This is a genomic window from Streptomyces sp. NPDC001770, assembly GCF_053596135.1.
The window spans coordinates 1-57,671 of the sequence record NZ_JBSFFN010000004.1; the positions used below are offsets into that span (position 1 = coordinate 1).

A 57,671-nucleotide genomic window follows, 5' to 3' on the forward strand; every position below is an offset into this window, starting at 1 on the left:
CCTCGCCCACCTCGTCCGTGTACACCGCGCGGGCATTCATCGACTCGCTGAAACCGCGCCAGAGCATCACGACGAACGGGGCCCGGCCGGGCCGCCGCCCCCTTTCACGCATCCACAGGTCGGAGGGGTCGTGGCGGTCGCCTTCCTGGTGTGCGGGCGGGCCGACTCGGCCCGGTGCGGGCGGATGTGACGGACCGGACCGTGCACTGCCCCGGGTACGGCCTGACATAGGGGCCCTGATGGCGATTAGGGTGGGGTGTGGGCGTGTCGCGGTACCTTCGGGCGTGCGGTGCGCGTCCCCGGAGGGAGAGCCGGGCGTATCGGACAACGGGAGACGGTCGCCCCTGCCCACCACGGCACAAGGGTGCTCGACCACACCAGGAGGCATAGTGAACAGCGATCGGGACGAGATGCGCGAGGGATGGAACACGCCCGGCGACGAGTCGTCCGACGCGGATCCCGCCGAGCTGACGGGTGAGTTCACCATCGACTACACCCCGCCCGCCTGGTACACGCAGAACGCGGCGGGCGACACCTCGGGCGGCTCCGGCACCACCGGCTCCGGCACCCCTCCCACTCCGCCGCCCCCGCACGGGTCTCCGCTCTCCGTACCGGGGCTGCCCTCCCAGGGCGGGTTCGAGCGCGCCTGGGCGCCCGCCCCTCCCACGCCCCCCGTGCAGCCCGCACCGCCGGTGCCGTCGGCGCACCCCGTGCAGCCCGCGCCGCCGGCTCCGGTCGCGTCCGCGCCGGGCGTCGGTGGCGCACCGCAGTCGTTCGGGGGCGGTGACGTGGAGAGCGGCACCACCATGCGCTTCTCGGCGGCAGCGCTGAAGCGGGAGTTCGCCGCACGCGACGCCGAGGCCGCCGCCGAGGCGGCCGCAGCAGCCGGTACGGGTACGGGTACCGACGGGCCCGCCGCCGACGCCGGAGCCGGTGGTTCCACGAGCGGTACGGACGAGGCGCCCGCGTTCACCACCTCCACGCCTCCCGCGCTCCCGCCCGCCCCTCAGGCGTCCGAGAACCCCGGAGTCCCCGACGAGGCGGCTGCGCGGGACGAGGCGTCCGGCCCGGACGGTACCCCGGCGGACACCACCGGGACGGCCACCGCCGATTCCGCCGACACCTCCGGCTCCTCCAACTCCTCCGAAGCGGACGGAGACCTCACCGGCAGCCCCACCGACGAGAGCCCGGCGGACGCGGCCCCCTCGGTCCCGGCCCCCTCGGTCCCGGCCCCCTCGGTCCCGGCCCCCGCCGATTCCGCCCCCGCCGACTCCGCACCCGCGGACGCGCGCGTTCCGGACGCCTCGGCCACGTCGGCCACTTCGGCCTCGGCCGACGAGTCGGCCACGCCCTGGTCCCCGGCGCTTCCGGCCGCCCAGCCGCCGAACGCGCTTCCCCCGCTGCCGCCCGCCTTCCACCCGGCCGGACCTCAGCCCAACGCCCCGGAGCCGGCGCCCCAGTGGCCGCCCTCCGCCGACCGCCCGGCCGCCGGTTACGGCTTCCCGCAGGCTCCGCAGCCGCCGCAGGTCCCTCAGCCCCCGCAGACGCCCCAGCTGCCGGCTCCTCTGCCGCCGCAGCCCAACACTCCGTACGGGCAGGGTGGTTACGGCTTCCCGCAGGCACCGGGGCCGTACCAGCCGTACGCACCCCGGAACGGCCAGCTGCCCCCGCAGGTGCCCCAACAGGTGCCCCAGCAGGGCGGCTACGGGTTCCCCCAGCCGCCGCAGGTACCTCAGCCGCCGCAGGCGCCCCAGCCACCGGTTCCTCTCCCGCCGCAGGCGCCCGACGCGCAGGCCGGCTACGGCTACCCGCCGGGCCCCCCGCAGCCCCAGCACCCGTACGCCCCCCAGGGCCTCGTACCCCACCAGGGCCAGGCGCCTCAGCAGCCCCAGGTGCCCCAGCAGTCCCAGCCCCCGCAGCAGGGGTCCCCGCAGCAGCCCGTCGATCCCCGGGCCGGTGGCGCCTGGCCCACCCCGGTCACGCACGATCAGCGTGAGCGCTCGGTGCCCGGTGCTCCGCTCGGGTACACGGCCGCCGTGGAGCTCTCCTCGGACCGGCTGGTGCGGGGCAAGCAGAAGGCGAAGAGCAGCCGGAACCCCTCCTCCGCCAACCGGTTCAAGCTGGGCGGCAAGAAGGAGGAGGCCGAGCGGCTGCGGAAGCTCGAACTGATCCGGACGCCGGTGCTCTCCTGCTACCGCATCGCCGTGATCAGCCTCAAGGGCGGCGTGGGCAAGACCACGACGACCACGGCGCTGGGCTCCACACTGGCCACCGAGCGGCAGGACAAGATCCTCGCCATCGACGCCAACCCGGACGCCGGGACGCTCGGGCGGAGGGTGCGCCGGGAGACCGGGGCGACCATCCGCGACCTGGTCCAGGCGATCCCGTACCTCAACTCGTACATGGACATCCGCCGCTTCACCTCGCAGGCGCCCTCCGGGCTGGAGATCATCGCCAACGACGTGGACCCGGCTGTCTCCACGACCTTCAACGACGAGGACTACCGCCGGGCGATCGAGGTGCTGGGCAAGCAGTACCCGATCATCCTCACCGACTCGGGCACCGGTCTGCTCTACAGCGCGATGCGCGGGGTGCTCGACCTCGCGGACCAGCTGATCATCATCTCGACCCCCTCGGTGGACGGTGCGTCCAGCGCGTCCACCACGCTGGACTGGCTCTCCGCGCACGGTTACGCCGACCTGGTGCAGCGCTCCCTGACCGTCATCTCCGGGGTCCGCGAGACCGGCAAGATGATCAAGGTGGACGACATCGTCCAGCACTTCCAGACGCGCTGCCGGGGTGTTGTGGTCGTCCCGTTCGACGAGCACCTGGCGGCGGGCGCGGAGGTCGATCTGGACATGATGCGGCCGAAGACCCGCGAGGCGTACTTCCACCTCTCCGCGCTGGTCGCGGAGGACTTCGCCCGGGCCCAGCAGCAGCAGGGCCTGTGGACCGCCGACGGCCAGAACCCGCCGCCGCAGTACGCGCCGCCGATGCCCGGCTACCAGCAGTACCCGCCGCAGCCCCACCCCCAACAGCCGTATCCGCAGCAGCCGTACGGGGGACAGCAGCCGCCGCAGTCGCCGTACGGAGCCCAGCAGCCGTACGGGGGACAGCAGCCGCCCCAGCAGCCGTACCCGCCGCAGCCCTACCCGCCGCAGCCGGACAACGGCTGGCAGCAGGGACCGCCCCAGCCCCCTCAGCCGTACGGCGGACCGCCCCCGCAGGAGGGGCAGGCTGGCCAGGCAGGACAGCCCGAGCGGCCGGGTCCGCCCGGCCCGGACGGCCCGTGGCCCGCCCCGGGGTGGCAGCAGCCGCCGCCCGCGCCGCCCCGCCAGTAGGCCGAAGTGGTTTAGACCAATGAGGGCCCGCACCGTTGTGACGGTGCGGGCCCTTTGTGCATTCCCGCAGCCCACACGCCGTTTCGCCGACCGTTGACTCCAGTTGGCCGCCGCTGATAAACCTTCGCTTCACCAGTTGGCGAACCACTGCTCTACCCGCCGCCCCACAAGCGAGTCATGACGCGAGGTCGACGTCCCATGGTCACAAGAAGTCCCGTCCGTTCCGCCCGGCCAGGCCATCGTCTGCGCCTCCTCACGGCCTCGGGTGCCGCCGCGCTGGCGCTCGCCACCGGATCGCTCGTACCGGGCGCCCCCGCTCCGCTCGCCGCCTCACCCGCCCACGCCGACTCCGGGAAGACGACCCTCACCGTCGCGGTCGCCCAGAGCGTGGACTCACTGAGCCCGTTCCTGGCGCAGCGGCTGCTGAGCACCAGCGTCCTGCGGCTCATGTACGACTACCTGACGAACTATGACCCCAAGGACAGTCACGCCGTCCCGGGTCTCGCCACCACGTGGGAGCCGTCCGCGGACAAGCTGACGTGGACGTACACCATACGGTCCGACGCGAAGTGGTCGGACGGGGAGAAGGTCACCGCCGAGGACGCGGCGTGGACCTTCAACACGATGATGAAGGACGAGGGGGCGGCCACTGCGAACGGCTCCTTCGTCACCAACTTCGACAAGGTGACCGCGCCCAGCCCGGACAAGCTCGTCGTCACCCTGAAGAAGCCGCAGGCGACGATGGCCGCGCTCGACGTGCCGATCGTCCCCGAGCACGTCTGGAAGGACGTCACCGACTTCTCGAAGTTCAACAACGACACGAAGTTCCCCATCGTCGGTGACGGACCGTTCATCCTGACCGACTACAAGGTCGACAGCTACGTCAAGCTCAAGGCCAACAAGGACTTCTGGCGCGGCTCGCCCAAGTTCGACGAGATCGTCTTCCGGTACTACAAGGACCAGGACGCCGCCGTCGCCGCGCTGCGCAAGGGCGAGGTCTCCTTCGTGGCCGGAAGCCCCAGCCTGACGCCCGCCCAGGCGGCCTCGCTCAAGAGCGCGCCGGACATCAAGGTGAACGAGGGGCCAGGCCGCCGCTTCTACGCGCTGGCCACCAACCCGGGCGCGCGCACCAAGGACGGCCAGAAGTTCGGCGACGGCAACCCGGCGCTGCTCGACCAGAAGGTCCGCCAGGCGCTCTTCCTCGCCGTCGACCGGAAGACCATCATCGACAAGGTCTTCCAGGGGCACGCGGTGGAGGGCGAGGGGTACATCCCGCCGCGCTTCTCCGCGTACCAGTGGCAGCCCGCGGCCGGGCAGCAGCTGAGTTACGACCCCGCCCGCGCCGCCTCCCTGCTCGACCAGGCCGGGTACAAGAAGAACAGCGCCGGCAAGCGGGTGGGCAAGGACGGCAAGCCGCTGGACCTGCGCATCCTCTGCCACGCCACCGACCCGAACGACAAGGCCGTCGGCAAGTACCTCCAGGAGTGGTGGGGCGACCTGGGCGTGGGCCTGAAGGTCGACTGCCTCGACAACGTCTCGGACCCCTGGTACGCCGGTGAGTACGACCTCGCCTTCGACGGCTGGTCGGTCAACCCGGACCCGGACTTCGTCCTCTCCATCCACACCTGCGGCGCCCTGCCCGCCAAGGCCAAGGAATCGGCCGCCACGGACAACTTCATCTGCGACCCGAAGTTCGACGACCTCTACGCGAAGCAGCTGGCCGAGTACGACCCCGCCGCCCGCGCGACGATCGTCAAGGACATGCAGTCGCGGCTGTACGACACCGGGTACATGAACGTCATGGCGTACCCGAACGCCGTGGAGGCCTACCGCACCGACCAGATCGCCTCCATCACCACCATGCCGTCGGACGCCGGCAACATCTACGGCCAGGACGGCTACTGGAGCTGGTGGTCGGCGGTCCCGGCCGCCTCGGCGAGCGGTTCCTCGGACTCGGGCAGCTCCACCGGAGTGCTCGTCGGCGTCGGCATCGCCGTCGTCGTTCTGGCCGGTGGCGGACTGCTGTTCGCCCTGCGCCGCCGTTCCACCGCGGAGGACCGTGAATAACCGATGAGCACTGACAGCACTCCCTTGCCGGGCTTCGGCCCGGCGGGCGTGGAGGGTGCGGGAACCGCCGGTCCGGCTCAGGCCGGGCCGGCGGTCCGCGGTCCGCGCGCCCGCTCCACCACCGCCTACCTCCGCTACGCGGCGGGCAAGCTGGCCGGCGCGGCCGTCTCGCTCTTCGCCGTCCTCGTCACCAGCTTCTTCCTCTTCCGGCTGATCCCCGGCGACCCGGTCAAGCAGATGACCGGCGGACGCCAGGTGACCACCGAGCAGATCGCCGCTATGCGGCGGGAGTTCGGGCTCGACCTGCCACTCTGGCAGCAGTTCACGCAGTACTGCGGAAACGCCCTGACCGGCGACTTCGGCACCTCGTACCAGTTCCGCACCCCGGTCATCGACAAGATCGCCGAAGCGCTCCCCGCCACACTGCTGCTCACCGGGACCGCGTTCGTCATCTACACCGCGATCGGCATCTGGCTGGGCTCCCGTTCCGCCTGGCGCAACGGCTCCTTCGGGGACCGCTTCAACACCGCGTTCGCGCTGACCCTCTACTCCGTGCCGTCGTTCTGGCTCGGACTGCTGCTGATCATCACGCTCTCGGTCGGCATCGGCCCGATCCCCGGCCTCTTCCCCACCGGCGGCATGGAGTCCGGCGACTCGTCCGGCTTCGGGTACGTCCTCGACGTCGCCCACCACCTGGTGCTGCCCGTCCTCACGCTGGTCGCGGTGGAGTACGCCCGCACCCTGCTGGTGATGCGGTCCTCGCTGCTCGACGAGATGGGCAGCGACTACCTCACGACGGCCCGCGCGAAGGGGCTGCGGGACGACCAGGTGCGCCGCCGGCACGCGGTGCCGAACGCGATGCTGCCGACGGTGACCCTGCTCTTCGTCAATCTCGGCAACACGGTCGCCGGCGCCATCCTGGTGGAGACCGTGTTCTCCTGGCCCGGCCTCGGCGGTCTCTTCTACCAGGCACTGAGCGTGCCCGATCTGCCGCTGGTGCAGGCGCTGTTCTTCGTCTTCGCCGCCGCGGTGATCCTGATGAACACGCTCGCCGACGTGCTCTATCCGCTCTTCGATCCCCGGGTGGCCCGATGACGACCTCGACGGACGCGCTGGGCCCGGGCAGCGGCCCGCGCTCCCTGGCGTGGACCCGCAGGCGGCGGGCCGCGGCCCGCTTCTGGGCCCAGTACCGGACGCACCGGGCCGGGGTGGTGGGGCTCGCCGTGCTGGTGGTCATCGCCGTGCTGGCACTGGCGGCTCCGCTGCTGGTGGGGGCCGACTCGAAGAGCGTCACCGAGGCGCAGGGCGGCCCGATGGAGTCGCCGAGCGCCGAGTTCCCCCTCGGCACCGACCAGTTCGGCCGGAGCCTGCTGGCCCTGCTCCTCTGGGGCGCCCGGGTCTCGCTCACCGTGGGTCTGCTCGCCGCCTTCCTCTCGGTGGCCATCGGCACCCTGGTGGGCGTCACCGCCGGTCACTTCAAGGGCTGGTACGGCACGGTGGCCATGCGGGTCACCGACTGGTTCCTGGTGATGCCGACGCTGGTGCTCGCCATCGCCCTGGCCACCGTGCTGTCGCGGTCGCTGTGGACGACGGTGCTGGCGATCGGCGTGACGACCTGGCCGACGACCGCCCGGCTGGTGCGCGCCCAGACGCTCTCGGTGGAGTCCCGCCCGTACATCGAGCGCTCCCGGGCGCTCGGCGGCGGGCACGGCCACATCATGAGCCGTCATGTGCTGCCCAACGTCATGCCGATGGTGCTCGCCCAGACCACGCTGGCGATCTCGACCGCGATCCTCACCGAGGCGACCCTCGCCTTCCTCGGGCTCGGCGACCCCACGGTCGTCTCCTGGGGCGGGCTGCTCCAGGACGCCCGGGAGGCGGGGGCCGTGAGCTCGGGCAACTGGTGGTACCTCGCCCCGCCCGGACTCGCCATCGCGGTCGTCGCGCTCGCCTTCACCCTCTGCGGCCGGACCATCGAGTCCGTGCTCAACCCCAAGCTGGGGGTGGCCCGTTGAGCACTCCCGAAGAACGGACCAGCATGACAGCGACCTCACCCGGGCAGCCCCTGCTGGAGGTGCGCGACCTCCGTGTCACCTACGGTTCCGGGCCGTCGGCCGTCCCCGCCGTGCGCGGTGTGGACCTGCGCGTCGACGCCGGGCAGAAGCTCGGCATCGCCGGGGAGTCCGGCTGCGGCAAGTCGACGCTGGCACTCGCGCTGCTGCGGCTGCTGCCCGCGTCGGCCAAGCTGAGCGGCGAGATCCTGCTGGACGGCGAGGACGTCCTGACGATGAAGTGGGGCCGGCTGCGGGCGGTCCGCTGGGCGGGCGCGTCCATCGTCTTCCAGGGGGCCATGCACTCCCTCAACGCGGTGCACCGGGTCGGCGACCAGATCGCCGAACCGATCCTGCTGCACCACCGGGCCACCCCGGCCGCCGCCCGCACCCGCGCCGGTGAGCTGCTGGAACAGGTGGGGCTGCCGGCGGCACGGGCCGCCGCCTACCCGCACGAGCTCTCCGGCGGCCAGCGGCAGCGGGTCATGATCGCCATGGCGCTCGCCTGCGATCCACGGCTGATCGTCGCGGACGAGCCGACCACCGCCCTCGACGTGATGATCCAGGCCCAGATCCTCCGGCTGATCGAACAGCTCGTCGCCGACCAGGACCTCGGCCTCGTCATGATCAGCCACGACCTGGCGGTCCTCTCCGACACCTGCGACCGGCTCGCCGTGATGTACGCGGGCCGGGTCGTGGAGGAGGGCCCGGCCCAGGAGGTCTACCGGCGCGCCCACCACCCGTACGGAGCGGCGCTCTCCGCCGCCTTCCCGCGCATCGGCGACCCCGCCTCGCGGCACGCCCCGCGCGGACTGCCCGGCGACCCGCCGGACCCGGCGGCGCTGCCCTCCGGCTGCGCCTTCCACCCCCGGTGCTCGGCCGCGCTGGACTCCTGCGCCGAGGAGGACCAGTGGCTGCGGGACGCCGGGCCCGGACGGCGCGCGGCCTGCGTCCTGGTGGGCCCGGCGACGACGCCCGCCGCGGAACCCGCGCCCGCCGAAGAGCCGGCCGCACCCGCGGCAGCGGAAGAGCCCGAGGACACCGGTACGGCCCCGGGCACGAGCGAGCCCGGAGCAGAGGAAGCGAGGAGCACCCCATGACGACCACCCCCCTGACGACCACTCCCCTGCTGAGTGCCGAGGCGCTGGAGGTCACCTTCCCCGGCCGTCGGGGTGCCGCCCCCGCGCGGGCCGTGGACGGGGTGGCGCTCGACATCCGGCCCGGCGAGATCGTGGCCCTGGTCGGCGAGTCGGGGTGCGGCAAGACCACGCTCGCCCGTTCCCTGCTGGGCCTGGTGGCACCGACCTCGGGCCGGATTACCTTCGAGGGCCGGCCGCTGGACCCCTCGGCGCGGGCGATGAAGGCCTACCGCAAGCGCGCCCAGCTGGTGCTCCAGGACCCCAGCGGCTCCCTCAACCCCCGCCACACGGTGTACGACGCGGTGGCGGAGGGGCTGCGCATCCACGGGCACCGGGGCGACGAGACCGCGGCGGTGGCCGGGGCGCTCTCCCGGGCCGGGCTGCGGCCCCCGGAGCGGTTCTTCCTGCGCTACCCGCACGAGCTGTCGGGCGGTCAGCGCCAGCGCGTCGTCATCGCCGGGGCGCTGGTGCTGGAGCCCGAACTCCTCGTCGCCGACGAGCCGGTGGCCTCACTGGACGCCTCGGTGCGCGGGGAGATCCTGGCGCTGCTGCTGCGGCTGAGGGACGAACTCGGTCTCTCCGCACTGATCGTGACCCACGATCTCGGGCTCGCCTGGAACATCGCGGACCGGGTGGCGGTGATGTATCTGGGGCGGATCGTGGAGACCGGGGCCGTCGAGCAGATCCTGACGGCTCCCCGGCATCCGTACACCAAGGCACTGCTGTCGGTGCTGCCGGAGGCGCCGGGCGAGCCGGTGGTGCTCTCCGGCGAGGCTCCGGACCCCTCGAACGTACCGGGCGGATGCCGGTTCCACGTCCGCTGCCAGGTGTTCGCCTCGGGCGAGGCCGAGCGGGCGGGGGTGGCGGACGCCTGCCGTACGCGGGACCTGCCGGTGCTCGACGGCGGCGGCGCCGGGCAGGTCGCCTGCCACTGGGCGCGCGCGACCGCCGGGGAGCAGCCGGCTCCGGCATAGCCGCGGGAGAGGCCGGGCGTGGTCAGGCGCCGCGCTCGGCCTCGTACGCGTCGATCAGCCCGGTGCACCGCTCGACGTCGGCGGCCATCGCCACCAGCAGGTCGTCGATGGAGTCGAACTTCAGCATCCCGCGCACGTACGCGAGGAAGTCGACCGCCGCGTGCATGCCGTACAGGTCCAGGCCGATCCGGCCGATGGCGTACGCCTCGACGGTCCGCTCGACGCCGTCGAACTGCGGGTTGGTGCCGACCGAGATCGCGGCGGGCATGCACTCGCCGGCCACGTTCAGCCAGCCCGCGTAGACGCCGTCGGCGGGGATCGCGCTGTGCGGGACCGTCTCGACGTTGGCGGTGGGGAAGCCGAGGTCCCGGCCGCGCTGCGCTCCCCGCACCACGATGCCTTCGACCCGGTGCGGACGGCCCAGGATCTCGGCGGCGCCGGAGACGTCGCCCTCGGCGATCAGCCGGCGGGCGAGCGTGGACGAGAACGGCAGTCCCTCGCCCGCCTCCTGGCTGACGAACAGGTCGACGACCTCGACGGTGTAGTCGTAGGTGGAGCCCAGTTCGGCGAGGAGTTCCACGTCGCCCGCGGCCTTGTGGCCGAACCGGAAGTTCGGTCCCTCGATGACGGTGCGCGCGTGCAGCCGGTCGACCAGCACCTTCACGATGAAGTCGGCCGGCGCCAGCTTCGAGAATTCCAGGGTGAACGGCAGGATGAGCAGCGCGTCGACGCCCAGCTCCGCCATCAGCTCCGCGCGGCGCAGGTGCGGGGCGAGCAGCGGCGGGTGGCTGCCGGGGCGGACGACCTCGCTGGGGTGCGGGTCGAAGGTCACCACGACGGACGGGACACCCAGCTCGCGGGCGCGTTCCACGGCCCGGCCGATGATCAGCTGGTGCCCTCGGTGCACCCCGTCGTAGGACCCGATGGTGACGACGCTGCGTCCCCAGTCCTCTGGGATGTCCTCCAAGCCGCGCCAGCACTGCACCGTGACCGCTCCTCGCCCGAGTCTGCATCTACATGCGGTATGTAGATTACGCAGGCCTAAGACTGCCATGCTCGTGCCCGGTCGCCTGCATCGGCACCGTCATCGTGCGCCGGGAGGCCGTCAGGCGTTCCAGGGCGGCCCGGGCGTCGGGTCCCACCACGGCCGCCCACTCCTCGGGGGCGGCGTCCAGCCACCGGCAGACCATCGGAGCGAATCCCGGCACCGCGGACGCGAGGGCGACCAGTTCGCGGTCGAACCGCTCGGCGCCCTCGGCCGACCGGACGAGGAGTGTCCCGGTACGGTGCACCAGCGCGCGGGTCCGGGGCTCGGGACGGCGCGCCGAACCGGCCGCGGCCGCCCTGAGCAGGGCGTGCAGCACGTCCGGGTCACGCCCGGTGGTCTGCTCGTACTCCATCAGCGTCTCCAGCAGCTCGGCGCGCGCGGGCCGGGACACGGGGCTGCCCCCGGAGGCGAGGGTCCGGGCCAGCGCCGCGCGGACCGGCGGGGGCGCGGGCGGGTCCCGGAGCAGCGAGGCGACCAGGGGGAGCAGCAGCGCGCGGGCCGCCGCGCCCTGTTCGAGCCGCTGGTCCACCAGGGCGGCGACCCGTGCGCCGGCGGAGCCCTCGCCGTCCCCGGAGTGCTGGAGGTAGGTGCGGACGAGTCCGGCGGTGTGCAGCGAGAGGGCCGGGAGGTCCAGGGCGGCCAGTTCGGCGAGCGCCTTGCCCGCCTCCTCCCCCGGGCGGGACAGCCGGCCGCGGAGGGCGGCGAGCACGGGCTGCGGGGACGTCGGCAGCGCCCCGGCGACCAGGGCGGTCGGCAGACCCGGCGCACCCTGGGCGTAGGCCCGCAGTGCCTGGGGCAGCCAGCGGTCCCGCGTCTCCGGGTCGCGGACGAGGAGCGCGAGCGCCGGGCCGTGCAGCGGGGCGTCCTCCGTGCGCCCCAGCAGGGCGAGGGCGGCGGCGCGCAGCAGCGCCCGGTCCTCGGCCTCCTCCGCCCGGCCGACGACGGCGCCGGCGTAGCGGGCGGCGGCGGCGCGGCGCTCGGGCCGCTCGTCGTCCCGCGCCCAGCGCGCGGCCGCCCGGCTCAGGGTGGCGGGCTCGTCCTCGGCCAGCGCGAGGAGGAGGTCGGCGGCGCACGGGTGCGGGGTGTCCACGAGCGCGTCGGCGAGGTCGTCCGGGGCGAGGCCGCGGCGGGCGTACAGCAGGGTCTGCGCGGCGGTGGCCACGGTGGGCCGCCGGGGCGGGAGCCCGTCCGCCGGGTCGTCGGGGCCCTCGAAGCCGTCGGCGCGGAGCGGGCGCTCGTCCGTGAACCAGCCGCAGAGCATCCGCCGCACCACCGCCGGGGCCGCCGTCAGCAGGTGGTCCACCGCGTCGAGGAAGCACTCCCCGCCGTCGCGTCCCGGCCCCTCGTCGGCGGGCATCAGCAGCCGCAGCAGGTCGACCCGGTCCTCCAGGGGCAGCCGCAGCCGGCGCCAGAACCACGGGTCGAACGCGGTGTACGCCGTGCCCGGCACGGTGCCGTCCGGACCGGCCGCCCGGGTGATCCGCCCGGCGAGCACCCGTAGCACTCCGGCGTACGGGCGGGCGTCGGCGACCTTGAGCAGCGTTTCGCGCAGCAGCCGGGCGGCCCACCACGCGGCGTCCTCGTGGCCGGGGTGCGAGGGGCGGCCGTCCCGGGCGCCGGCGCCCAGCCGGTCGAGCGCCTCGATCAGGTCGGCCATGCGGTGCGCGAGGGCGGCGTCGCCGTGGCGCCGGCCGGCCAGCAGCATCGCCTGGAGGACCGGCCCGATGCGGTGGCGGGGTACGGGCAGGTGGTTCGAGGGGGCCGGGCCGCTCTCCGGGCCGGTGGCGGGGCTCTCGTCGGCGTGCCGGCGGTGCACCAGGAAGGTCAGGGCGGCGTCCAGGTCGAGGTGGGCGCCCTGCACCCAGTCGCCGACCTCCTCGTGGGTGAAGCGGTATCCCTCGCCGGCCGGGACGAAAAGGCCCTCGGTCAAAACGGCGGAGGCCCAGCCGGTGCGCCAGGGGAAGAGCTCCTCGAAGGCGGTCCGGTCCAGCTCCCCCTGGCCGGGCCCCAGGCACCGGCGGGCCGCTTCGTGCACCTGGCCCGCCACCCGCGCGGCGAGCCTGCGTACGGCGGAACCGCTCATGGGGGGATCGGCGGGCGCCGCGATCCGTACGGCCACCCGGGCGCAGGTCAGGTCGAGATGGGCGGAGAAGACGTCCTCGGTGTCCGGGGTGCCGGGCACGTCGGGCGGCAGCACCGCGCGGAGCTCGGCGAGGAGGGCGAGGGTGAGCGGATGGCGGTCGTGCCCGGCGGCCACGGATCCGTCCGCGAGGGCGTACCGCTCCCTGGCCCGGGCCGCCTGCGCCTCGTCGAGGTCGCCGAGGCGCAGTCCGGGCGGCAGGCCGACAGCGGGGCGCGCGGGGTGGTGCAGGACGCCGGGCGGGTGGAGGGCGCCCGCCGTCTCCCAGTGCTCGGGGCGGCAGGCGACCACCATGCGGGCCTCGTGCGCGCGGAGCCAGCCGGCGGTGGCGGAGGTCCATCCGGCGAGCCGGTGGGCGAGGACGGGCGGCATCTCCTCGGGCCCGTCGAGCAGCACGAGCAGCGGGCGCCCGGAGCCGGCGGCGAGGGCGGCGATCCGCTCGGGGGTGGCTCCGGCCGTACTGTCCTCCGGGGCCCCCGCTCCGTCCGCCGCGTTCACGAGGCGGACGGAGCGGTCCAGGGTCCGGGCGACCGCGTCGGCCACCGAGTGGTCGTCGGCGAGCAGGTCGGCGCCGCGCAGCCAGAGGGTGGGCGCGCAGCCGCCCGCCCCGGCGCGGCGGGCGGCGAGGGCGGCGAGTTCGGTGGTGCGGCCGGTGCCGGGTGCGCCGACGAGCCCGAGGACGGTCGCCGTACCGCTCTCGAAGGCGGCGAGCTCGGCGGTGACGTCCTCGCGGGTGACGGGTTCGACGGGGTGGGGGCCCCGCCGGGCCGGGCAGGCCGTGCCGACGGTGGTGGCGGTGAGCCGGAGGGCGCCCGCGAGGTTGAGGTCCGGGCCGTAGCCGGGAACGGTGAGGGCGTTGCGGCCCAGGAGCTCGTCGAGCGGGCCGCCGTCTCCGGGGTGCAGCAGCAGGGCGAGCCCGGCCGCCTCGTGGCCGGCGCGCAGGGCGGGGCAGAGCACACCGATGACGGCTCCGGTACGGGGGTCGGTGACGGGTCCGCCGACGGCGGCGCCGCCGGAGCGCAGCGCGTCCCGGCCGTCGGTGCCGACGGCGAGTTCCAGCACGGCGGCCAGCGGGTGCGCGTGGCCGTCGCGGGTGGTGTAGGTGGCCGGGGCGGTGCCGAGCACACGGGCCTGGCGGATGCCGTGCGCGGCGATGTGCACGTACGCCCCCGGCTCCGCGCGTTCGGGTGCGGCGATGGGCAGGGGTTCCAGGCCGAGGGCGGCGGTGTCCCCGGTGCGCAGCAGCGCGAGGCCGAGGGCGGGCAGCGGGACGATGCCCGCGGGGGCCAGCGGGCGGGGGACGCCGTCCGGCCCGTGCAGGAGGAGCGGACCGCCCGGTGCCAGGCCGTCGAGGACCTGGTGGCTGGTCACGACGGTGCCCCGGTCGTCGGCCAGGAATCCGGTGCCCCGGGGCCTGCCTGCCTGGTCGCAGATCCTCACCAGCGTCGTCCGGTCCCCGCTTCCCATGAGTCCGAAGGTAGGCGGGCTGGGATGGCCCGATAGGCCAGAACGGGTGAATGCGCCCCCTCGCGCCCCTGATTCACCCCGAGCGCCCGTCCATTGGGGTGAGTTCGGGGGCCCGGATGGACAGAGTGCTCGGCGGAGGGGGGTTCGTGGAGAGCCGGGGGGTCCGCTCCACGACAGCGGCCTGCTTTCCGTCCGGTGCACCGGACGGAAAGCAGGCCGCGTGAAGAGGCTGCGCGAGGGCGGAAACGCCGGGAGACGGCCCGGGGACCGCTCAGGCGAAGACGGCGAGGCTCTTGGCCTTGCCCTTCTCCTCCTCCACCAGTACGAGGAAGGCGCCGTCCGGCCCGAAGACCGCGACCGGCCCCGGCGGGTACGCCGGCATGTCCAGCCGGACCCCGTTGAGCAGCAGCTTGGCCCGCTTCTCGTCCACGTCCCAGCGGGGGAACGCCGACGCGGCGGCCTCGGCCACCGGCATCACGGTCAGCTCCTGCTGGTGCTGGTCGAGCGTCCGGGCCGCGTCGATGCCGTACGGGCCGACCCGGGTGCGCCGCAGCGCCGTCAGGTGCCCGCCGACGCCGAGCCCGGCGCCGAGGTCCCGGGCGAGGGCCCGGATGTACGTCCCCGAGGAGCAGACGACGGAGACGACCAGGTCCAGCACCGGGGTGCCGTCCTCCGCGACCGCCTCGCGGACGTCGTAGACGCGGAACGAGGAGACCGTCACCGGGCGGGCCGGGATCTCGAACTCCTCGCCGCCGCGCACCCGCGCGTACGACCGCTTCCCGTCGATCTTGATGGCGCTGACCTTGGACGGGACCTGCATGATCGGTCCGGTCAGCGCGGCGACCCCGGCGTCGATGCCCTCACGGGTAACCCCGGAGGCGTCGGTGGACGAGGTGATCTCGCCCTCGGCGTCGTCGGTGACGGTGTCCTGGCCGAGCCGGATCGTACCGAGGTACTCCTTCTCGGTGAGCGCGAGGTGGCCGAGCAGCTTGGTGGCCCGTTCCACGCCGAGCACCAGTACCCCGGTCGCCATCGGGTCGAGCGTGCCGGCGTGGCCGACGCGGCGGGTGCGGGCGATGCCGCGCATCTTGGCGACGACGTCGTGCGAAGTGAAGCCGGACGGCTTGTCGACGATGACAAGGCCGTCCGGCGTCCTGATCTGCTCCGTCATGCTGAGGTGTCGTCCTCGTCCTCCGGCTTGCGGTACGGGTCGGCGCCGCCGGCGTACGTGGCGCCCGAGGACGCCTCGCGCACCTTGGCGTCCGAGGCCCGCACCTGGTCGAGGAGGTCCTCGATCGCCTTGGCGTTGCCCGGCAGGGCGTCCGCCACGAAGGCGAGGGTGGGGGTGAACTTCGTCCCCGCCGCCGCCCCGACCGCCGACCGCAGCACGCCCTTGGCGCTCTCCAGGCCGGCCGCCGCGCTGGCACGGTCCTCGTCGTCGCCGTAGACCGTGTAGAAGACCGTGGCCTCCCGCAGGTCACCGGTGACGCGGGTGTCCGTGATCGTCACGTGGGTACCCAGCCGGGGGTCCTTGACCCCGCGCTGCAGTTTCTCGGCGACCACCTGCTGGATGAGGTCCGCCAGCTTCTTCGCCCGCGCGTTGTCGGCCACTGGTCCGTCTCCTTCTGCCTTGCTCAATCGTCTTCGTCGCTGTGCAGCCGCCGCCGTACGGACAGCAGCTCCACTTCCGGCCGGCCGGCGACGAGTCGCTCGCACCGGTCCAGCACGTCTGTGAGGTGCCGGGTTTCCCCGGAGACCACGGCGAGGCCGATTTCGGCCCTGCGATGGAGATCCTGATCGCCCGTCTCCGCCACGCTCACCGCGAATCTGCGCTGGAGCTCGGCGACGATCGGCCGGACGATGGAACGCTTCTCCTTCAACGACCGTACGTCGCCGAGGAGCAGATCGAAGGACAGAGTCCCCACATACATGGATGCCCGGATGTCCCGCCGGTTCGGGTTCGTGTCCTGCACACGCTTTGGCAGGAACACCAGAACCGTACACGGAACGGCCGGGGCCGATCGACGGGAATTTCCTCCCGCCGATCGGCCCCGACTGTTGAGGTACGGGTCAGCCTCGCGGCTTCTCGCGCATCTCGTACGTCGCGATGACGTCGTCGATCTTGATGTCGTTGAAGTTTCCGAGGTTGATACCGCCCTCGAAGCCTTCGCGGATCTCGGTGACGTCGTCCTTGAAGCGGCGCAGACCGGAGATGTTGAGGTTCTCCGCAATGACCTTGCCGTCGCGGAGCAGGCGCGCCTTGGTGTTGCGCTTGACCTCGCCCGACCGGACCAGGACACCGGCGATGTTGCCCAGCTTGGACGAGCGGAAGACCTCGCGGATCTCCGCCGTACCGAGCTCGACCTCTTCGTACTCCGGCTTGAGCATGCCCTTGAGGGCCGCTTCGATCTCTTCGATCGCCTGGTAGATGACCGAGTAGTACCGGACGTCCACGCCTTCGCGCTCGGCCATCTGCTGCGCGCGCCCTGCGGCACGGACGTTGAAGCCGATCACGATGGCGTCGGAGCCGGTCGCCAGGTTGATGTCCGACTCGGTGACCGCACCCACACCGCGGTGCAGGATGCGGATGTCGACCTCGTCGCCGACGTCGAGCTGGAGCAGCGAGGACTCGAGAGCCTCCACCGAACCGGACGCGTCGCCCTTGATGATGAGGTTGAGTTCCTGGACCAGACCGGCCTTGAGCGCCTCGTCGAGGTTCTCCAGAGAGAACCGGACACCCTTGCGGGCGAAGTTGGCGTTGCGCTCGCGGGCCGCACGCTTCTCGGCGATCTGCCGGGCCGTGCGGTCCTCGTCGACGACCAGGAAGTTGTCGCCGGCACCCGGGACGTTGGTGAGACCGAGGACGAGGACGGGGGTCGACGGACCCGCTTCCTCGACGTTCTCGCCCTTGTCGTCGAGCATGGCGCGGACTCGGCCGTAGGCGTCGCCGACGACCATCGTGTCGCCGACCCGCAGCGTGCCTCGCTGCACCAGGACGGTGGCGACGGCACCGCGACCGCGGTCGAGGTGGGACTCGATCGCAATACCCTGCGCGTCCTGCTCCGGGTTGGCCCGCAGGTCGAGCGAGGCGTCGGCGGTGAGGACGACGGCCTCCAGCAGGGAGTCGATGTTGAGACCCTGCTTGGCGGAGATGTCGACGAACATGGTGTCGCCGCCGTACTCCTCGGCCACCAGACCGAACTCGGTGAGCTGGCCGCGCACCTTGACCGGGTCGGCACCCTCGACGTCGATCTTGTTGACCGCGACCACGATCGGCACGTCGGCCGCCTTGGCGTGGTTCAGCGCCTCGATCGTCTGGGGCATCACACCGTCGTTGGCCGCCACCACGAGGATCGCGATGTCGGTCGACTTCGCACCACGGGCACGCATGGCGGTGAACGCCTCGTGACCCGGGGTGTCGATGAAGGTGATCTTCCGGTCCTCGCCGTTGACCTCGGCGGAGACCTGGTAGGCACCGATGTGCTGCGTGATGCCGCCGGCCTCGCCCGCGACGACGTTCGTCTTGCGGATCGCGTCCAGCAGTCGGGTCTTACCGTGGTCGACGTGACCCATGACGGTCACGACCGGCGGACGCGGGATGAGCGACTCCTCGCCGCCCTCGTCCTCGCCGAACTCGATGTCGAAGGACTCGAGCAGCTCGCGGTCCTCCTCCTCCGGGCTGACGATCTCGAGGACGAAGTTCATCTCGTCCGCGAGGAGCTTCAGCGTCTCGTCGGAGACGGACTGCGTGGCGGTGACCATCTCGCCGAGGTTCATCATCACGCCGACGAGCGACGCCGGGTTGGCGCCGATCTTCTCGGCGAAGTCGGTGAGCGAGGCACCGCGCGACAGGCGGACGGACTGTCCGTTGCCGCGAGGCAGCATCACGCCGCCGACCGACGGGGCCTGCATGGCCTCGTACTCCTGACGCCTCTGCCGCTTCGACTTGCGACCACGACGCGCCGGACCGCCGGGACGGCCGAACGCACCCTGTGTGCCACCACGGCCACCGGGGCCACCGGGACGGCCACCGAAGCCGGGACGACCGCCGAAGCCGCCGCCACCGCCGCCGGGACGACCGGCACCGCCGCCGCCACCGCCGGGACCGGCCGGACGGCCGGCGAAGCCGCCACCGCCGCCGCCACCGGGACGACCCGCGAAGCCGCCGCCACCGGGACGACCGGCGCCGCCGGCGCCGCCGGGACGACCCGCACCGCCGCCGGGACCGCGGCCACCGCCGGGGCCACCGCCGGGACGCGGACCCGCAGCGGGACGCTGCGGCATCATTCCGGGGTTGGGACGGTTACCGGCGGGAGCGCCGGGCCGCGGAGCCTGCGGGCGGGGCATGCCGCCCGGGGTGGGACGGGCACCGCCCTGGGCGCCCTGCGGGCGCGGGGCGCCGCCGGGACCGCCGGTGTTGCCCTGGGGACGCGGGGCGCCGGGGCGCTCCTGACCGCCGCTGGGGCGCGGGGCACCGCCGGGACGGGGCGCCTGGGGGCGCGCCATGCCGGTGGAACCGCCGGAGGTGAACGGGTTGTTGCCCGGACGGGGACCGGCCGGACGTGCGCCGCCCGGACGCGGGGCGCCCTGGCCGGCGGGACGCGCGGGGCGGTCGCCGCCGCGGTTGTCGCGCTGACCGCCGTCACGGCTGTCGCGCTGGCCGCCGTCGCGCTGGCCGCCGGCCGGAGCCGGACGGGCCGGGGCGGGACGCGGACCCGGGGTGGCACCCGCGGGGCGCGGGGCCTGGGGCTGCTGCGGCGCGGCCGGCTGGGCCGGGGCCGGCGCCGAGAACTCGGCGACGGGGACCGGGGTCACCGGGGCGGGCCGGGGGGCCGGACGCGGGCCCGGACGGGGACCGGCCGACGGTGCGGCCGGAGCCGCGGGGGCGCTGGTCTCAGGCGCGGCGGCAGGCTTGGGAGCCGGTGCGCCGGGCTTGGGGGCAGCGGGACGTGCCGCAGCGGCCGGGGAGGGCGCCGCGGGCTTGGCGGGGGCAGCCTTACGAGGCGCTCCCGGCTTGGCAGCGGACTTGCCGGCGTTGCCGCCGGGCCCCTGCAGTGCGTCGGTCAACTTGCGTACAACCGGCGCCTCGATCGTCGAGGACGCCGAACGGACGAATTCACCGAGTTCTTGGAGCTTGGCCATGACGACCTTGCTCTCTACGCCGAACTCCTTGGCGAGTTCGTATACCCGGACCTTAGCCACTTCGCTCCTTTTAGGTCCGGGTTACCGCCGGACCGTCGCTACTTCATGGGCGTACTCATCGCGTACTCATCGAGTGCTCATCGCAATCTCGACCTACTTCCAACTCGCGAGGTACCTGACCGCACGGGGACCCGTGCCGTTCACTTTTCTTGCGGTGACACCCGCTCGACGAACCGCTGCAACGCGGTGGTGTCGAACGGCCCCTTGGCCTTGAAGGCCCGGGGGAACGCCCGGCGGCGGACCGCCAGGTCGAGACAGACAGGTGCCGGGTGCACATACGCACCCCGGCCGGGCAGCGTACCGCGTGGATCAGGCGCACAAGCGCCCTCGTCCACCACGATGCGCAGCAACTCGGTCTTGGCCGCTCGCTCCCGGCATCCCACACAGGTGCGTTCGGGACAAGCGCGGGCTTGCGTCCGGCCAGACACGGCTAAGTCTACCTCCCCGCGTCGACCTCACCCCTTTGGGGCAAAAATCGAACGGATGTTGTTGTGATCTCCAGCGGGCTCCCGCGTCGATCTATTCCTGGGCGCCCGCCTTCCGGGGGGGGGCGCGTACCCGCTCGGGCGCTGCGTCGCACGGGCGGAACGGCCTCCGGGCCGTCGACCGTATGCCGGTCAGCCGCGCTCCGAACGCTCCCGGGCCCGCTCGGCCCGCTCGCGGTCGGCGACGTCGCGCTCTTCGTCGGTCTCGGTGTCCGGGCGGATGTCGATGCGCCAGCCGGTGAGGCGCGCGGCCAGACGGGCGTTCTGCCCCTCCTTGCCGATCGCCAGTGAGAGCTGGTAGTCGGGCACGGTCACCCGGGCGGAGCGGGCACCGAGGTCAACGATCTCGACCTTGCTCACCCGTGCGGGGGACAGCGCGTTGGCGACCATCTCGGCCGGGTCGTCGGACCAGTCCACGATGTCGATCTTCTCGCCGTGCAGCTCGGCCATGACGTTGCGGACACGGCCGCCCATCGGGCCGATGCAGGCGCCCTTGGGGTTGAGCCCGGAACGGGTGGAGCGGACCGCGATCTTGCTGCGGTGGCCGGCCTCGCGGGCGATGGCGCAGATCTCGACGGAACCGTCGGCGATCTCCGGGACCTCCAGCGCGAAGAGCTTCTTCACCAGGTTGGGATGGGTGCGCGACAGCGTCACGGACGGGCCGCGGACACCCTTGGCCACCCGGACGACGTAGGTGCGCAGCCGCAGGCCGTGGGTGTACTCCTCGCCCGGCACCTGCTCCTGCACCGGCAGGATGGCTTCGAGCTTGCCGATGTCGACGAGGACGTTGCGCGGGTCCTTGCCCTGCTGGACCACACCGGTGACGACGTCGCCCTCGTGTCCGGCGTACTCGCCGAAGGTCCGGTCGTCCTCGGCGTCGCGCAGGCGCTGCAGGATGACCTGCTTGGCAGTGGTCGCCGCGATGCGGCCGAAGCCGGACGGGGTGTCGTCGAACTCCTTGGCCTCCTGGCCTTCCTCCAGGTCGGCCGGGTCCTCCGTCGCCCAGACGGTGACGTGGCCGTTGCGGTCCAGCTCCACACGCGCCCGGCGGAAGCTGCCGTCCGTGCGGTGGTACGCGATGAGGAGGGCCGACTCGATCGCCCCGACGAGCACGTCGAACGGGATTCCCTTGTCCTGCGCCAAGCCCCTCAGAAGCTTCACATCGATGTCCACGGCTACGCCTCCTCTTCCTTCTTGTCCTTGCGGTTGAATTCGATCTCCACGCGCGCCTTGTCGATCTCGGCGAAGGCGATCCGGCGCGAGGTGGGCTTGCGGCCCTTGACGCCCGGGACCTCCAGATCGAGGCCCTCGTCGTCGACCTCCAGCACACGGGCGATCAGTTCGTCGGCGCCCGCCTCGGCGGTCAGCTTGAACTTGACCAGCCGGCCGGTGGCGCGGACGTAGTGGCGGTGCTCGGTCAACGGGCGGTCTGCGCCCGGCGAGCTCACTTCCAGGACGTACTCGTCCTCGCCCATCGCGTCGGTCTCGTCGAGCTTCTCGGAGAGGGAGCGGCTGAGCTCCGCGCAGGTGTCGAGTTCGACGCCGTCGTCCGAATCGACGACGATCCGCAGCACGCGGCGGCGGCCGGCCCGGGACACCTCGATCTCCTCGAGGTCGAGCTGCACGGCGGCGACGAGCGGTTCGAGCAGCCCGCGCAGCCTCTCGCTCTGGTTGGTGCTCATCCGGGTGACTCCTCGGCCGCGTCTGCTGTTGTGGGGATCGTCGTGCGTCAGGACAAAGGGTATCCGGTCGCGGGGGGTGTTGCCGTCCTCAGGCTGCCCGCACGCGGGTACGCTCGCCAGCGGTGATCACTTCAGGACAGATCCTGTCAGGACTTGTTCAAGCCCGAAGGAGAAAAGTGCGGCCCACGGGGACGACGCGCAGGGGGGCACTCACCGCCGCCGGAGCGCTCGTGGCGGGAACGGTACTGGCGGGCTGCGACGGCGAGGAAACGCCGGCGGCGGAGCGGACCGGGGCGGCCCGAGCCGCCCGGACGAGCCCCGAACAGCGGCTGCGGACGACCGCCGTGCGGACCAGCGCCGCGCTGCTCGCCCGGTACGACGGGGTCGCCGCAGCCCATCCGGCGACGGGCGCCGGACTCGCCCCGCTGCAGGCCGAGGTGCGGCAGCACACCGAGGCGCTCGCGGAGGGCACCACGACGGCCTCGCCCCGCCCTTCGGCCACGGCCCCGACGAGCCCGGCGCCCACGGCCTCCGCGAGCCCCGCGCCCACGACCGAGGCGGTCGGGAGCACCGCCGGCCCCTCCGGCTCGGCGACCCCGGCCGGTGACGCGCGCACCGCCCTGAAGGAGCTGGCGGCCGAGGCCCGGCGGGCGGGCGACGCCCACACCGCGTCGCTGCTCGACGCGGAGCCCGAGCTGTCCCGTCTGCTGGCGTCGGTGGCCGCCGCCTGCGGCGTGCACGCGTACCTGCTCACCGAACTGGCCAAGGAGACCCCGGCATCATGACTGCCCAGGCACTGACGGCGGCGCAGGCCGCCCTGGCGGCCGAGCACGCGGCCGTGTACGGCTACGGCGTGGTCGGTGCGCGGACCTCCGGCAGCCGCCGCTCCGAGGCGACGAGCGCCTACCACGCGCACCGGGCCCGCCGGGACTCGCTGGCCCGGGCGGTGCGGGACCTGGGCGGTGACCCGGTGGTCGCGGACGCCGCGTACGCTCTGCCGTTCGCGGTCCACGACGGTGCGGCGGCGCTGCGGCTGGCGGCCGTCCTGGAGGACGGCGTCGCGGGTGCCTGCGCCGACCTCGTACGGGCCACGGAGGGCACGGACCGGCGGGATGCGGCGCTCGCGCTGCGGGAGGCCGCCGTGCGCGCGGCCCACTGGCGGGGCTCCGGCGTAGCCTTTCCGGGGCTCGCGGAGCGGGCCGGCCGGGCGGGGACCGCGTCCCCCTCTCCCCCGGAGGCCGCCGGCGCCGCCGGGACGCACTGAATCGGGTCACTGAACCGGCCTCGGAAAGGTACAAGGCAGGTATGGGTTTCGAACCGCCTCAGCGTCTGGCGCGAGCGCTGGACGAGCAGTACGGGAAGGCCGTGGCCGACGCCTGGCTGGGCTCGCTCGGCGCGCTCGTGGAGGCGGAGCTCTCCGCCGGCGGCCGGGCCCTGACCGTCGACCGGGTGGCCGCCCCCGGCGGGCGTACCAGCATGGTCCTGCTGGTACGCCGGGCGGACGGCACCCCTGCCGCGCTGAAGATCGCCCCGCCCGGGGCGGCGCCGGACGCCGAGCGGGCCGCGCTGGCCCACTGGAACGGCTGGGGATCGGTACGTCTCCTGGAGCCGGCCGACGCCGTGGCGCCCGGCGGCGGGATGCTGCTGGAACGCCTGCACCCGGAGGTGTCGCTGCGTTCGCTGCCGGAGGCCAAGGCGCTGCTGGAGGCGGCGGGCACGGTGCGCAGGCTCTGGGTGGAGCCGCCCCAGGGACACGCGTTCGAGACGGTCGCGGAGCGGACCGGTCGGCGGATCGCCGCGATGCGCGAGTTCGCCGCCGGCGATCCGGAGCTGGCACCCCTGGTGGAGGCGGCGCTGGCGGTCCGCGAGGAGCTGGTCGCGGACCCCACCGAAGCGCTGCTGCTGCACGGCAACTTCCGCCAGAGCAAGGTGCTGTCCGGCGAGCGGGTGCCCTGGCTTACGGTCGGGCCCGAGCCGCTGGTGGGCGAGCGCGCCTACGACCTGGCGCGGCTGGTGCGCGACCGGGTGGAGGATCTGATCGCCTCGCCGGGCGGGCCCGCGACGGCCCGGCGCCGGGTGCGCAAGCTGGCGGACTCGCTGGAGGTCGGCCAGGAGAGGCTGCACGGCTGGACGCTGTTCCGGGCGGTGGAGTCGGGCACCCGGGCGCTGGCCGAGGGGCGGCAGCAGACGGGCGAGATGTCGCTGGAGTTCGCCGGCTGGCTCTGAGGCGGCCCGCTCCGGGACTCCTGGTCGGAGGCGACCGGCCCTGGGACGACCGGCTCGGGGGCGACCGGCCCTGAGACGACCGGCCACGGGAGCCCCGGCCGGCCCTGCTCATGACACGACCCCCGCGCACCTCGTCGGTGCGCGGGGGTCGTGTCGTGCGGCTGGTGCCGGAGGGTCAGACCAGGTCGGCCGCGATGCGGGCGATCGCCTCGTCGACGGTGAGCTCCTCGCGCTCGCCGGTGCGGCGGTCCTTGAGCTCGACCACGCCTTCGGCGGAGCGGCGGCCGGCGACGAGGATGGTCGGCACGCCGATCAGCTCGGCGTCGGTGAACTTCACGCCCGGGGAGACACCCGCGCGGTCGTCGACCAGCACCCGGGCGCCCGCGGCCTTCAGCTTCTCGGAGACCTCCAGGGCCAGCTCGGTCTGGAGCGCCTTGCCGGCGGCGACGACGTGCACGTCGGCCGGGGCGATCTCGCGGGGCCAGCACAGGCCCTTGTCGTCGGCGGTCTGCTCGGCGAGGGCGGCCACCGCGCGGGAGACGCCGATGCCGTAGGAGCCCATCGTGACGCGGACCGGCTTGCCCTGCTGGCCGAGGACGTCGAGGGAGAAGATGTCGGCGTACTTGCGGCCGAGCTGGAAGATGTGGCCGATCTCGATGGCGCGGTCCACCTGGAGGCCGGTGCCGCACTTCGGGCAGGGGTCGCCGGCCTCGACGACGACGACGTCGAGGTAGTCGTCCACCTCGAAGTCGCGGCCCGCCACGACGTTCTTCGCGTGCTTGCCGTCCTGGTTGGCGCCGGTGATCCAGGAGGTGCCGACGGCGACGCGGGGGTCGGCGATGTAGCGGACCTTCTCCAGGCCCTGCGGGCCGACGTAGCCGCGCACCAGGTCGGGGCGGCCCACGAAGTCCTCGGCGGTGACGAGCTCCACCACGGCGGGGGCGAGGTGCTCGCCGAGCTTGCCGAGGTCGACCTCGCGGTCGCCGGGAACGCCGACGGCGACGATTTCGCCGTCGACCTTGACCAGGAGGTTCTTCAGGGTGGCGGAGGCCGGGACGCCGAGGTGGGCGGCGAGGGTCTCGATGGTCGGGGTGTCGGGGGTGTCCAGCTCCTCGACCGGGCCGTGTGCCGAACCGTGGACGACGGTGGCCTTGAAGGTCACGGCCTCGGTGTTGGCGGCGTAGTCGCAGTTCGGGCAGTCGACGAAGGTGTCCTCACCGGCGGGCGCCGGGGCGAGGAACTCCTCCGAGGCCGAACCGCCCATGGCGCCGGAGACGGCGGAGACGATGCGGTGGTCGAGGCCGAGGCGCTCGAAGATCCGGATGTACGCGGCGCGGTGCAGCTGGTACGCCTCGGCCAGACCCTCGTCCGTGGTGTCGAAGGAGTACGAGTCCTTCATCTGGAACTCGCGGCCGCGCAGCACACCGGCGCGGGGGCGGGCCTCGTCGCGGTACTTGGTCTGGATCTGGTAGAGGATCACGGGCAGGTCCTTGTAGGACGAGCACATGTCCTTGACGACCTGGGTGAAGATCTCCTCGTGGGTGGGGCCGAGGAGGTAGTCGGCGCCCTTGCGGTCCTTGAGGCGGAAGAGCAGGTCGCCGTACTCGTCGTACCGGCCGCTCGCCTCGTACGCCTCCTTGGGCAGCAGCGCGGGGAGCAGCACCTCCTGGCCGCCGATGGCGTCCATCTCCTCGCGGACGACGCGGGTGATGTTCTCCAGGACCTTCTTGCCCAGGGGCAGCCAGGACCAGATTCCGGCGGCGGTGCGGCGGACGTAACCGGCCCGGACCAGCAGCTTGTGGTTGAGCGTCTCGGCGTCCGCCGGGTCGTCGCGCAGTGTCTTGATCATCAATCGGGACATGCGCTGGACCTGGGCCATGATGAACTCCTGCTCGACTGTGTCTTCCGGGGGGACGCCCCCGGACCCCCGAAGGTGATGGGGCCGAGATTAGCCGGGTCGCCCGCGCGGGCGGAAATCCGTTCAGATTCCGCGCTTCAGATTCCGCGGCGCAGTGGAAGCGGGGCTCCCATCACCGCGTACGGCAGCGGGGCGCTGGGGAAGACGACCCGGCGGGCGAGGTCGCGGTAGCCGAGGCCGCGGTAGAGACCGCGTGCGGGGCTGTCGGTGTCGATGGCCGACAGGATGGAGCGCGGCTCGGCGGCGGAGTCGGTCAGTCCGGTGATGAGCGCGCGGCCGATGCCGTGCTGCTGGAACTCGGGGTGGACGTGGAGTTCGGTGATGACGAAGGAGTCGTCGAGCCACTCGGCGGTACCGGCCGCGCGCAGGTAGGGCTCGACCACCCCCGACCACCAGTGGGCGCGGTCGTTGGGCAGCCCGTAGACGAAGCCGAGCAGCCGTCCCGAGGGGGCGGTGGCGCCCAGCGCGCGGGCGCCGGGGAGGGTGAGGTGGCGCAGCACGATCTGGCGGCGTACGGCGACCTCGCCGGGGCCGAGTCCGAAGGCGAGGGCCTGCACCTGGAGCGCCTCGTCCACGCGGGACGCGAGGTCGAGCGGCCCGATCAGGGGTGGTTCGCTGAGGTCTCCGGGAAAGTGCGGCATGGCACCGGAGACTACTCCGGCCGGGGTATCAGTGCGCCGGGGTACCGGGCTCCTTGGTGACGGGGAGCTTCTCGCCGGCTTCGACGGGCAGGTGGAGGCGGTTCTGGCGGGGCGGCATCGGGCAGTTGTACTGGTCGGAGAAGCCGCAGGGCGGTACGAAGGCGCGGTTGAAGTCGAGGGTGACCCGGTCGCTTCCGGCCTCGTGCGGGACGAAGAGGAACCGTCCGGCGCCGTAGGTGGAGTCCCCGTTGGTGGGGTCGCCGAAGACCAGCAGCAGGGTGCCGTCGTCGTCGAAGGCGCTCAGGGTGTACGGGGTGCCGTCCACGCTGAGGGTGATGTCGCCGGGGACGACCAGGTCGCGGGTGCCGCCGTTGTCGCGGATGTGCTCGAACGCGACCTTGCGGGCGCCTTCGACAGGGGTGTACGCGGCGTCGAGCACCCAGGCCGGGTCGTACGGGAAAGTGTCGATCCGCTCGAAGGAGTGGATCGCGGGGGCCTCGGCGTCCCAGAAGCGGAGGAAGTGTTCGGGGGCCCCGCTGACCGGTTCGGTCCGCTCGACGACCGTCACCGTGACGCTGTCGGGCAGCCCCGCGCCGGCCGCGACGGGGTCGGGCACCTCTCCGGGGGCCATCGGGCGGGTCTCCACCAGGGCGAGGTTGCCGGTGGGGGCGCTGACGGAGGCGCGGCGCTCCTCGCGCCACGCCTCCCAGGCCGTACGGGCGTCCGTTCCCGCCGGGGCGGCGGCGGTGACGGGCGGGGCTGCGTGGTCGTCGGCGGGGGGCGCGGTCTCGGTCATCGGCGTGCTCATTCGCGTCGGAGGGCTGCGGTGTCCCGGACGTGCCGGTCCGCGGCCCTCAGCGGCCCCCCTGCCGACTATAGGTCGACTTGGCGACACCCACCCGGGCCCGGCGCCGTCCGGCCCGGCCGGATCGCGGCCTCGTGCTCCGGGCGCGGGCAGGGGCCGCGCCGCCGTCGGCACAGGACGCTCGGAACGAGGCTCCCGGAACGGGACGCTCAGAACAGGACGCTCATGAAGGCGCCGGTCTCCCGGAAGCCGACCCGGCTGTACGCCCTGCGGGCCGCGGTGTTGAAGTCGTTCACGTAGAGGCTGACCAGTGGGGCCACGTCGGCCAACGCGTGGTTGAGCACGGCGGACATACCCGTCTCGGAGAGGCGGCGGCCGCGGAACTCCGGGGCGACCCAGACCCCCTGGATCTGGCAGGCCCGGTCGGTCGCGGCACCGATCTCGGCCTTGAAGACCACCTTGCCGTCGTCGATGCGGGCGAAGGAGCGGCCCGCGCCGATGAGTTCGGCGACCCGCGCCTGGTAGAGCAGTCCGCCGTCGCCGGCGAGCGGGGAGACCCCGACCTCCTCGGTGAACATCGCCACGCAGGCGGGCAGGATCACGTCCATCTCGTCCTTGCGGATCCGGCGGACGTACGGGTCGGGGTCCACGGTGGTGGAGGGCCGGTCGGTGACCATCAGCGGCTGGTTGGCGCGGACCTCGCGGGCGGGTCCCCAGCCGGGTTCGAGGAGGCGCCACAGCAGGGCGGTGGATTCGACGGGCCCGACGATGGAGGAGCAGCGGCGCCCGGCCCTGCGGGCGCGGTCCGCGAAGGCGCGTACGGCGTCGGGTCCCGCGCAGATGGGGACGAGGTTGGCGCCGGAGTAGCAGAGCGAGCGGAGCATGCCGTCCGCGTACCAGCCCCACATCTCGCCGCCCAGCCGCCACGGGTCGAGCCCGGCGATCTGAACACGGGAGGTCACGAAAGCGTTGGCCACGGGGTCGCTCTCCAGAATGGCCAGAGCGGCGCCGAGGTCACTGGGTTCGAGGACCCGGGTGGTGGTGTGCGTCAACACGAGGGGGCCTCACCATACGGTCTGCTGATTTCCGCACTGTACCCAACAAGGCTGTGGGGCGCCGCCCGCATCCGCAGGGCGGGCAGTGCACCGCACGGAGTCGGCCACGGGAACGGCGCCGCGCCCCGCCCGGACGGTGTCGTCTTGGCGGGGCGCGGAGGGTTCGGGTGGACCGGTCGACCCGGTACGAGCCCGGTCGTCAGCTGACGGCGACCTGCGGCTCGCCCGAGGCGATGCCGTCCTTCTCCATCTGCTCGGCGATCTTCAGCGCCTCCTCAATGAGGGTCTCGACGATCTTCGACTCGGGGACGGTCTTGATGATCTCGCCCTTCACGAAGATCTGGCCCTTGCCGTTGCCGGAGGCGACACCGAGGTCGGCCTCGCGGGCCTCGCCCGGGCCGTTGACGACGCAGCCCATGACGGCGACGCGCAGCGGCACCTCCATGCCTTCGAGGCCGGCGCTGACCTGGTCCGCGAGCTTGTACACGTCGACCTGGGCGCGACCGCAGGACGGGCAGGAGACGATCTCCAGGCGGCGCTGCTTGAGGTTGAGGGACTCCAGGATCTGGAGGCCGACCTTGACCTCCTCGGCCGGCGGGGCCGAGAGCGAGACGCGGATGGTGTCGCCGATGCCCTCGGAGAGCAGCGCGCCGAAGGCGACGGCGGACTTGATGGTGCCCTGGAACGCCGGACCGGCCTCGGTGACGCCGAGGTGCAGCGGGTAGTCGCACGCGGCGGCCAGCTGGCGGTAGGCGTTGACCATGACGACCGGGTCGTTGTGCTTGACCGAGATCTTGATGTCGCGGAAGCCGTGCTCCTCGAAGAGGGACGCCTCCCAGAGAGCGGACTCCACCAGGGCCTCGGGGGTGGCCTTGCCGTACTTCTTCAGCAGCCGGGCGTCGAGGGAACCGGCGTTCACGCCGATCCGGATCGGCGTGCCGGTCGCGCTCGCGGCCCGCGCGATCTCCTTGACCTTGTCGTCGAACTGCTTGATGTTGCCCGGGTTCACCCGGACCGCGGCACAGCCGGCGTCGATGGCGGCGAAGACGTACTTGGGCTGGAAGTGGATGTCGGCGATGACCGGGATCTGCGACTTCCTGGCGATGGTGGCCAGGGCGTCGGCGTCGTCCTGCGTCGGGCACGCGACCCGCACGATCTGGCAGCCGGACGCGGTCAGCTCGGCGATCTGCTGGAGCGTCGCGCCGATGTCCGAGGTGCGCGTCGTCGTCATCGACTGCACCGAGACGGGCGCGTCCCCGCCGACGGCCACCGATCCGACCTGGATCTGGCGGCTGACGCGTCGGTCGGCGAGCTTGGTCGGAACGGACGGCATTCCGAGAGAAATCGCAGTCATGCGCTGAGCATCCCCAAGGTGTGGATCGAGGCCCGGAAATCGGCGGGCTACAGCTTTCGAGGTTACGGCACCGGAGGTCGGGCGAGCGCATCCCCCGGGTCAAAACACCGACGGGCGCCCGTCGGCGGTGCGGCCGGACGCCACACGGGCGCCCGGCCGCCACTCCTGACCCGTACGGGACCGCGGTCAGGAGATCTTGACCGGGTTCACGATGTCGGCGACGAGCACCAGGAGCGTGAAGCAGATGAAGATTCCGGCCACCACGTAGGCGACCGGCATGAGCTTCGCCACGTCGAAGGGGCCCGGGTCCGGCCGCTTGAAGACCTTGGCCAGATTGCGGCGCAGCGCCTCCCAGAGGGCGCCCGCGATGTGCCCGCCGTCCAGGGGCAGCAGCGGCAGCATGTTGAAGAGGAAGAGCGAGAGGTTGAAGCCGGCCAGCAGGAACAGCATCATCGCGATCTGGTTCTGCGCGGGAACGTCGAGGGTCATCACCTCACCGCCGATCCGGGCGGCTCCGACCACGCCCACCGGGGAGTCGTCGGCGCGTTCACCGCCGTCGAAGGCGGCGTTCCACAGCCCGGGGATCTTGGAGGGCAGGGAGATGATCGAGTCGACGCCGTTCTCGATCATGTCGCCCATCCGCACGACGGAGTCGCCGAAGGAGAGCGGCACGATCTCGCTGCGGGCGGCGAACCCGAGGTAGCCCGCCTCCTCCCACTTGCCCGCGACGGCCTCGCCCTTGTCGTCCTTCTTCACCACGGTGTTCTTCGCCAGGACGGCGTGGAGGGTGACCTCCTGGCCGCCCCGCTGGACGGTGATGTCGGCGGGGCCGATGGTCTGCCGGATGAGGTCGGAGAGCTTGTCCCAGTCGTCGACCTTCGCGCCGTCGAAGGCGACGATCTTGTCGCCCTCGTGCAGCCCGGCGGCGAGCGCCGGGGAGACCGGGTCGCCGGGGGCGCACTTCTCGCGCTTCTCGCTCTGCTCGATGACGCACTTCTGGACCCCCGCCACCTCGGTGGTGTTGGTCTGGAAGCCGAAGGTCATGGCGACGCCGAGGAAGATCGCGACGGCCAGGACCAGGTTCATGAACGGTCCGGCGAACATCACGATCACACGCTTCCACGGCTTGCGCGTGTAGAAGAGGCGGCTCTCGTCGCCGGGTTCGAGCTCCTCGAAGGCGGCGGATCTGGCGTCCTCGATCATGCTGCGCCAGGGCGAGGTGGAGCGCGCCTCGATCCTGCCGTCCGGCCCGGGCGGGAACATGCCGATCATCCGGATGTAGCCGCCGGCCGGGATGGCCTTGAAGCCGTACTCCGTGTCGCCCTTCTTGCGCGACCAGATGGTGGGGCCGAAGCCGACCATGTACTGCGGGACCCGGATGCCGAAGAGCTTGGCCGTGGAGAGATGGCCGAGCTCGTGCCAGGCGATCGAGAACAGCAGTCCCACGACGAAGACGGCGATCCCCAGGACCGTCAGCAGGATCGTGCTCAGACTCATGCGTGCGCCTCCGCCGTCGACTTCGCCGAGAGTTCACGGGCCCGGGCGCGCGCCCAGGTCTCCGCTTCCAGGACGTCCGCGACCGTCAGTGAAGTTCCCGGGGCGGGGGTGCCGTGCTCGGCCACCACCGCGGTGACGGTGTCCATGATGCCGTTGAAGGGGAGCGCGCCGGACAGGAACGCGTCGACGCACTCCTCGTTGGCGGCGTTGAAGACCGCCGGTGCGGTCCCTCCCAGGGCGCCCACGTGCCGGGCGAGGCCGACGGAGGGGAACGCCTCGGTGTCCAGCGGGAAGAACTCCCAGGTGGAGGCCTTGGTCCAGTCGAAGGCCGGGGCGGCGTCCGGGACGCGCTGCGGCCAGCCGAGCCCGACGGCGATGGGACCCCGCATGTCGGGCGGGGTGGCCTGGGCGAGCGTGGAACCGTCGGTGAACTCGACCATGGAGTGCACGTACGACTGCGGGTGGACGACGACCTCGATGCGCTCGAACGGGATGTCGTAGAGGAGATGCGCCTCGATGACCTCCAGCCCCTTGTTGACGAGGGTCGCGGAGTTGATCGTGATGACCGGGCCCATCGCCCAGGTGGGGTGGGCGAGCGCCTGCTCCCGGGTGACGTCCGCCAGTTCGCCGCGCGTACGTCCCCGGAACGGGCCGCCGGACGCGGTGACGACGAGCTTCGCCACGTCGGCGCGGGTGCCGGCGGCGATGGCCTGGAAGAGCGCGGCGTGCTCGGAGTCGACCGGGATGATCTGGCCGGGCGCGGCCAGCGCCTTGACCAGGGGGCCGCCGACGATGAGCGACTCCTTGTTGGCCAGGGCGAGGGTGCGGCCCGCCTTCAGCGCGGCCAGCGTCGGCGCGAGGCCGATGGAGCCGGTGATGCCGTTGAGCACGGTGTGGCACGGGCTCGCGGCGAGGGTGGCGGCGGCGTCGGGGCCGGCCAGGATCTCGGGGAGCGGCTCCCCCGTGCCGTACTCCGCGCGCAGCGCCTCGCGCAGGGCGGGTACGGCGTCCTCGGCGGCGACGGCGACCGTGTCCACCCCGAGCCGGCGTGCCTGGGCGGCGAGCAGGGCGACCCGCCCGCCCGCCGCCGAGAGCGCGGTGACCCGGAAGCGGTCGGGGTTGCGCAGCACCAGGTCGGTGGCCTGGGTTCCGATGGACCCGGTGGAGCCGAGGATCACGAGGTCCCGGCGGCCTTCCGTCGCGTCGTGGACGAGATGCGGATCGGCGAGGGGGGCAGGGCTGTCGGTCATGCCCCCCATTGTTGCCGCTCCCGCTGTGCGCGAGGACAGGGCGTCCCCGCGGCACTTCCCCCGGATGCCGGACCGGTACTCGCCGGCCGGCCTCCCGCGCTACCTCTCCAGGACCGGCAGGCCCTTGGCGAACTCCGCGAACACCTGGTGGAAGTCCGGGAAGGTCTTGCGTACGCAGCCCGGGTCGTCGTACGTGGTGCCGGGGTTGCGCAGCGCGGCGACGGCGAAGGACATGACGATGCGATGGTCGCCGTGGGTGGCGATCACGGCGGGGCGCGGGGTCCCGGGGTGGATCTCGATCCAGTCGGGTCCGGTGCGCACGGTGATGCCCATGGCGCGGAGGTTCTCGGCGCACGCCTCCAGCCGGTCGCACTCCTTGACCCGGGTGTTGGCCACGTCCTCGATCCGGACCGGCCCGTCGGCGTACGGGGCGAGGGCGGCGAGCGTCGGCATGGTGTCGGAGATGTCGCGCATGTTGACCGTGATGCCGCGCAGGGTGCCGTCGGAGCGGACCGTGGTGGCGTCCTCGGTGATCGTCACGTCGGCGCCCATCCGCCGCAGCACGTCGACGAAGCGGAGATCGCCCTGGAGGGCGCCGGTGCCGAGGCCGGGGACGGTGACCTCGCCGCCGGTGAGGGCGGCGGCGGCGAAGAAGTAGCTGGCGGTGGAGGCGTCCGGCTCGACGGCGTACGTGGTGGCGCGGTAGCCGCCGGCCGGCACGGTGAACGTGTTCCCCTCGCGGGTGACGTCGGCCCCGAAGTCCCGCATCATCGCGAGCGTGATCTCGATGTACGGCGCCGAGACCAGCTCGGTCACGTCGATCGTCAGGCCCGTGGCCGTCAGCGGACCGAGCATCAGCAGGGCGGTGAGGTACTGCGAGGACTCCCCCGCGTCCAGGGTGATCCGGCCGCCCTCGATGCCGGCGGCGTGCACCCGCAGTGGGTGGTGGCCGTCCGCCTCGTCGTGGCGCAGGTCGACGCCGAGGGTGCGCAGCGCCCGGCTGAGCGGGGCGAGCGGGCGGCGGCGCATCTGCGCGGAGGCGTCGAAGCGGTACGTGCCGGAGGGTGCGGCGGAGACGAGGGTGGGCAGGAAGCGGGCCGTGGTCGCGCCGTCGCGGCAGAAGACGTCGGCGTCGGTGACGCCGGGCCCGGACGGGCGGCCCCCTATGTGCCAGCGGTCCGGCTCCTTCGTGACCGCGTAGCCGAGGCGGGTGAGGCCCTCGGCGAACCCCTCGGTGTCGTCCGACCCGAGCGGGTGGAGGAGGGTGGTGGTGCCGTCCGCGGCCGCGGCGAGGAACAGGGCGCGGGCGGTGACGGACTTGGAGCCGGGAATCTGGATGACGGTCACGGCGGGTCATTTTGCCGTGTCCCCGGGCGAGGGGCGGGGCGCGTCCAGCGGGTGGACGCGCCCCGGGTCCGGTGCGGCACGGGCCCTGTGCGACACGGGTCCGGTGTGACTCGGACTCGATGCGGCGCGGGGCTCGGCGGACCTCCGGGCTCGGCGGATCTCCCGGATCGGCGGACCTCCCGGGATCAGCGGTACGGGCGGCGGGCGTTCTCGCCCCGGGCCGGGCCGGGGGTGGCGTCCGCGATCCAGGGGCCGTCCCCGCTGGGGTCGATGACCCCCTCCTCCAGCCAGGTGTACGCGCCCGCGAGGACCCGGTCGACCACCCGCCGGTCCAGGTCGTCGGTGTTGGCCCAGAGGCGCCCGAAGAGTTCCTCGGTCCTGAGCCTGGCCTGCCGGCAGAAGGCGTCGGCGAGCTGGTAGGCCTCGCGTCCGTGCTCGCCCTGGCCGCGCAGCAGTTCGGCGCGGACGCAGGCGGCGCTCATCGCGAAGAGTTCGGCGCCGATGTCGACGGTCCGGCCCAGGAACCCCTGCTTGGTCTCCATCCGGCCCTGCCAGCGCGACATCGCGTAGAAGGTGGAGCGGGCCAGCCGGCGGGCGGCGCGTTCGGCGTACCGCAGGTGGTGGGAGAGGTCGGGGTGTCCGGCGGGCCGGAACTCCGCGTACGAGCTGGGCAGCTGGCCGGGTCCGGCGACCAGTTTCGGCAGCCAGCGGGCGTAGAACCCGGCCGCGGCCGCGCCCGCCCTGGCCTTGTCGGCGAGCGGCTTCTCCGGGTCGATGAGGTCGCCGGCCACCTTGAGGTGGGCGTCGACCGCCTCACGGGCGATCAGCAGATGCATGATCTCGGTCGACCCCTCGAAGATCCGGTTGATCCGCATGTCGCGGAGCATCTGCTCGGCGGGGACGGCCCGTTCGCCGCGGGCGGCGAGGGAGTCGGCGGTCTCGAACCCGCGTCCGCCGCGGATCTGCACCAGTTCGTCGGCGATCCGCCAGCCCATTTCGGAGCCGTACAGCTTGGCGAGCGCGGCCTCGATCCGGATGTCGTTGCGGTCCTCGTCGGCCATCTGGGAGGCGAGGTCGACCACCGCCTCCAGCGCGAAGGTGGTGGCGGCGATGAAGGAGATCTTCGCGCCGACCGCTTCGTGCCGGGCGACGGGCCTCCCCCACTGCTCGCGGACGGCCGACCATTCGCGGGCGATCTTCAGGGACCACTTGCCGACCCCGACGCACATGGCCGGCAGCGAGAGCCGGCCGGTGTTGAGCGTGGTCAGCGCGATCTTGAGCCCGGCGCCCTCGGGGCCGATCCGGTGGGCGGCGGGCACCCGCACCTTGTGGAAGCGGGTGACGCCGTTCTCGATCCCGCGCAGCCCCATGAAGGCGTTGCGGTGCTCCACGGTGATGCCCGGCGAGCCGGCCTCCACCACGAACGCCGTGATGCCGCCCGCGTGGTCCGGGCCCTCGGGCACCCGGGCCATGACGACCAGCAGGTCGGCGACGACCCCGTTGGTGGTCCAGAGCTTCACGCCGTCGAGGACGTAGTCGTCGCCGTCCGGTACGGCGGTGGTGGCGAGCCGGGCGGGGTCGGAGCCGACATCGGGCTCGGTGAGCAGGAACGCCGAGATGTCGGTACTGGCGAGCCGGGGCAGGAAGGTGTCCTTCTGCTCCTGGGTGCCGAACATCTTCAGCGGCTGCGGTACGCCGATCGACTGGTGGGCCGAGAGCAGCGCGCCGATCGCGGGGCTGGCCGAGCCGGCCAGCGCGAGGGCCCGGTTGTAGTAGACCTGGGTGAGGCCGAGGCCGCCGTACTTCGGGTCGATCTTCATGCCGAGCGCACCGAGCTTCTTCAGTCCGGCGATCACCTCGTCGGGGATGCGCGCCTCGCGTTCGATGAGGGCGCCGTCGACGTGGGCGAGGCAGAACGCGCGCAGCCGGGCGAGGAACTCCTCGCCCCGCCTGACGTCCTCGCCGGCGGGCAGCGGGTGCGGGTGGATCAGGTCGAGGCGGAGCCTCCCGAGGAAGAGCTCCTTGGCGAAGCTGGGCCGGTGCCAGTCCTGCTCGCGCGCGTCCTCGGCGACCCGGCGCGCCTCGCGCTCGGTCACCCTCGCCTGCGGCGGATGGGAGCGGGACGCCGAGGTCCTGGCCGGATCGGCCGCGTCGGGGCGTTCGGGGAGGTCCTGCGGGACCTGCGGTGCGGACATGGGGGCTCACCTCTCCGCGGGGCGGATCGGGGGACGGCCTGACGGCGGGTGACCGGCTCCGCGCCCGCGGGGTTGCGGCCGGTGGCACACGTCCGTATCTACCTGATTCGTCCCACCCCCACCACCGCAGCGGCGGGTGGCCGGGGACCAGGGCGTGTCGTCCGGCTCGCCCTGCGCACCGGTCACCTCAACGTGCGCTTCCCGCGCGCCATGGAACGAATCGGCCTGGTGCACGAGGGGACGCTGTGCACGAGGGGACGCCGGGCCGCCGCATGCGGCGGTCCGACGGCTCCCGCCGCGACTCGGTGTACCGCGTCCTGCCGGCGGACGAGTGGCCCGCCGCGCGCGAGCGGCCGGCCGGGTCGCGGCCAGGACCACGCCCCCGGGGTGACCGGGGCCCGGGCACAGGCACCCCGGGACGGGAACGCCGACGGCCGGAGCCCCCGCACAGCGGGCTCCGGCCGTGGTGAGGCGTAGGAATTCCGCCTACAGCGCGAGGCCGGTCAGGACCAGGACGCGCTCGTAGGTGTAGTCGTCCATCGCGAAGCGGACGCCCTCGCGGCCGACGCCGGACTGCTTGGCGCCGCCGTACGGCATCTGGTCGGCGCGGTACGAGGGGACGTCGCCGATGATCACGCCGCCGACCTCCAGGGCGCGGTGGGCGCGGAAGGCGGTCTGCAGGTCGTGGGTGAAGACGCCCGCCTGCAGGCCGTACTTGGAGGAGTTGACGGCGGCGAACGCCTCCGCCTCGCCGTTCACCTTCTGGATCGACATGACCGGCCCGAAGACCTCCTCGTGGGCGAGGGTGGCCGAGTCGGGGAGGCCGGCCAGGACGGTCGGCGCGTAGGTGGCGCCGTCCCGCTTGCCGCCGGTGAGGAGCTGGGCGCCCGCGGCGACGGCCTCGTCGACCCAGGACTCGACGCGCCTGGCCGCGTCCTCGCTGACGAGCGGGCCGACGTCGGTGGCGTCGTCGGAGGGGTCGCCGGTGACCAGGGCCTCGGTGGCGGCGACGATCTTCGGGACGAGGCGGTCGTGGAGCGAGGCGTCGACGATGACCCGCTGCACCGAGATGCAGGACTGGCCGCCCTGGTAGTTGGAGAAGGTCGCGATGCGGCTCGCGGCCCAGTCCAGGTCCTCCTCGGAGGCGTAGTCGCCGAGGACCACGGCCGCGCCGTTGCCGCCGAGCTCCAGGGTGCAGTGCTTGCGCGGTACCGATTCCATGATCGAGTAGCCGACCGGACCGGAGCCGGTGAAGGAGATCACCGGCAGCCGCTCGTCCTGGACCAGGGCGGGCATCCGGTCGTTCGGGACCGTCAGCACCGACCAGGAACCGGCCGGCAGGTCGGTCTCGGCCAGCAGTTCGCCGAGGATCAGCGAGGAGATCGGGGTGGCCGGGGCGGGCTTGAGGATGATCGGGGCGCCGACGGCGATCGCCGGGGCGACCTTGTGGGCACTCAGGTTGAGCGGGAAGTTGAACGGGGCGATGCCGAGGACCGTGCCGCGCGGGAAGCGGCGGGTGAGGCCGAGGCGGCCGGTGCCGCCGGCGTCGGTGTCCAGGCGCTGGGAGTCGCCGCCGTTGTGCCGGCGGGCCTCCTCGGCGGCGAACCGGAAGACGGAGACGGCGCGGCCGACCTCGCCGCGGGCCCACTTGACCGGCTTGCCGTTCTCGGCGGAGATCACTCGGGCGATCTCCTCGGTGCGCTCCACGAGGCGGCGTACGACGTGGTCGAGCGCGGCGACCCGGACATGCGCGGGGGTCGCGGCGAACTCCTCGCGTACGGCGTGGGCGGCGGCGACGGCCTCCTCGATCTGCGCGTCGGTCGGCACGCTGACGGTACCGACGAGCCGGCCGTCCCACGGGTTGGTGACGGCGAAGCTGTCCTCGCCGGTGGCCTGGCGGCCGGCCAGCCAGAAGGCGTGGGTGGAAGTCATGGAGGTCCGGCCCTTCGGAGGTCGTGTGGTGCGTGTGGTGCCCGTCGCGTGACGTGCGGGGAGGGAGTCGGCGGCTGCCCGTCGTCGCGGTGCCGCCGGACGCCCCCGCCCACCGTAGGACGGCACCCGGCGCGTGAGGTTTGTCCGTGATGGAGCAGGCGGCACGGGCGGGGCGCCGAATTGTCGAAGGCGGGCGGACGGGCCTTTCCGGGCCCGGTCCGCCCCGGCCGCGCCCCCTCGGCCTCAGCCGTCGGCGAGGACGTCGCCGTCAGCCGTCAGCCGTCAGCCGTCAGCCGTCGGCGAGGACGTCGCCTTCAGGGCCAGCCAGAGTTCCATCCGGGCGTCCGGGTCGTCGAGCGAGCGCCCGAGGATCTCCTCCACCCGCCGCATCCGGTACCGCAGGGTGTGCCGGTGCACCCCGAGGTCGGCGGCGGCCGCGTCCCACTGGCCGTGCCGGGAGAGCCAGGCGCGCAGGGACGCCACCAGGTCGCCCCTGCCCTTGGCGTCGTGCTCGCGCAGGGCGCGGAGCATGCCGTCCGCGAAGGCGCGTACCGCGTCGTCCGCGAGGAGCGGCAGGACCGACCCGGCCGCCAGTTCCTCGTGCTCCACGAGGGCCTTGCCCCGGCGGCGGGCGACCGAGAGCGCCTGTTCGGCCTGCTTGTACGCGGCGGAGACCGTTATCGGCCCGGCGGGGGCGGAGAGCCCGACCACGATCGGCGCTCCCTCCGCGCCTGTGTCGCGCGCCGGCCGGGCGTCCTGCGCCTCGGCATAGGTGGTGCACGCGGCGACCGCCGCGCCCCCGTCCACGGCCAGCACCACGAGGCGCTCTCCGTCGGGGACCGCGAGGAGCGGTTCGCCGGACCGGGTGGCCGCCGTGTCCAGGGCCTCGGCGAGGGCCTCCGCCACGGCGGTACCGGTCGTACCCGACGGAGCCGCCGGTTCCGCGATCAGCAGCCGGAACGGGGCGTCGAACAGCCCGCCCCAGAGGTCCCCCGCGACGGCCCGCGCGTGGTCGGACTCCCCGGAGAGCAGCATCCGCAGCACCGCGGCGCCCAGGCGCTGTTCGGCGCCGTGCAGCGCGCGCGAGCGGGCCGTGGTCAGGGTGAGCAGGGCGACGGCCGAGTTGACGGCGTACCGCTCGGCGGTGCCCGGGGCGGCGCCCGTACCGACGGCGAGAACGCCCCGGGCCCGGCGGCCGGTGCCCAGGGTCTGGAGTTCGACCCGGTCCTCGGCGGAGCCCACGACGGCGCTCGACGGCGCGGGCCGCTCCCGCAGCCTGGCCGCGTCGGGGGTGAGCCGGGCGGCCCGGCGGGCTGCCCACTCGGGCGCGACCGCGACGACCGCGCCGGAGGTGTCGTAGAGGGCGGCCCAGCCGTCGACGTGCGCGGCGAGCCGGGTCAGCAGGGGCACGGGGCCTTCGGAGGCGAGCGCGGCTCTGGTCAGTTCCCGCTGGGCCTCGAACCCGGCGGTGACCGCGCGGTACTGGTCGGCCGCGATGGCGGCGGAGACCGCCTTGCTGATGGCGATGAACGGGGTCGGCCGGGGCACTTCCAGGAGCGGCATCCCCGCCTCCTCGGCCGCGTCCACGAGCGCCGCGGGGACCGCCTCGTGCACGACGCCCACGGCGAAGCCGAGACCGGCGACCCCGGCGGCGGTCAGCCGCCGCACGTAGCGGCGCATCTCCTCCGGGTTCTCGGCGTCGAGGTTGGCGGCGGTCACGAGCAGCAGCTCGCCGCCGTCCATGTACGGAACGGGGTCGGCGAGCTCACTGGCGTGGGCCCAGCGCACCGGGGTGTCGAGCCGGTCCGCCGCGGCGCGGACACGGAGCTTGAGGGCCGAGTGCTGGACGAGGGAAGCGAGCGTGGGTGGCATGGAACGAAACCCTCGGGTCGAGTGGGTCGGGTCGGGCCGTCGGAAGCCGGCTCGGGTCACCGGCGTCACATTGCGCCGTCCTGTACGAACGGCCACCTCCGATTCTGCCAGGGCGGCGCAATCGCCACGCCGCCCCGGCCGAACCGTTCCGTCATCCCGGCCGGACCCCCTGCCTGCACTCGGCCCGTCCGCCGGCGCCCGGCTCGTCCTCAGCTCATCCGCCGAGCTCCACCAGGAGCGGCGGGGTGTGCTCGCCCGCGACGTTCGTCAGCGAGACCACCGCGTGGCCGGCCGGCACCGCGTACGCCAGCTCGGAGGCCGACCACCGCTCCCGCTCGACCCGGCGCACGGTCACCGCGTCGCGGGTCACCGCCTTCCCGGTCACCAGCTTGCGCAGCGCGTGCAGAGCGCGGGTGACGCTCTGGTCGGCGAAGACGGCGTGCTGGGCGACCTCGCGGGTCTCCATCCACTCCTTGCCCCACGCCTCCGAAAAGCGCTTGCCGTCCCAGGTGGTGACCCCGGCGAACGCCATGCCGCACCCGACCGCACCCAGCAGCGCGGTGTGCAGCCGCTCGGGGACGTCGTCGACGGTCCGCAGGGTGAGCAGCACGCCCGCGTTCACCGAACGGAGCCGGCGGATGCCGCGCACGGTCTCGTCGGTGACGGCCCGGGTCGCATCGTCCAGGACGAGCCCGAGGAACAGGGTGCGGTCCGGGCGGGCGGCGGCGACGGCGGTGAACTGGGCGAGCACCAGCCGGGCGAGGAGCCGGGACGCCTCGGCGTGCGCGCGTTCGGGCAGGTCGATCCGGACCCGCAGCGGCAGCTGCTCCATCGACCGCAGGGAGAAGGGTGCGGCGTCGGCGCCGGTGTCGAAGGAGGCGGCGAGCGCGGGCCGGTCGAGCAGGGCGAGCCGGTCGGCCAGGACCGGGCCGGGGTCGCCGGGGCCGCCGGACTGCCGGGCGCGGGCGTCGAGCTCCCGGAGCATCGTGCGGTGGCCACCGGCCTCCGCGGCGTCCCGCAGACCCGCGAGCGCGGCCGGGTGGCCGTCGAGGAGTTCCCGCAGTTCCGGCACGGACGGGAAGACCCCGTGCACCGCCCGGTACGGGCCGAGCAGCTGGGCCAGCACGGTGACGGCCCGGCGTACGTCGACCGTCTCCACGTCTCCGGCGAGCCCCTCGGCGAGGACCGCCGCCGCCTCGTCGGGGTCGGTGGTGCCGCCGTACAGGTCGAGGCCGTGGGTGGCCCCCTGGCCGCCGATCCGCACGACGACGTCGTAGAGGTCGTCGGGCCCGAGGTCGGTGCCGCCCCCGCCCACGGCGAGTACGGCGGCCCGCCCGGCGAGCGCCTGGAGGGCGAGGCATTCGACGACCGGGCGCACCAGCCGGGCCGACTTGCCGCTGCCGGGCGGCCCGACCGCCAGCAGCGAGGTGCCGAGCAGGGCGGGTTCCAGCGCGAGGCCGGAGCCGCGCCGGACGTAGGGGTTGTGCGGGTCGGCGGAGCAGCGGCCGATACGGACCTGGCCGGTGAGCAGGTCGTGGGCGACGGTCCGCGCGGGGAGGTCGCGGCGGCCGGAGGGGTGCAGGAAGGCGGCGCCGCCCCGGCGGAGCACGGCTTCGGTGAACGGGGGAAGGGCCTCGGGCCGTTGCCGTGCCGCGGCCCAGGCCTGCCGGAGCCGGGCGCAGTCCACGTCGTTCATCCGCCCGGCCCGGACCTCCGCGGTGAGTGTCTCGGCGGCCTCGGTCTGCCCGGCCGCCCGGAGCTCGGGCCAACGGGCCGGGGAGCGCTCGGGGTCGGCCGTGGCGGGTCCGGCCGCCGCGCCGTCCGCCGGGGAGGCGGGCTTCCGGCGGCCGGTGAGCAGGGAGCGCCACCCGCCGAGGACGGCGAAGGGGGCGAGCACGGCGAGGGTGATCGCCGCGTACATCCAGTTGGAGGCGGCCTGGCTCTGGAGGAACTGTCCGCCCGCGACGGACACCACGAGCGCGAACACGGGGTCCGCGACCGGGATCGTCTCCTTCCACACCAGGAGCTCCGCGAAGCCGGCGAGCCCGAGCGCGGTCACCGCCCGGAACGGCTGTCCGCGCTCCGCGACGTACCGGCGGAAGACCTCGGACCAGTTGCCCAGCCGGCCGCAGCCGTAGAGGAGGACGCCGAAGAGGATTCCCTCGTACACGCTGATGGCGTCGCGGCCCTGGACGGTGGCCGGGCTGTTGGTGCCCGCGTACCACCAGTCGCTCGGGGTGAAGGCCCGCAGAGGCACCAGGCGGTACGGGAGGTAACCGTTGCGCCAGAGCGACCAGACCAGGATGCCGGCGAGTACGGAGATCAGGGCGCCGGTCAGCAGCTGGCGCCCCTCGGCCTCCTCGGACTTCTCGGGGGGCGGGGGCCGGTGGCCGTACCGCCAGACGCCCGGTTCCTCGACCGGGCGCGGCGCGCTCAGCCAGGCGTCGACCGGGGGCACCGCCGAGGGGGCGTTGCGGGGGCGGGGCGGGGCGGAGGGCGGCGGCGCGGCAGGGGGCGGCCCCACGGGATGCGGTACCCGCCCCGACCGCGTGTCCCGAGCACCGTACGTGCCGTCGTTCTCCATGAACCGTTCCCCCTGACCAGCCAGGTCCGTCCGCTGCCCCGGCCAATCTAGTGGGCGGGGACGGGGAGTTCAGCAAAGGCGCCCGGATGGTGGGCACAGCCGTACGGGTTTCCCGGAGCGGGCCGGCCCGGGCGACGGGCCGAAAGGCCGGACGGCGGCGCTTGTCCGTCCCGTACTCCCCGTCCCCGTTCCGTCCGCTCTCGTTCCGGCTGCCCTCGTCATGACTGCCCTCGTTCCGTCCGCTCTCGTTCCGTCCGCTCTCGTTCGTCCGCCCTCGTTCTGTCCGCCCTCGTTCTGTCCGCCGCGGACAAGGACACACCTCCACCACTACCGATCGGAGCATGACCAGCTCCCCCGCGCGCCCCTAGCCTGCAGACAGGAGACGCGTCCGCGCGCACCACCCCCCGTCCGCACCACCACCCCCAGGAGCCCCCCATGTCCGCAATCCCGCAGGAGCGCCGCGTCGTCACCGCGATCCCCGGCCCGAAGTCGGTGGAGCTGCAGGCCCGCCGTGTCGCCGCGGTCGCCGCAGGCGTGGGCTCCACGCTGCCCGTCTTCACCGCGCGCGCCGGTGGCGGGATCATCGAGGACGTGGACGGCAACCGTCTGATCGACTTCGGCTCCGGCATCGCCGTGACGTCCGTGGGCGCCTCCGCCGAGACTGTCGTACGCCGCGCCTCCGCGCAGCTCGCCGACTTCACCCACACCTGCTTCATGGTGACGCCGTACGAGGGGTACGTGGAGGTCTGCGAGCAGCTCGCAGAGCTCACCCCGGGCGACCACGCCAAGAAGTCCGCACTCTTCAACTCGGGCGCCGAGGCCGTCGAGAACGCGGTGAAGATCGCCCGCGCCTACACCAAGCGCACCGCGGTCGTCGTCTTCGACCACGGCTACCACGGCCGGACGAACCTCACGATGGCGCTGACGGCGAAGAACATGCCGTACAAGCAGGGCTTCGGACCGTTCGCCCCCGAGGTCTACCGCGTCCCGGTCGCGTACGGCTACCGCTGGCCGACCGGCGCCGAGAACGCAGGCGCCGAGGCGTCCGCGCAGGCCATCGACGAGATCACCAAGCAGATCGGCGCGGAGAACGTCGCGGCGATCATCATCGAGCCGGTGCTCGGCGAGGGCGGCTTCATCGAGCCGGCCAAGGGCTTCCTGCCGGCCATCGCGCAGTTCGCCCAGGACAACGGGATCGTCTTCGTCGCCGACGAGATCCAGTCCGGCTTCTGCCGCACCGGCCAGTGGTTCGCGTGTGAGGACGAGGGCATCGTCCCGGACCTGATCACCACCGCCAAGGGCATCGCGGGCGGTCTGCCGCTCTCCGCCGTCACGGGCCGCGCCGAGATCATGGACGCCGCGCACGCGGGCGGCCTCGGCGGCACCTACGGTGGCAACCCGGTCGCCTGCGCCGGTGCGCTCGGCGCGATCGAGACGATGCGCGAGCTGGACCTGAACGGGAAGGCCAAGCGCATCGAGGAGGTCATGAAGGACCGCCTCTCCGCGATGCGGGACAAGCTGCCGAACGGCGACATCATCGGTGACATCCGCGGTCGCGGTGCCATGATCGCGATCGAGCTCGTGAAGTCCGGTTCCAAGGAGCCCGACGCGGAGGCCGCGGGCAAGCTGGCGAAGGCCTGCCACGCCGAGGGCCTGCTGGTGCTGACCTGCGGCACCTACGGGAACGTGCTGCGCTTCCTGCCGCCGCTGGTCATCGGGGAGGACCTGCTGAACGAAGGCCTCGACATCATCGAACAGTCCTTCGCGACCCTCTGATCCGTACGAACGCGAATCCCCAGCGGAGAGCCCCTTCCAGGGGATTCGCGGCAGGGGAGTGAGGGCCTGTGAAGAAGGTGTGCGGGGGCGATGGCGGGATCACGTGGCGTCTGTCCTCCGGGCGCCCTCTGCCGTACGGTTTCGGCAGATGAGAGAAACACCCCGTCCGCGGGACACCGCGGACAGCACCGGACCGGAGCTTCCCCGGCACCTGTCCGGTGGCGCCTTGGCGCGCACCACTGGAGCCTCCGGCTCCGGAACTCCTCACCGATCGGACGGCCGCCCGCCCCACACCCCCCGGGGCGCGCGGCGAACCGATCCGGCCGGCCGTCCCGGAACAACCCCCCCTGTTCCCGGGCGGCCGGCCCTCCTTTTCTCCTGGGTCGGCCTGATGGCTGTCCTCTTCGCACTGACCACCTGGCAGGTGGTGGCCGCCGGCCCGCTGCTGCGGCTCGACGAGCGCGTCGGCAGAGACCTCATCGGCCACGGCCCCGCCGGGGTCGCCCAGGCCTTCTCCGATCTCGGCGGGATGCCGGTCGCCCTGCCGGTCCTCGCGCTCACGCTGCTGTACGCGCTGTGGCGCGGCGCCCGGGGCACCGTGCTGATCGCGGCGCTCACCATGGTGGCGGTGCCGCTCGTGGTCGTACCGATGAAGCTCCTGGTGGACCGCCAGGGGCCGCTGGTGCCCTACACCGGCTACTACCCGTCCGGCCATACGGCGACCGCGGCGGTGGCGTACGGGGCTTCGGCCCTGCTCCTGATGGCGTACACGCCCCGGCGCTGGATGGCGCCCGTCGCCGCCGCCCTGCTGACGGCGGCGACGGGCGCCGGTCTGATGCTGCGGGGTTACCACTGGCCGCTCGACGTGCTCGGCAGCCTGTGGCTGAGCGGTCTGCTGCTCGTCCCGCTGTGGTGCGCCCGGCGGTGGCCGGGCCGGGCCGGTACCGGTGGAGCCCCGGCCGGGGAGGGACCCGCGGCCGGGAACCAGGACCGGGATCAGCCGAAGTAGGCGTCGAAGTTCCGCGCGAATTCACCGTTGTTGAAGCGGTCCCAGTTGATCGACCAGGTCATCAGGCCGCGCAGCCCCGGCCAGGTGCCGTGGGTCTGGTAGGTCCCGCAGTCGGTCTTCTTCGTCAGGCAGTTCAGCGTCTTGGTGACCTCGGCGGGGGCGGTGTAACCGTTGCCGGCCTGGGTGGAGGCGGGGAGGCCGACAGCGATCTGGTCGGGCCGGAGCGCCGGGAAGATCTTCGTCTGGTCGCCTGCGACCGGGAAGCCGGTGAGCATCATGTCGGTCATGGCGATGTGGAAGTCGGCGCCGCCCATCGAGTGGTACTGGTTGTCCAGGCCCATGATGGAGCCCGAGTTGTAGTCCTGGACGTGCAGCAGGGTGAGGTCGTCGCGCAGGGCGTGGATCACCGGCAGGTAGGCACCGGCGCGCGGGTCCTGACCGCCCCAGGGGCCCGATCCGTAGTACTGGTAGCCGAGCTGGACGAAGAAGGTCTCCGGCGCCATGGTGAGCACGAAGCCGGAGCCGTACTTGGCCTTGAGGGTCTTCACCGCCGCGATCAGGTTGACGATGACGGGCGTGGTGGGTGAGCGGAAGTCGGTGTCACCGGTGTTCAGCGAGAGGGAGTGCCCCTCGAAGTCGATGTCCAGGCCGTTCAGTCCGTAGGTGTCGATGATCTTGGACACCGAGGTGACGAAGGCGTCCCGGGCGGCCGTGGTGGTGAGCTGGACCTGGCCGTTCTGGCCGCCGATCGAGATCAGCACCTTCTTGCCGGCCGCCTGCTTGGCGGCGATGGCCGCCTTGAACTCGGCCTCCGACTCGACGTTCGGGCACTCGGTGACCGGGCAGAGCGAGAAGCGGATGTCGCCCGAGGTGACGGAGGTCGGCTCGCCGAACGCCAGGTCGATGACGTCCCAGGAGTCGGGCACGTCGGCCATCCGGGTGTAGCCGGAGCCGTTGGCGAAGCTGGAGTGGAGGTAGCCGACGAGCGCGTGCGCGGGCAGCCCGGCGTTGTTCCCGCCGCCGGTGGAGCCGGTGGCGGCGGTCGTCGCGGCGACGGCGGCGGACTTCGCCGACTCACCGGCCGAGTTGGTGGCGGTGACCTGGAAGCTGTACGCGGTGGAGGCGGTGAGGCCGGTCACGGTGGTGGAGGTGCCGGTGACCGTGGCGACCTTCGTGCCGCCGCGGTAGACCTGGTAGCCGGTGGCGCCGGAGGAGGCCGTCCAGGACAGCGGTACGGAGGTGGCGGTCGGGGTGCCGGCCGTCAGTCCGGTGGGGGCGGCGGGCACGGTGACCGGGGCGCCGCCGGGGCCGATCAGGCTGAGGTCGTCCGCGTAGTAGGCGGAGGTGCCGTACCAGCCGTGGGTCCAGACCGTGACGGACGTGGTGGCGGAGCCGGTGGTGAAGGTGGTCTTGAGCTGCTTCCACGCGCCGGAGGACTGCGTCCAGGTGGAGACGTCGGTGGTGCCGGTACCGGACGCGCCGAGGTAGACGTAGTCGCCCTGGACCCAGGCGCTCAGCGTGTACGTGGAGCCGGGCTTCACCGTGACGGTCTGGGCGCAGTTGGCGTAGTCGCTGCCGGCCGGGGTCGCCTTCAGTGCGGACGCGCCGCCGTGGACGGGCGTGCTGACGACGGCTCCGCTCCCGGCCGAGCAGGTCCAGTCGGTCAGGCCCGACTCGAATCCGCCGTTGCGCGCCAGGTCGGTGTCGGCGGCCGAGGCCGCCGGGGCGACGGCGGCGAGGGTGCCGGCCGCCAGCAGGGTCACGGAAAGGGCGGCCAGAACTCTGGTGAATCGGGCAGGACATCGCGTGCGTTCCACAACTGCCTCCGTACGACGGGGAATGGGGCGGCGCGCACAACATGGTCCAGACCAATCGAGTTGTCAAGACCACTGGCGGCGACACCTCCCGTCACCCCGGCCCGAAGTCGCCCCTTCCGGGGCGCTTCACCGCTTCATCGGCCCAGGTCACCGCCGTCCGCGGCCCGTTCGCCCGCCGCCACGACGGCCGCCGCCTCGTGCATCGCGAACTCCAGCAGTACGGGGTCGGTCAGCGTCCCCGACCCGTCGGGCGGCACCAGCCAGCGCACCCCGCCGGCCACCTGCCCCGGGCGTGGGACCACGATCCAGGTGCCGGCCCCCAGGCCCCGCACCCCCGTGCCGAGCCACCGCGAGGCGGTGCCCGGTGGCACGAAGAAGCCCATCCGGGCGTCGCCGAAATCGGCGAGGACGGGGCCGGGCCGGTCGATCAGACGGGTGAGTACGTCGAGCGTCGGATACCCGAGCCGCGCGGTGAGGATCAGTACGTCCCAGCGCCTGCCGGTGGGCAGGAGCGCGATCCCCCGCGGATCGCGCTCCCACTCCCGCCGGCAGGCGCTGGGATCGGGTGCCGCCGATGCCAGCCATCGGGCTGCCGCTCCTGCCGTCGTGCCAGTCACGCCTGGCCTCCCTCTTCCGTGTGCGCGGATGGTGCGTTCACACGGAGAGAGAGCGGATGGGCGGAATCGTTACGCGGGTCGGGGCCACCAGTTCCCTGTGAGGTGGGACACAGGGGAATCCGCGTCCTCACGGAGGGACGGACGGGCCGGCAGCGGGGTCAGGCGCTGTCCCGTCAGGAATTCCGGCGGGCTCGGGGCCAGAGCACCAGGCCCAGGACGAGCGCCAGGGTCACGACGCCGGCCACGCCCACGAGAGCCCATGTCGCGGCCCCGTCGCTCTCGAAGAACCCCGCCTGCAGCACCTGGATGATGCCCGAGACCCCCGCGGCGGCGATCACTGCCAGGAACACCTCCAGTTTGGCGCGCTGCTTGCTCTCGCGCCGCTCCTCCTCCCGGGCTTCCTGCTCCTCGCGCTGCCGGGCCAGTTTCTCTATGGTGACGCCGAGTTGCTCCTGCGTCACCTCCTCGATCATGGCGTTGAGCTCGGTGACACGGTCCTGGAAACCAGAGCACTCCAGCAGCAGCCGGAGGCTGTCCGCCACAACGGGTGAGGCCACCAGAGAGGGCGAACGGATGAGCGCGACCGTCGATCTGACCCCGGTGACGAACTTGTCGAGCCGTATCTTCTCGGCGTCCAGACTCCGTTCGAGTGAGCCCAGAGCCTGAGCGTCGGCACTGTGGTCGCCCTCCGCCTCGACCACAAGCTCCTGAATACTTCTGACCTGCCGGTAGTGGTCGGCCAGTTCGAGCGACCATCCGGCGAAGAGGCCGTCCAGCGAGGCGGCGAACTCCGCCACGCTCGCGCGGGTGCCCTGGGTGAACGAGGCGACGCCGGGCGCCAGGATGACGGTCGTGTTGGAGGTGCGGACGGTCCGCTCCCCGATCAGGCCGGTCGCGGTCGAGGAGAGCTGGTTCTCCGTCTCGTAGCGGATCCACTCGGCCGGCGCTCCGATCAGGTAGGTGACCGGGTTGGTGAGCAGTTGGGCACCCACCGCCTCGAGCAAGCCGTCCACGGAGCGCACCTCGCGGCGCGACGGGGAACTCGCGGGACCGGGTGCGGTGGAGGCCGCTTCGACGGTGACGACGAGCTGGAACATGCCCTGACGCGCGACGACATCGGCGCCGGAGGTGGCCGCGTTGTCGGCGAGGCGCCTGCCGACGTCCTCCGCGAGCTGCACCGCGAGATCCGCCAGCCGCGGCCACACCCTGCGCGTGCCGTCCACACGCGGGGCGCCCTTGAACACGACGTGCACGTTGCCGTGTTCGGGTGCGGCGCGCAGCATCATCGCGTAGAGATCGGCGGGCATGACGTCTTCGACGTCCGCCGCGAACCGCACGTAGTGGTTGCCCAGTCGCGAGAACCGGATCTCGGCCTGGAACCGCGCCGCTCCGTCGGGGACGGCGTCGGGGTCGGAGGCGGAGGCGGCTTCGGGGCCGGGGTCCGCGCCGTACATGAGCACGTCGGGGAGCGTCAGGAACGCGCCCTCGTAGTGGCGCCCGAACGCGTCCGAACCGTCCCAGACGTCGTCGAGGTTGAGCGAACCGTTCACCGACACGGGCGTCACGTCCCCCAGGGACCAGCCCTCGGCCCTCCCCCCTACGCAGTCCAGCACCTCCTGGTTCCGCACACCGCGGGTGGCGAACGGGTAGAGGTAGACGATCTTCCCCTGGTCGATCCGCAGCCAGGGATCGTGGCGTACACGGTTCAGCTCCCTCAAGGAGAAGCGGTGGGCCCGCAGCTCGCTCGCGTAGACGCTGCCGGTGATCGCATCGCCCTCGTCGGCCGCCTCCAGATCCGCGATGGCCTGGTCGAGCGGCGCCCCGGTCGCGAGGAATTCGCCCACCGCGCCCACCGCCGCGCCGACGACAGTGTTGTACGCCTCGCACTCCTCGGCACGGCGGACAAGGTAGGCGCTGAGGTCCGGGTGAATGCCCGCGGCCCTGCGGGCGAGCGCCGCCGCTTCCCGCGCCTTCGCCGCCGCGACGCCGAGGGCCGCCTCGTGGGCGTCCAGCCGCCCGGTGGTCATGGCGTTCTCGGCGCGGATCTGCTCCGTGAGGCTCCGCATCAGCGCGAGGACGGCCCTCGTCAGTATCGCGTCCTCCCCCCTCACCACCCCCCCGTGGTCGCGCAGGCAGTCCTGCGCGCCCTGAAGGGTGTCCCACATCGGCTGGTAGTGGTAGGACTTCTCCCACTCCTCCTCGACCGACAGGAAGACCAGCAGCAGCATCAACGGCACCCCGCCCGGTTGCGCGGCGGCTTTCGGCAGCTGGGCGAGGATCTCCGCCTTCGCGGACTCCGTGCGGTCGGCCAGCCGACGGCTCGACGGCAGCAGTTCGGGAAAGCGCGAGGAGTCCCACTGCGGCAGCTCGTGCAGTGTTCCGGTATCGACATGAATTCTGGTCAGCCAGTCACGCAGCGGCTGCAACTCGCCCTCGCCCAGGGCCCCCACCAAGTCACGATGCATTGGGCGATGCTATTACGCCTGCGCTCCGGACCGACAGTGTTCCGCAACTCACTTTGCGTGATCACGGGTTGGGGTGATATCCGCCGCTTTCGCACTCTCCGGGCCGGGGCGCCGCCCGCCCGTGCCGGGATGCCCGTGGCCGCCGGCGTCAGCGGCAGGTGCCACACTCGCATGCCATGGAACAGATGGACGATCTCCTCACCCGGACCCGGAGCGGCAAGCGGGTCAAGTACCTGCTGTTCTGGGGCCACCGTCCCCTTCCGGACGGCTCGCTGGGCGCCTCCTGCCTCAGCCAGTGGTGGCCGTCGCCGTTCACCGTCGACGGAGTGAGGTATCCCTCCGCCGAGCACTGGATGATGGCCGGGAAGGCGAGGCTCTTCGGTGATGCCGAGGCGGAGCGGGCCGCGCTGGAGGCCCGCAGTCCGGCCGCCGCGAAGAAGGCGGGGCGTCTGGTCCGCGGCTTCGACGAGGAGGTGTGGGTGCGGGAGCGCTTCGGCCTCGTGGTGGCGGGCAGCGTCCACAAGTTCGGACAGGACCCGGCGCTGCGTGCGTATCTGCTCTCCACCGGGAACCGCGTCCTGGTGGAGGCGAGCCCGGTGGACCGCGTCTGGGGCATCGGGCTGGCGAAGGACGACGAGCGGGCCGAGGACCCCGGGCGGTGGCGCGGACTGAACCTGCTGGGTTTCGCGCTGATGGAGGCGCGGGAGCGGCTCCGGACCGGGGCGCCCGAGCCCGCTTGAGTTCCTGCCCCGAAAACCACGCGCCGCCCGCACGGCCGGGCATGGGCCCGGTCGGACGGACGGCGTGGGACGGACGGCCCGGTGCTCCGGGACGTCAGGACCCTTCGACGACGAGGGACGTGGCGAACGGGTCGTCCGTGGACCCGCTGTCCTCGAAATCCTCCGAGTGCGTGGCGAACAACCAGATCAGGAACCCGATGATCACCGCGCCGATCAGGATCCCGATGGACCCGGTGATGATCCCGGCGAGCGCCTGACCGGCGTTGGTGGCCTCGCCCCGCTGAGCGCGCTTGCGGCCCAGGATGCCGAAGATCAGGGCCAGCACGCCCAGGACGATGCTCAGGACCCCGTACATGCAGAACAGGCAGATGGAGAGGATGCCCAGCACCATCGCCGCTATGCCCATCCCGTTCGACGGGGTGGGCGCCCAGACCGCCTGGCCGCCGTAGGCGTCGTACCCGGCGTAGTTGGGGTACGGCTGCGGCGGGGCGGCGGGGTAGCCGTACTGTCCCGCCGGCTGCTGCCCCGGGCCGTTCGGGGAGACCGGCGGCGGGGGCATCGCGGCAGGCCCGGGACCGGGGCCGCCCTGCGCGGGCGGGGGCCCGAACCCTCCGGCGACCGGGGCCGCCCAGGCGTCCTGCCGCGGCTCCTCGACGCCCGGTACGGACGTGACGGTCGGCTGGTCGTGCACCGCGGGCGGACGGACGTCCCCGCTCTGCTTGCCCAGGTCGACCCGGTTGTCCGGGGCGGCCCAGGGATCGCGGGGCGCCTCCCCGCCGCCGGGCGGCTCGGTGTTCTCTGACATGTGACTCCCCCCTAGTGGTGCCGTCATGCTACGGCCCGGGCCGCACCCTTCCGCCGCCGCCTACGATGAACGGTGCCACCGGCGGCCCCTGCCGGAGAACCGGGCGCCGCGGGCGGTCGGTACCGGCGTACCGAGAACCACCGGAGAGACTCCTGATGACCGACCTCCACCCTTTCATCGCGGGACTGCCCAAGGCCGAACTCCACGTGCACCACGTCGGCTCGGCGTCCCCGCGCATCGTGGCCGAGCTGGCGGCCCACCACCCCGACTCCAAGGTGCCCACCGACCCCGAGGCGCTGGCCGGCTACTTCACCTTCACGGACTTCGGCCACTTCATCGAGGTGTACCTCTCGGTGGTGGACCTGATCCGCACCCCGGAGGACGTCCGGCTGCTCACGTACGAGGTCGCCCGCGACATGGCCCGGCAGAACATCCGGTACGCCGAGCTGACCGTGACGCCGTACAGCTCGACCCGGCGCGGCATCCCCGAGCAGGGGTTCATGGAGGCGATAGAGGACGCCCGCAAGGCGGCCGAGGCGGAGTTCGGCACCGTGCTGCGCTGGTGCTTCGACATCCCCGGGGAGGCGGGGCTCGAAGCGGCCGAGGAGACCGCCCGGCTGGCCGTGGACCTGCGGCCCGAGGGGCTGGTCTCGTTCGGGCTCGGCGGGCCCGAGATCGGCGTTGACCGCCCGCAGTTCAAGCCGTTCTTCGACCGCGCCATCGCCGCCGGCCTCCACTCGGTGCCGCACGCCGGCGAGACCACGGGCCCGCAGACGGTGTGGGACGCCCTGACGTCGCTGCGTGCCGAGCGCATCGGGCACGGGACGAGTTCCGTGAAGGACCCGGCCCTGCTCCAGCACCTCGCGGAGCGGCGGATCCCGCTGGAGGTCTGCCCGACGTCCAACATCGCGACGCGCGCGGTGGCGGACCTGGACTCGCACCCGATCAAGGAGATGGTGGCGGCCGGTGTGCTGGTCACCGTCAACAGCGACGACCCGCCGATGTTCGGCACCGACCTGAACAACGAGTACGCCGTGGCCGCCCGCCTGCTGGGACTGGACGAGCGCGGGATCGCGGAGCTGGCGAAGAACGGCGTGGAGGCGTCCTTCATGGACCCGGCCGGCAAGCGGAAGCTGGCCGCCGAGATCGACACGTACACGACACAGTGGCTCGCGGCCCCCGGCCGCTGAACCGGCCGCCACAATGGCCCCATGGCACACACCGTCACCGCCGTGGGGCATCGCGGAGATCCCTACCGCGCCCGTGAGAACACGCTGTCCTCGATCCGGTCCGCCCTCGAACGGGGGGCGGACGCGGTCGAGATCGACGTCCGGGTGACCCGCGACGGGGTCCCCGTCCTCCTCCACGACGCCACGCTGGAGCGGCTCTGGGGCCACGACGTCCGCCTGGACGCGCTCGACCACGCGGAGGTGGTGGAGCGCACCGGCGGCGGAGTACCGACCCTGCGCGAGGCGCTGGCCGCGGCCGGTCCGCACCGGGTGATGGTGGACCTGCCCGGCTCCACCGCCGCCTCGGTGCGGACGATCGTGGGTACGGTGCGCGAGTCCGGGGCAGGGGACCGCGCCTACTACTGCGCGGGCCCCGACGCGATGCTCCGGGTGCGCGCCGCCGACCCCTCGGCCGAGATCGCGCTGACCTGGACGACTCTCGCCCCGCCTCGCCCCGAACTCCTCGCGGCGATCGGCCCGCGCTGGCTCAACTACCGGTTCGGGCTGGTGACCAGGGACCTGACGGACCGCGCGCACCGGGACGGCCTGCTCGTCTCCGCCTGGACCGCCGACACCGGGCGCACCATGCGCCGACTGGTCTCCCGGGGCGTCGACTCGATCACCACCAACCGGATCGACGTGCTGAGCGGACTGCTCGCCGACTCGGCTCCGGTCACACGCGGCTGACCTCCTGGCGAACCGCCCGGGCAGTCCGGACCACCTGGGCGGAGCCCGTTCCCTGCCGCCGTCCGGCATGATGGCCGCCGGGTCCGCCGGGGGTGCGGCCCCGCGGCCGGGGGCGTGGTGGACGTGGACGTACGGGGACGGTGGGTGCGGGCGCGCGCGGGGTGGCGGGGCCGCCCCTGGGCGGCGGACGCCGGGGTGGCCCTGCTGGTGCAGGCCGCGGTGAGCGTGCCCTGGCTGCTCCCCCGCGACCCGGGCCAGGAGCCGGCGAGCCTCACGGCCTACCTCCTGACGACGCTGACGGTGCTGCCGCTGGTGTGGCGCCGCCGGGCCCCGGCCACGGTGCTGCTGACATGCATGGCGGCGCTCGGGCTCTACACGGCAGCGCTGGACGGGCCGGGGCAGACCCTGCCGTACACGGCGCTGGTCGCCCTCTACACGGTGGGTTCCGCCTGCCCCTCGCCGCACCGGCAGCTCCTGCTGGCCCTCTCGCTCGCGACCGTCTTCCCCGCCACCGCGTGGAACACGGGAGAGATCCGCGAGCTGGTCTTCTCTCTCATCGTGCTCGGCGGGGCCTACGGCTTCGGCCGGCTCGCCCGCCTCCGCCAGGAGTACACCCGAGCCGTGGAGGAGCGCGCCGAACAGCTGGAGTTGACGCGCCACGTGGAGGCCGAGCGGGCGGCTGCCCGGGAACGGGCGCGGATCGCCCGGGAGATGCACGACGTCCTGGCGCACGCGGTGAGCCTGATGGTGGTGCAGGCGGAGGCGGGGCCGGTGGCGGTGCGTACGGCCCCGGAGCGCGCGGAGGCCGCTTTCGAGGCGATCTCGGAGGCGGGGCGGGACGCGATGACACAGCTGCGCCGCATGCTGGGCGTGCTGCGCGAGGAGGGCGCGGCAGGGGAGCCCGCTCCACGTGAACCGCAGCCCGGACTGGGCGAGTTGTCCCAGCTGATCGAGCGGGTGCGGGCGAGCGGCTCGGAGGTCGTCCAGGTGGTGACGGGCTCGCCCCGGCCGGTCCCGTCCGACGTGGAAGCGGCGGCGCACCGCATCGCGCAGGAGGCGCTGACCAATGCGGTGAAGCACGCTCCGGCTTCCCGGGTCACCGTGGAACTCGTCTACGGTGCGGACGCGTTGGAGCTCGTGGTGACGGACGACGGGGGTGGCGTCACCGACGGCCGTGTTCCCGCATCGCCGTCGCCCTCCGTGTCGTCGTCGCCCAGGGGGTTCGGGCTGGTCGGTATACGGGAGCGGGCCGCGGCGCACGGCGGGACGGCCCGCACGGGCCCCGCTCCCGGAGGCCGCGGCTTCCAGGTGTCGGCCACGATCCCCTTCGCCTTTCCCGTTCAGGAGGCCGGAAGTTGACGATTCGCGTGGTGGTGGCCGATGACCAGGAGCTGGTGCGCAGCGGTTTCGCCATGATTCTCGACGCGCAGCCGGACGTCGAGGTGGTCGCGGAGGTGGGTGATGGCGCCGGGGCCGTGGCGGCGGTGCGCGCGCTCGGCCCGGACGTGGCGCTGTTGGACGTCCGGATGCCGGTCATGGACGGTATCGAGGCGTGCCGGACGATCAGCGCGTCGAGCGACTGCCGGTCCGTCATGCTCACCACCTTCGACACGGACGCCTACGTGTTCGAGGCGTTACGGGCCGGGGCGAGCGGTTTCCTGCTGAAGGACGTACGCCGGGACGATCTCGTGCACGCGGTGCGGGTGGCCGCGGCCGGAGATTCCCTGCTGGCGCCCTCCGTGGCCCGCAGGCTGATCGCCGCGTACACGGCACGTCCGGTGCCCGTCGCCCCGTCCGCCGCCGCGGCCCGGCTGGCGGCGCTGACGGGCCGGGAGCGGGAAACCCTGCTGCATCTGGCGCGCGGGCTCTCCAACGCGGAGATCGCCGAGGCGCTCGTCGTCAGCGAGCACACGGTGAAGACGCACGTGGGCAACGTCCTGTCCAAGCTGGGCCTGCGCGACCGCGTCCAGGCGGTCATCTGCGCCTACGAGACGGGACTGGTGGCTCCCTCTCCCCCGGGAGAGGGAGAAGACGTCCCCGCCTCCCTCGCACGGGTGAGGGAGGTTCCCCCGGCCAAACCCCCGCTCGGGTGATCCGCTGGGCACCCGGGATCAACAGGATGGAGTCACCGCAGAAGGACGACATCCCACGACGGAGGCTCCCGATGAAGACCCGTGCCCGCACCCTGCTCGCCTCGTCCCTGGTCCTCGGCGTCCTGGCCGGCCCCGCCACCGTCCCGGTGCACGCGGCGACCGGCCCAGCCGCCGTCGCCGCCGTCGGCGGCGTCACCACCGCCGATGTCGCCACCGTCGGCGACGCCGGCTCCCGCGCCCTGACGGCGGCGATCGCGGGGCTTCCCCGGGAGGACGCCACTGCCGCGCTCGTCCGGGTCGGAGGCACGGAGGGCACATGGCGGGGCAGCGCCGGTGTGCACGATGTCGCCTCCGGCCGTCCCGCCGACCCCGGCGCCCGCTTCCGTGCCGGCTCCGTGACCAAGGTCTTCACGGCGGCCACCGCCCTCCAGCTGGCCGCCGAGCGGAAGCTCTCGCTGGGCCGCACCGTCCGCTCCTACCTTCCCGGCCTCGTCCCGGCCGCGTATGCCGGGGTCACCGTGGGCCAGTTGCTCAACCACACCAGTGGGATACCGGCGGCCGACATGCCGGGCGGGACGGTGGAGGAGTGGTACGCCCACCGTTTCGACCCGCACACCCCGCAGGAGATGGTGGCCTCCGCGACCGCGAAGGAGCCGGAGTTCGCCCCGGGCCGGAGCCAGCACTACCTCAACATCAACTACACCCTGCTGGGCCTGCTGATCGAGAAGGTCACCGGCGACCGTTACGCCCATCAGGTCGCGGTACGCATCCTGCGCCCACTCGGCCTGGACTCCACGTACTTCCCCGAGGGCGAGGCCCGCATCCGGGGCCCGCACAACCACGGGTACCAGCTCTTCCCGGCCGCCGACGGCACATCGGAATGGCGGGACGTCTCGGTCTGGGGGACGGCGGACGCATGGGCCGCGGGAGACATCGTGACGACCACCGCCGACCTGGAGCGATTCACCCGGGCTTTGTTCCAGGGCCGTGTGGTGCGCGGCCCCCTGCTGGAGCAGATGTTCACTCTGCCCGAGCACTCCGTGCGCATGTACGGCTCCGGCGACCCCGCCCAGTACAGCGCCGGGCTCTCGGTGATGACCCTGGGCGGGCGGGAGGTCTGGGGAAAGACGGGCGGCCGCTACGGCTACAACACCGCGATAGCCGCGACCCGGGATCTGTCGAGGACCCTCGTCTACAGCGTCAACTCCACGGACGCCAAGGGCGAGGACCTGAACCCCACGGCGCTGAACATCATCATCGCCGCGTACGGCGCCCCGTCCGCCCCCTGAACAGCGAGGACACCGGCCGGCCCCTCACTGCGCTCCGGCGGGCACCCGCCGGGGCGGCGGTTCGGCACCGCCCGGTCCGGCACCGCTCGGTCCAGCCGCCTCGAGCCGCTTGATCAGCCGCCGCACCACGAGCAGTGGGACGACTCCGAACACACCGAACGACATGTCGATGACCGTCCACCAGAACGGGATACCCCTCAGTGGCCCGCAGATCAGGGCGAGCGGCAGGATGCCGGCGGAGGCGATCATGCCGAACTCCACCACCCAGATGTTGCGGACCGGGTCCCGGTAGGGCCCGTAGAACGCCACGGCGATGACGAGATGGGCGAAGGCCAGCCAGTCGGTCCCGTACAGCACGAAGGGGTAGTGCGCGTCTGCCTCGTCGAGCCCGGTGCGCACCCGGGTGATCCACTCCATGAGGGCGGACAGATGCTCGGGGACCGGGGACGCGGAAGAGGCCAACAACTCCTCGGTCCAGCGGAGTTCGTGCACGAGCGGGAAGGCGGTGAGGCCGCTCAGCGCCAGGCAGACGATGAAGAGGACCAACCACACGCGTACGCGCCGCACCAGGGCATGCTCGCTCATGCCCCGCACTGCACGTCATTTATGAACGTGTTCAAAAGCGTTCGGGCGGAACCGGAGAGAGCACCCCTGGACGCCGGACGGCCCCCGTAGAACCGGGGGCCGTCCGGGAACCGCGGCGTGTTCCGAGAGGCTGCGCGGTCAGCCTTCGAGGGAGGTCATGACGTGCTTGATCCGCGTGTAGTCCTCGAAGCCGTACGCCGAAAGGTCCTTGCCGTAGCCCGACTTCTTGTACCCGCCGTGCGGCATCTCGGCGACCAGCGGAATGTGGGTGTTGATCCAGACGCAGC

44 protein-coding genes (1 of these 44 running past the window's edge) are annotated in these 57,671 nt (G+C 73.0%); 17 read left to right on the plus strand and 27 right to left on the minus strand.

Going from position 1 to position 57,671, the window contains the following annotated elements; translation table 11 throughout:
- Positions 1–389 precede the first annotated feature (389 nt).
- From ACWCSV_RS05155 to ACWCSV_RS05180, 6 genes are all read left to right on the plus strand, one after another.
- Positions 390–3,341, plus strand: coding sequence for an SCO5717 family growth-regulating ATPase (locus tag ACWCSV_RS05155; protein ID WP_451138669.1), 2,952 nt, complete (start codon positions 390–392; stop codon positions 3,339–3,341).
- A gap of 198 nt (positions 3,342–3,539) precedes the next feature.
- Entirely contained in the window at positions 3,540–5,408 is a 1,869-nt protein-coding gene (locus ACWCSV_RS05160; RefSeq protein WP_451138671.1) for an ABC transporter substrate-binding protein, read from the plus strand.
- Between the two features lie 3 nt (positions 5,409–5,411).
- Positions 5,412–6,503, plus strand: a complete 1,092-nt coding sequence (locus tag ACWCSV_RS05165; protein WP_451138673.1) for an ABC transporter permease — start codon at positions 5,412–5,414, stop codon at positions 6,501–6,503.
- Entirely contained in the window at positions 6,500–7,423 is a 924-nt protein-coding gene (locus ACWCSV_RS05170; protein ID WP_451138675.1) for an ABC transporter permease, read from the plus strand. The genes ACWCSV_RS05165 and ACWCSV_RS05170 overlap by 4 nt, the downstream gene beginning before the upstream one ends.
- Before the next feature lie 23 nt (positions 7,424–7,446).
- Positions 7,447–8,559 carry an ABC transporter ATP-binding protein gene (locus ACWCSV_RS05175; protein WP_451138677.1) on the plus strand — a complete coding sequence of 371 codons (1,113 nt, stop codon included), beginning with the start codon at positions 7,447–7,449 and terminating at the stop codon, positions 8,557–8,559.
- Positions 8,556–9,572, plus strand: coding sequence for an ABC transporter ATP-binding protein (locus ACWCSV_RS05180; protein ID WP_451138679.1), 1,017 nt, complete (start codon positions 8,556–8,558; stop codon positions 9,570–9,572). Before ACWCSV_RS05175 ends, ACWCSV_RS05180 begins: the two co-directional genes overlap by 4 nt.
- A gap of 22 nt (positions 9,573–9,594) precedes the next feature.
- On the opposite strand, the gene ACWCSV_RS05185 is transcribed toward ACWCSV_RS05180, so the two are convergent.
- The 9 genes from ACWCSV_RS05185 to rimP all read right to left on the minus strand — a co-directional run bounded on the left by ACWCSV_RS05185 (position 9,595) and on the right by rimP (position 21,596).
- Positions 9,595–10,557, minus strand: a complete 963-nt coding sequence (locus ACWCSV_RS05185) for a bifunctional riboflavin kinase/FAD synthetase (RefSeq protein WP_451138681.1) — start codon at positions 10,555–10,557, stop codon at positions 9,595–9,597.
- A gap of 46 nt (positions 10,558–10,603) precedes the next feature.
- Positions 10,604–14,227 (minus strand): trypsin-like peptidase domain-containing protein, encoded by a 3,624-nt coding sequence (locus ACWCSV_RS05190; RefSeq protein WP_451138683.1) that lies wholly within the window; start codon positions 14,225–14,227, stop codon positions 10,604–10,606.
- Positions 14,228–14,498: 271 nt separating this feature from the next.
- Positions 14,499–15,398, minus strand: coding sequence for a tRNA pseudouridine(55) synthase TruB (gene truB / locus ACWCSV_RS05195; protein ID WP_451138685.1), 900 nt, complete (start codon positions 15,396–15,398; stop codon positions 14,499–14,501).
- On the minus strand, positions 15,395–15,838 hold the full coding sequence (gene rbfA / locus ACWCSV_RS05200; protein ID WP_327178285.1) for a 30S ribosome-binding factor RbfA: 444 nt from the start codon (positions 15,836–15,838) through the stop codon (positions 15,395–15,397). Before rbfA ends, truB begins: the two co-directional genes overlap by 4 nt.
- A gap of 23 nt (positions 15,839–15,861) precedes the next feature.
- Positions 15,862–16,158 carry a DUF503 domain-containing protein gene (locus ACWCSV_RS05205; RefSeq protein WP_266709805.1) on the minus strand — a complete coding sequence of 99 codons (297 nt, stop codon included), beginning with the start codon at positions 16,156–16,158 and terminating at the stop codon, positions 15,862–15,864.
- A 139-nt stretch (positions 16,159–16,297) separates the two neighbouring features.
- Entirely contained in the window at positions 16,298–19,429 is a 3,132-nt protein-coding gene (gene infB, locus ACWCSV_RS05210) for a translation initiation factor IF-2 (RefSeq protein ID WP_451138687.1), read from the minus strand.
- Positions 19,430–19,569: 140 nt separating this feature from the next.
- Positions 19,570–19,857: a YlxR family protein gene (locus tag ACWCSV_RS05215; protein WP_451138689.1), complete on the minus strand. Its 288-nt coding sequence runs from the start codon at positions 19,855–19,857 to the stop codon at positions 19,570–19,572.
- 189 nt (positions 19,858–20,046) lie between these two features.
- Positions 20,047–21,087 carry a transcription termination factor NusA gene (gene nusA, locus ACWCSV_RS05220; protein ID WP_327178281.1) on the minus strand — a complete coding sequence of 347 codons (1,041 nt, stop codon included), beginning with the start codon at positions 21,085–21,087 and terminating at the stop codon, positions 20,047–20,049.
- 2 nt (positions 21,088–21,089) lie between these two features.
- Entirely contained in the window at positions 21,090–21,596 is a 507-nt protein-coding gene (gene rimP, locus ACWCSV_RS05225; RefSeq protein WP_450772988.1) for a ribosome maturation factor RimP, read from the minus strand.
- A gap of 176 nt (positions 21,597–21,772) precedes the next feature.
- On the opposite strand from rimP, the gene ACWCSV_RS05230 reads away from it, so the two are divergent.
- The 3 genes from ACWCSV_RS05230 to ACWCSV_RS05240 are packed head-to-tail and all read left to right on the plus strand — an operon-like array spanning position 21,773 to position 23,822.
- Positions 21,773–22,381 (plus strand): hypothetical protein, encoded by a 609-nt coding sequence (locus ACWCSV_RS05230; protein ID WP_451138691.1) that lies wholly within the window; start codon positions 21,773–21,775, stop codon positions 22,379–22,381.
- A complete protein-coding gene (locus ACWCSV_RS05235; RefSeq protein ID WP_451138693.1) occupies positions 22,378–22,860 on the plus strand; it encodes a ferritin-like domain-containing protein in 483 nt (160 codons plus the stop codon). The genes ACWCSV_RS05230 and ACWCSV_RS05235 overlap by 4 nt, the downstream gene beginning before the upstream one ends.
- A gap of 41 nt (positions 22,861–22,901) precedes the next feature.
- Positions 22,902–23,822, plus strand: coding sequence for an aminoglycoside phosphotransferase family protein (locus tag ACWCSV_RS05240; RefSeq protein WP_451138695.1), 921 nt, complete (start codon positions 22,902–22,904; stop codon positions 23,820–23,822).
- 175 nt (positions 23,823–23,997) lie between these two features.
- On the opposite strand, the gene ACWCSV_RS05245 is transcribed toward ACWCSV_RS05240, so the two are convergent.
- From ACWCSV_RS05245 to ACWCSV_RS05300, 12 genes are all read right to left on the minus strand, one after another.
- Positions 23,998–25,701: a proline--tRNA ligase gene (locus ACWCSV_RS05245; RefSeq protein ID WP_451138697.1), complete on the minus strand. Its 1,704-nt coding sequence runs from the start codon at positions 25,699–25,701 to the stop codon at positions 23,998–24,000.
- A 116-nt stretch (positions 25,702–25,817) separates the two neighbouring features.
- Positions 25,818–26,381, minus strand: coding sequence for a GNAT family N-acetyltransferase (locus ACWCSV_RS05250; RefSeq protein WP_451138699.1), 564 nt, complete (start codon positions 26,379–26,381; stop codon positions 25,818–25,820).
- A gap of 28 nt (positions 26,382–26,409) precedes the next feature.
- Complete coding sequence (locus ACWCSV_RS05255; protein ID WP_451138701.1) at positions 26,410–27,177, minus strand: DUF1684 domain-containing protein; 768 nt, start codon at positions 27,175–27,177, stop codon at positions 26,410–26,412.
- A gap of 218 nt (positions 27,178–27,395) precedes the next feature.
- Positions 27,396–28,238, minus strand: coding sequence for a GNAT family N-acetyltransferase (locus ACWCSV_RS05260; protein WP_451139090.1), 843 nt, complete (start codon positions 28,236–28,238; stop codon positions 27,396–27,398).
- A gap of 202 nt (positions 28,239–28,440) precedes the next feature.
- The gene (ispG, locus tag ACWCSV_RS05265; protein ID WP_451138703.1) at positions 28,441–29,595 is read right to left on the minus strand and encodes a flavodoxin-dependent (E)-4-hydroxy-3-methylbut-2-enyl-diphosphate synthase; all 1,155 of its coding nucleotides are present in this window, start codon (positions 29,593–29,595) and stop codon (positions 28,441–28,443) included.
- Between the two features lie 186 nt (positions 29,596–29,781).
- Entirely contained in the window at positions 29,782–31,092 is a 1,311-nt protein-coding gene (locus ACWCSV_RS05270; protein ID WP_451138705.1) for a M50 family metallopeptidase, read from the minus strand.
- Positions 31,089–32,351 (minus strand): 1-deoxy-D-xylulose-5-phosphate reductoisomerase, encoded by a 1,263-nt coding sequence (dxr, locus tag ACWCSV_RS05275; protein WP_451138707.1) that lies wholly within the window; start codon positions 32,349–32,351, stop codon positions 31,089–31,091. The genes ACWCSV_RS05270 and dxr overlap by 4 nt, the downstream gene beginning before the upstream one ends.
- A 90-nt stretch (positions 32,352–32,441) precedes the next feature.
- On the minus strand, positions 32,442–33,689 hold the full coding sequence (aroA, locus tag ACWCSV_RS05280) for a 3-phosphoshikimate 1-carboxyvinyltransferase (RefSeq protein WP_451138709.1): 1,248 nt from the start codon (positions 33,687–33,689) through the stop codon (positions 32,442–32,444).
- Between the two features lie 185 nt (positions 33,690–33,874).
- Positions 33,875–35,884 (minus strand): acyl-CoA dehydrogenase family protein, encoded by a 2,010-nt coding sequence (locus ACWCSV_RS05285; RefSeq protein WP_451138711.1) that lies wholly within the window; start codon positions 35,882–35,884, stop codon positions 33,875–33,877.
- A 486-nt stretch (positions 35,885–36,370) separates the two neighbouring features.
- Positions 36,371–37,816 (minus strand): aldehyde dehydrogenase family protein, encoded by a 1,446-nt coding sequence (locus tag ACWCSV_RS05290; protein WP_451138713.1) that lies wholly within the window; start codon positions 37,814–37,816, stop codon positions 36,371–36,373.
- Between the two features lie 282 nt (positions 37,817–38,098).
- Positions 38,099–39,688, minus strand: coding sequence for a PucR family transcriptional regulator (locus ACWCSV_RS05295; RefSeq protein ID WP_451138715.1), 1,590 nt, complete (start codon positions 39,686–39,688; stop codon positions 38,099–38,101).
- Positions 39,689–39,902: 214 nt separating this feature from the next.
- Positions 39,903–42,272: an ATP/GTP-binding protein gene (locus tag ACWCSV_RS05300; RefSeq protein ID WP_451138717.1), complete on the minus strand. Its 2,370-nt coding sequence runs from the start codon at positions 42,270–42,272 to the stop codon at positions 39,903–39,905.
- A 435-nt stretch (positions 42,273–42,707) separates the two neighbouring features.
- Between ACWCSV_RS05300 and gabT the strand changes: the two genes are divergently transcribed.
- Together gabT and ACWCSV_RS05310 are read left to right on the plus strand one after the other, a co-directional pair.
- Positions 42,708–44,048 carry a 4-aminobutyrate--2-oxoglutarate transaminase gene (gene gabT, locus ACWCSV_RS05305; RefSeq protein ID WP_451138719.1) on the plus strand — a complete coding sequence of 447 codons (1,341 nt, stop codon included), beginning with the start codon at positions 42,708–42,710 and terminating at the stop codon, positions 44,046–44,048.
- Between the two features lie 391 nt (positions 44,049–44,439).
- Positions 44,440–45,057, plus strand: a complete 618-nt coding sequence (locus tag ACWCSV_RS05310) for a phosphatase PAP2 family protein (protein ID WP_451138721.1) — start codon at positions 44,440–44,442, stop codon at positions 45,055–45,057.
- Here ACWCSV_RS05310 and ACWCSV_RS05315 read toward each other — a convergent pair.
- From ACWCSV_RS05315 to ACWCSV_RS05325, 3 genes are all read right to left on the minus strand, one after another.
- On the minus strand, positions 45,045–46,874 hold the full coding sequence (locus ACWCSV_RS05315) for a chitinase (RefSeq protein WP_451138723.1): 1,830 nt from the start codon (positions 46,872–46,874) through the stop codon (positions 45,045–45,047). The genes ACWCSV_RS05310 and ACWCSV_RS05315 overlap by 13 nt on opposite strands.
- A 134-nt stretch (positions 46,875–47,008) precedes the next feature.
- The gene (locus ACWCSV_RS05320; protein ID WP_451138725.1) at positions 47,009–47,491 is read right to left on the minus strand and encodes a hypothetical protein; all 483 of its coding nucleotides are present in this window, start codon (positions 47,489–47,491) and stop codon (positions 47,009–47,011) included.
- 173 nt (positions 47,492–47,664) lie between these two features.
- Positions 47,665–49,956: a hypothetical protein gene (locus ACWCSV_RS05325; protein WP_451138727.1), complete on the minus strand. Its 2,292-nt coding sequence runs from the start codon at positions 49,954–49,956 to the stop codon at positions 47,665–47,667.
- A 176-nt stretch (positions 49,957–50,132) separates the two neighbouring features.
- On the opposite strand from ACWCSV_RS05325, the gene ACWCSV_RS05330 reads away from it, so the two are divergent.
- A complete protein-coding gene (locus ACWCSV_RS05330) occupies positions 50,133–50,696 on the plus strand; it encodes an NADAR family protein (RefSeq protein ID WP_451138729.1) in 564 nt (187 codons plus the stop codon).
- A gap of 94 nt (positions 50,697–50,790) precedes the next feature.
- Here the strand turns inward: ACWCSV_RS05330 and ACWCSV_RS05335 are convergent, their stop codons facing one another.
- Positions 50,791–51,501: a DUF4190 domain-containing protein gene (locus ACWCSV_RS05335; protein ID WP_451138731.1), complete on the minus strand. Its 711-nt coding sequence runs from the start codon at positions 51,499–51,501 to the stop codon at positions 50,791–50,793.
- 155 nt (positions 51,502–51,656) lie between these two features.
- On the opposite strand from ACWCSV_RS05335, the gene ACWCSV_RS05340 reads away from it, so the two are divergent.
- From ACWCSV_RS05340 to ACWCSV_RS05360, 5 genes are all read left to right on the plus strand, one after another.
- Complete coding sequence (locus tag ACWCSV_RS05340) at positions 51,657–52,691, plus strand: adenosine deaminase (protein ID WP_451138733.1); 1,035 nt, start codon at positions 51,657–51,659, stop codon at positions 52,689–52,691.
- A 21-nt stretch (positions 52,692–52,712) separates the two neighbouring features.
- A complete protein-coding gene (locus ACWCSV_RS05345; protein WP_451138735.1) occupies positions 52,713–53,417 on the plus strand; it encodes a glycerophosphodiester phosphodiesterase in 705 nt (234 codons plus the stop codon).
- A gap of 117 nt (positions 53,418–53,534) precedes the next feature.
- Positions 53,535–54,776, plus strand: a complete 1,242-nt coding sequence (locus tag ACWCSV_RS05350; RefSeq protein ID WP_451139092.1) for a sensor histidine kinase — start codon at positions 53,535–53,537, stop codon at positions 54,774–54,776.
- Positions 54,773–55,510, plus strand: a complete 738-nt coding sequence (locus tag ACWCSV_RS05355; protein ID WP_451138737.1) for a response regulator — start codon at positions 54,773–54,775, stop codon at positions 55,508–55,510. The genes ACWCSV_RS05350 and ACWCSV_RS05355 overlap by 4 nt, the downstream gene beginning before the upstream one ends.
- A gap of 71 nt (positions 55,511–55,581) precedes the next feature.
- Positions 55,582–56,799 carry a serine hydrolase domain-containing protein gene (locus tag ACWCSV_RS05360; RefSeq protein ID WP_451138739.1) on the plus strand — a complete coding sequence of 406 codons (1,218 nt, stop codon included), beginning with the start codon at positions 55,582–55,584 and terminating at the stop codon, positions 56,797–56,799.
- 24 nt (positions 56,800–56,823) lie between these two features.
- On the opposite strand, the gene ACWCSV_RS05365 is transcribed toward ACWCSV_RS05360, so the two are convergent.
- Together ACWCSV_RS05365 and ACWCSV_RS05370 are read right to left on the minus strand one after the other, a co-directional pair.
- Positions 56,824–57,384, minus strand: coding sequence for a hypothetical protein (locus tag ACWCSV_RS05365; protein WP_451138741.1), 561 nt, complete (start codon positions 57,382–57,384; stop codon positions 56,824–56,826).
- A 138-nt stretch (positions 57,385–57,522) separates the two neighbouring features.
- A protein-coding gene (locus tag ACWCSV_RS05370) for a gamma-aminobutyraldehyde dehydrogenase (protein ID WP_451138743.1) crosses the window boundary here: on the minus strand, positions 57,523–57,671 show its 3' end. Its footprint extends 1,291 nt past the window's final position; the window shows 149 of its 1,440 coding nt (coding positions 1,292–1,440); its start codon lies off the right edge, out of view; the stop codon is at positions 57,523–57,525.

Coding starts and splice junctions, on each gene's coding strand:
- ACWCSV_RS05205 (WP_266709805.1), bottom strand. CDS start 16,158: ATGTATGTGGGGACTCTGTCCTTCGATCTGCTCCTCGGCGACGTACGG.
- ACWCSV_RS05325 (WP_451138727.1), bottom strand. CDS start 49,956: ATGCATCGTGACTTGGTGGGGGCCCTGGGCGAGGGCGAGTTGCAGCCG.
- ispG (WP_451138703.1), bottom strand. CDS start 29,595: ATGACTGCGATTTCTCTCGGAATGCCGTCCGTTCCGACCAAGCTCGCC.
- ACWCSV_RS05160 (WP_451138671.1), top strand. CDS start 3,540: ATGGTCACAAGAAGTCCCGTCCGTTCCGCCCGGCCAGGCCATCGTCTG.
- ACWCSV_RS05330 (WP_451138729.1), top strand. CDS start 50,133: ATGGAACAGATGGACGATCTCCTCACCCGGACCCGGAGCGGCAAGCGG.
- truB (WP_451138685.1), bottom strand. CDS start 15,398: ATGACGGAGCAGATCAGGACGCCGGACGGCCTTGTCATCGTCGACAAG.
- ACWCSV_RS05175 (WP_451138677.1), top strand. CDS start 7,447: ATGACAGCGACCTCACCCGGGCAGCCCCTGCTGGAGGTGCGCGACCTC.
- ACWCSV_RS05180 (WP_451138679.1), top strand. CDS start 8,556: ATGACGACCACCCCCCTGACGACCACTCCCCTGCTGAGTGCCGAGGCG.
- ACWCSV_RS05255 (WP_451138701.1), bottom strand. CDS start 27,177: ATGACCGAGACCGCGCCCCCCGCCGACGACCACGCAGCCCCGCCCGTC.
- ACWCSV_RS05270 (WP_451138705.1), bottom strand. CDS start 31,092: ATGAGTCTGAGCACGATCCTGCTGACGGTCCTGGGGATCGCCGTCTTC.
- ACWCSV_RS05240 (WP_451138695.1), top strand. CDS start 22,902: ATGGGTTTCGAACCGCCTCAGCGTCTGGCGCGAGCGCTGGACGAGCAG.
- ACWCSV_RS05360 (WP_451138739.1), top strand. CDS start 55,582: ATGAAGACCCGTGCCCGCACCCTGCTCGCCTCGTCCCTGGTCCTCGGC.
- ACWCSV_RS05365 (WP_451138741.1), bottom strand. CDS start 57,384: ATGAGCGAGCATGCCCTGGTGCGGCGCGTACGCGTGTGGTTGGTCCTC.
- ACWCSV_RS05170 (WP_451138675.1), top strand. CDS start 6,500: ATGACGACCTCGACGGACGCGCTGGGCCCGGGCAGCGGCCCGCGCTCC.
- ACWCSV_RS05295 (WP_451138715.1), bottom strand. CDS start 39,688: ATGCCACCCACGCTCGCTTCCCTCGTCCAGCACTCGGCCCTCAAGCTC.
- ACWCSV_RS05290 (WP_451138713.1), bottom strand. CDS start 37,816: ATGACTTCCACCCACGCCTTCTGGCTGGCCGGCCGCCAGGCCACCGGC.
- ACWCSV_RS05310 (WP_451138721.1), top strand. CDS start 44,440: ATGGCTGTCCTCTTCGCACTGACCACCTGGCAGGTGGTGGCCGCCGGC.
- ACWCSV_RS05335 (WP_451138731.1), bottom strand. CDS start 51,501: ATGTCAGAGAACACCGAGCCGCCCGGCGGCGGGGAGGCGCCCCGCGAT.
- ACWCSV_RS05190 (WP_451138683.1), bottom strand. CDS start 14,227: ATGGGAAGCGGGGACCGGACGACGCTGGTGAGGATCTGCGACCAGGCA.
- ACWCSV_RS05235 (WP_451138693.1), top strand. CDS start 22,378: ATGACTGCCCAGGCACTGACGGCGGCGCAGGCCGCCCTGGCGGCCGAG.
- rimP (WP_450772988.1), bottom strand. CDS start 21,596: ATGAGCACCAACCAGAGCGAGAGGCTGCGCGGGCTGCTCGAACCGCTC.
- ACWCSV_RS05165 (WP_451138673.1), top strand. CDS start 5,412: ATGAGCACTGACAGCACTCCCTTGCCGGGCTTCGGCCCGGCGGGCGTG.
- ACWCSV_RS05285 (WP_451138711.1), bottom strand. CDS start 35,884: ATGTCCGCACCGCAGGTCCCGCAGGACCTCCCCGAACGCCCCGACGCG.
- ACWCSV_RS05250 (WP_451138699.1), bottom strand. CDS start 26,381: ATGCCGCACTTTCCCGGAGACCTCAGCGAACCACCCCTGATCGGGCCG.
- ACWCSV_RS05300 (WP_451138717.1), bottom strand. CDS start 42,272: ATGGAGAACGACGGCACGTACGGTGCTCGGGACACGCGGTCGGGGCGG.
- gabT (WP_451138719.1), top strand. CDS start 42,708: ATGTCCGCAATCCCGCAGGAGCGCCGCGTCGTCACCGCGATCCCCGGC.
- dxr (WP_451138707.1), bottom strand. CDS start 32,351: ATGGGGGGCATGACCGACAGCCCTGCCCCCCTCGCCGATCCGCATCTC.
- ACWCSV_RS05245 (WP_451138697.1), bottom strand. CDS start 25,701: ATGGCCCAGGTCCAGCGCATGTCCCGATTGATGATCAAGACACTGCGC.
- ACWCSV_RS05345 (WP_451138735.1), top strand. CDS start 52,713: ATGGCACACACCGTCACCGCCGTGGGGCATCGCGGAGATCCCTACCGC.
- ACWCSV_RS05340 (WP_451138733.1), top strand. CDS start 51,657: ATGACCGACCTCCACCCTTTCATCGCGGGACTGCCCAAGGCCGAACTC.